This window comes from Streptomyces sp. TP-A0356 (genome assembly GCF_001417775.1).
GTDB lineage: Bacteria > Actinomycetota > Actinomycetes > Streptomycetales > Streptomycetaceae > Streptomyces.
This window is the reverse complement of sequence record NZ_BBZJ01000026.1, coordinates 1-57,227: the sequence shown is the minus strand read 5'-3', so window position 1 is coordinate 57,227 and position 57,227 is coordinate 1. Positions and strand designations below refer to the sequence as shown.

General features: G+C 71.7%; 49 protein-coding genes and 1 tRNA gene (1 of these 50 running past the window's edge). 21 read left to right on the top strand and 29 right to left on the bottom strand.

What is annotated here, in order from left to right; genetic code table 11:
* Both ASC56_RS27860 and miaA read right to left on the bottom strand, forming a co-directional pair.
* Positions 1–421, bottom strand: partial view of a hypothetical protein gene (locus tag ASC56_RS27860; protein ID WP_055494325.1) — the 5' portion only. The gene continues 68 nt to the left of window position 1, outside the view; only the first 421 of its 489 coding nucleotides appear in the window; it begins with the start codon at positions 419–421; its stop codon lies off the left edge, out of view.
* A gap of 108 nt (positions 422–529) precedes the next feature.
* Positions 530–1,468: a tRNA (adenosine(37)-N6)-dimethylallyltransferase MiaA gene (gene miaA, locus ASC56_RS27855; protein ID WP_055494324.1), complete on the bottom strand. Its 939-nt coding sequence runs from the start codon at positions 1,466–1,468 to the stop codon at positions 530–532.
* A gap of 181 nt (positions 1,469–1,649) precedes the next feature.
* Between miaA and ASC56_RS27850 the strand changes: the two genes are divergently transcribed.
* Both ASC56_RS27850 and ASC56_RS27845 read left to right on the top strand, forming a co-directional pair.
* On the top strand, positions 1,650–1,916 hold the full coding sequence (locus ASC56_RS27850; RefSeq protein WP_055494323.1) for a hypothetical protein: 267 nt from the start codon (positions 1,650–1,652) through the stop codon (positions 1,914–1,916).
* Between the two features lie 23 nt (positions 1,917–1,939).
* Positions 1,940–2,191 (top strand): antitoxin, encoded by a 252-nt coding sequence (locus ASC56_RS27845; RefSeq protein ID WP_055494322.1) that lies wholly within the window; start codon positions 1,940–1,942, stop codon positions 2,189–2,191.
* Positions 2,192–2,321: 130 nt separating this feature from the next.
* Here ASC56_RS27845 and ASC56_RS27840 read toward each other — a convergent pair whose 3' ends face one another.
* A complete protein-coding gene (locus tag ASC56_RS27840; protein WP_055494321.1) occupies positions 2,322–3,041 on the bottom strand; it encodes a class III extradiol dioxygenase subunit B-like domain-containing protein in 720 nt (239 codons plus the stop codon).
* A 33-nt stretch (positions 3,042–3,074) separates the two neighbouring features.
* Positions 3,075–4,604, bottom strand: coding sequence for a tRNA (N6-isopentenyl adenosine(37)-C2)-methylthiotransferase MiaB (gene miaB / locus ASC56_RS27835; protein ID WP_107309363.1), 1,530 nt, complete (start codon positions 4,602–4,604; stop codon positions 3,075–3,077).
* A 129-nt stretch (positions 4,605–4,733) separates the two neighbouring features.
* Here miaB and ASC56_RS27830 point away from each other — a divergent pair, with 129 nt between their 5' ends.
* Positions 4,734–5,363 (top strand): protein-L-isoaspartate O-methyltransferase, encoded by a 630-nt coding sequence (locus ASC56_RS27830; protein WP_234377090.1) that lies wholly within the window; start codon positions 4,734–4,736, stop codon positions 5,361–5,363.
* Between the two features lie 29 nt (positions 5,364–5,392).
* Here ASC56_RS27830 and ASC56_RS27825 read toward each other — a convergent pair whose 3' ends face one another.
* Entirely contained in the window at positions 5,393–6,670 is a 1,278-nt protein-coding gene (locus tag ASC56_RS27825; RefSeq protein WP_234377089.1) for an MFS transporter, read from the bottom strand.
* Between the two features lie 144 nt (positions 6,671–6,814).
* Here ASC56_RS27825 and ASC56_RS27820 point away from each other — a divergent pair, with 144 nt between their 5' ends.
* Together ASC56_RS27820 and ASC56_RS27815 are read left to right on the top strand one after the other, a co-directional pair.
* Complete coding sequence (locus ASC56_RS27820; RefSeq protein ID WP_055494318.1) at positions 6,815–7,720, top strand: LysR family transcriptional regulator; 906 nt, start codon at positions 6,815–6,817, stop codon at positions 7,718–7,720.
* A gap of 67 nt (positions 7,721–7,787) precedes the next feature.
* Positions 7,788–8,018: a hypothetical protein gene (locus tag ASC56_RS27815; protein ID WP_055494317.1), complete on the top strand. Its 231-nt coding sequence runs from the start codon at positions 7,788–7,790 to the stop codon at positions 8,016–8,018.
* A gap of 20 nt (positions 8,019–8,038) precedes the next feature.
* Here the strand turns inward: ASC56_RS27815 and tatA are convergent, their stop codons facing one another.
* Positions 8,039–8,293 carry a Sec-independent protein translocase subunit TatA gene (tatA, locus tag ASC56_RS27810; RefSeq protein WP_055494316.1) on the bottom strand — a complete coding sequence of 85 codons (255 nt, stop codon included), beginning with the start codon at positions 8,291–8,293 and terminating at the stop codon, positions 8,039–8,041.
* Positions 8,294–8,422: 129 nt separating this feature from the next.
* On the opposite strand from tatA, the gene ASC56_RS27805 reads away from it, so the two are divergent.
* The gene (locus ASC56_RS27805; protein ID WP_079102757.1) at positions 8,423–9,949 is read left to right on the top strand and encodes an LCP family protein; all 1,527 of its coding nucleotides are present in this window, start codon (positions 8,423–8,425) and stop codon (positions 9,947–9,949) included.
* Here ASC56_RS27805 and mgtA read toward each other — a convergent pair.
* From mgtA to ASC56_RS27790, 3 genes are all read right to left on the bottom strand, one after another.
* Positions 9,940–12,534 (bottom strand): magnesium-translocating P-type ATPase, encoded by a 2,595-nt coding sequence (gene mgtA, locus ASC56_RS27800; RefSeq protein WP_055494314.1) that lies wholly within the window; start codon positions 12,532–12,534, stop codon positions 9,940–9,942. The genes ASC56_RS27805 and mgtA overlap by 10 nt on opposite strands.
* Entirely contained in the window at positions 12,524–12,880 is a 357-nt protein-coding gene (locus ASC56_RS27795) for a metalloregulator ArsR/SmtB family transcription factor (protein ID WP_055494313.1), read from the bottom strand. Before ASC56_RS27795 ends, mgtA begins: the two co-directional genes overlap by 11 nt.
* Before the next feature lie 348 nt (positions 12,881–13,228).
* Positions 13,229–13,633, bottom strand: coding sequence for a MazG nucleotide pyrophosphohydrolase domain-containing protein (locus ASC56_RS27790; RefSeq protein WP_055494312.1), 405 nt, complete (start codon positions 13,631–13,633; stop codon positions 13,229–13,231).
* 94 nt (positions 13,634–13,727) lie between these two features.
* On the opposite strand from ASC56_RS27790, the gene ASC56_RS27785 reads away from it, so the two are divergent.
* Complete coding sequence (locus ASC56_RS27785) at positions 13,728–14,726, top strand: TAXI family TRAP transporter solute-binding subunit (protein WP_055494311.1); 999 nt, start codon at positions 13,728–13,730, stop codon at positions 14,724–14,726.
* 39 nt (positions 14,727–14,765) lie between these two features.
* On the opposite strand, the gene ASC56_RS27780 is transcribed toward ASC56_RS27785, so the two are convergent.
* Positions 14,766–16,181, bottom strand: coding sequence for a HAMP domain-containing sensor histidine kinase (locus ASC56_RS27780; protein WP_107309362.1), 1,416 nt, complete (start codon positions 16,179–16,181; stop codon positions 14,766–14,768).
* Positions 16,182–16,190: 9 nt separating this feature from the next.
* Positions 16,191–16,880: a response regulator transcription factor gene (locus ASC56_RS27775; protein ID WP_055494310.1), complete on the bottom strand. Its 690-nt coding sequence runs from the start codon at positions 16,878–16,880 to the stop codon at positions 16,191–16,193.
* 353 nt (positions 16,881–17,233) lie between these two features.
* Here ASC56_RS27775 and ASC56_RS27770 point away from each other — a divergent pair, with 353 nt between their 5' ends.
* From ASC56_RS27770 to ASC56_RS27740, 8 genes are all read left to right on the top strand, one after another.
* The gene (locus ASC56_RS27770; protein WP_055494309.1) at positions 17,234–18,010 is read left to right on the top strand and encodes an amino acid ABC transporter ATP-binding protein; all 777 of its coding nucleotides are present in this window, start codon (positions 17,234–17,236) and stop codon (positions 18,008–18,010) included.
* 275 nt (positions 18,011–18,285) lie between these two features.
* A complete protein-coding gene (locus ASC56_RS27765; RefSeq protein WP_055494308.1) occupies positions 18,286–19,128 on the top strand; it encodes a glutamate ABC transporter substrate-binding protein in 843 nt (280 codons plus the stop codon).
* Positions 19,129–19,242: 114 nt separating this feature from the next.
* Positions 19,243–19,908, top strand: coding sequence for an amino acid ABC transporter permease (locus ASC56_RS27760; protein ID WP_055494307.1), 666 nt, complete (start codon positions 19,243–19,245; stop codon positions 19,906–19,908).
* Entirely contained in the window at positions 19,905–20,813 is a 909-nt protein-coding gene (locus tag ASC56_RS27755) for an amino acid ABC transporter permease (protein WP_055494306.1), read from the top strand. The genes ASC56_RS27760 and ASC56_RS27755 overlap by 4 nt, the downstream gene beginning before the upstream one ends.
* A 217-nt stretch (positions 20,814–21,030) precedes the next feature.
* Positions 21,031–22,713, top strand: a complete 1,683-nt coding sequence (locus tag ASC56_RS27750; protein WP_055494424.1) for an FAD-dependent monooxygenase — start codon at positions 21,031–21,033, stop codon at positions 22,711–22,713.
* Positions 22,667–22,900, top strand: coding sequence for a putative leader peptide (locus ASC56_RS43195; RefSeq protein ID WP_371330303.1), 234 nt, complete (start codon positions 22,667–22,669; stop codon positions 22,898–22,900). Before ASC56_RS27750 ends, ASC56_RS43195 begins: the two co-directional genes overlap by 47 nt.
* A gap of 72 nt (positions 22,901–22,972) precedes the next feature.
* Positions 22,973–23,530, top strand: coding sequence for a cysteine dioxygenase (locus ASC56_RS27745; protein WP_055494305.1), 558 nt, complete (start codon positions 22,973–22,975; stop codon positions 23,528–23,530).
* The gene (locus ASC56_RS27740; protein ID WP_055494304.1) at positions 23,527–23,928 is read left to right on the top strand and encodes a rhodanese-like domain-containing protein; all 402 of its coding nucleotides are present in this window, start codon (positions 23,527–23,529) and stop codon (positions 23,926–23,928) included. The genes ASC56_RS27745 and ASC56_RS27740 overlap by 4 nt, the downstream gene beginning before the upstream one ends.
* 234 nt (positions 23,929–24,162) lie before the next feature.
* On the opposite strand, the gene recX is transcribed toward ASC56_RS27740, so the two are convergent.
* Both recX and recA read right to left on the bottom strand, forming a co-directional pair.
* Complete coding sequence (recX, locus tag ASC56_RS27735; protein WP_055494303.1) at positions 24,163–24,954, bottom strand: recombination regulator RecX; 792 nt, start codon at positions 24,952–24,954, stop codon at positions 24,163–24,165.
* 3 nt (positions 24,955–24,957) lie between these two features.
* On the bottom strand, positions 24,958–26,085 hold the full coding sequence (gene recA, locus ASC56_RS27730) for a recombinase RecA (RefSeq protein WP_055494302.1): 1,128 nt from the start codon (positions 26,083–26,085) through the stop codon (positions 24,958–24,960).
* A gap of 334 nt (positions 26,086–26,419) precedes the next feature.
* Between recA and ASC56_RS27725 the strand changes: the two genes are divergently transcribed.
* A complete protein-coding gene (locus tag ASC56_RS27725; protein WP_234377087.1) occupies positions 26,420–27,274 on the top strand; it encodes a hypothetical protein in 855 nt (284 codons plus the stop codon).
* 16 nt (positions 27,275–27,290) lie between these two features.
* Here ASC56_RS27725 and ASC56_RS43190 read toward each other — a convergent pair whose 3' ends face one another.
* Positions 27,291–27,545 (bottom strand): hypothetical protein, encoded by a 255-nt coding sequence (locus ASC56_RS43190; RefSeq protein WP_055494301.1) that lies wholly within the window; start codon positions 27,543–27,545, stop codon positions 27,291–27,293.
* A gap of 60 nt (positions 27,546–27,605) precedes the next feature.
* A complete protein-coding gene (locus ASC56_RS27715; protein WP_055494300.1) occupies positions 27,606–27,800 on the bottom strand; it encodes a DUF3046 domain-containing protein in 195 nt (64 codons plus the stop codon).
* 81 nt (positions 27,801–27,881) lie between these two features.
* Here ASC56_RS27715 and ASC56_RS27710 point away from each other — a divergent pair, with 81 nt between their 5' ends.
* Positions 27,882–28,826, top strand: coding sequence for a hypothetical protein (locus ASC56_RS27710; protein ID WP_055494299.1), 945 nt, complete (start codon positions 27,882–27,884; stop codon positions 28,824–28,826).
* Between the two features lie 42 nt (positions 28,827–28,868).
* On the opposite strand, the gene ASC56_RS27705 is transcribed toward ASC56_RS27710, so the two are convergent.
* Genes ASC56_RS27705 through ASC56_RS27695 form a run of 3 tightly spaced genes read right to left on the bottom strand, consistent with a single transcriptional unit; the run spans position 28,869 to position 30,861 of the window.
* The gene (locus tag ASC56_RS27705) at positions 28,869–29,177 is read right to left on the bottom strand and encodes an AzlD domain-containing protein (RefSeq protein ID WP_055494298.1); all 309 of its coding nucleotides are present in this window, start codon (positions 29,175–29,177) and stop codon (positions 28,869–28,871) included.
* A complete protein-coding gene (locus tag ASC56_RS27700) occupies positions 29,174–29,968 on the bottom strand; it encodes an AzlC family ABC transporter permease (RefSeq protein WP_055494297.1) in 795 nt (264 codons plus the stop codon). Before ASC56_RS27700 ends, ASC56_RS27705 begins: the two co-directional genes overlap by 4 nt.
* On the bottom strand, positions 29,887–30,861 hold the full coding sequence (locus ASC56_RS27695; protein WP_055494296.1) for an AraC family transcriptional regulator: 975 nt from the start codon (positions 30,859–30,861) through the stop codon (positions 29,887–29,889). The genes ASC56_RS27700 and ASC56_RS27695 overlap by 82 nt, the downstream gene beginning before the upstream one ends.
* A gap of 135 nt (positions 30,862–30,996) precedes the next feature.
* Here ASC56_RS27695 and ASC56_RS27690 point away from each other — a divergent pair, with 135 nt between their 5' ends.
* The 3 genes from ASC56_RS27690 to ASC56_RS27680 all read left to right on the top strand — a co-directional run bounded on the left by ASC56_RS27690 (position 30,997) and on the right by ASC56_RS27680 (position 37,767).
* A complete protein-coding gene (locus tag ASC56_RS27690) occupies positions 30,997–35,991 on the top strand; it encodes an ATP-dependent helicase (RefSeq protein WP_055494295.1) in 4,995 nt (1,664 codons plus the stop codon).
* A 126-nt stretch (positions 35,992–36,117) separates the two neighbouring features.
* Positions 36,118–36,972: a DNA-formamidopyrimidine glycosylase family protein gene (locus ASC56_RS27685; RefSeq protein WP_055494294.1), complete on the top strand. Its 855-nt coding sequence runs from the start codon at positions 36,118–36,120 to the stop codon at positions 36,970–36,972.
* Positions 36,973–37,005: 33 nt separating this feature from the next.
* Positions 37,006–37,767, top strand: a complete 762-nt coding sequence (locus ASC56_RS27680) for an SDR family NAD(P)-dependent oxidoreductase (protein WP_055494293.1) — start codon at positions 37,006–37,008, stop codon at positions 37,765–37,767.
* Positions 37,768–38,490: 723 nt separating this feature from the next.
* Here ASC56_RS27680 and ASC56_RS27670 read toward each other — a convergent pair.
* From ASC56_RS27670 to ASC56_RS27630, 9 genes are all read right to left on the bottom strand, one after another.
* Positions 38,491–38,961 carry a Dps family protein gene (locus ASC56_RS27670; protein WP_055494292.1) on the bottom strand — a complete coding sequence of 157 codons (471 nt, stop codon included), beginning with the start codon at positions 38,959–38,961 and terminating at the stop codon, positions 38,491–38,493.
* A 229-nt stretch (positions 38,962–39,190) separates the two neighbouring features.
* A complete protein-coding gene (locus ASC56_RS27665) occupies positions 39,191–39,568 on the bottom strand; it encodes a helix-turn-helix domain-containing protein (RefSeq protein WP_037620346.1) in 378 nt (125 codons plus the stop codon).
* 109 nt (positions 39,569–39,677) lie between these two features.
* Entirely contained in the window at positions 39,678–40,223 is a 546-nt protein-coding gene (locus ASC56_RS27660; RefSeq protein WP_055494291.1) for a CinA family protein, read from the bottom strand.
* Entirely contained in the window at positions 40,220–41,038 is an 819-nt protein-coding gene (pgsA, locus tag ASC56_RS27655) for a CDP-diacylglycerol--glycerol-3-phosphate 3-phosphatidyltransferase (RefSeq protein WP_055494290.1), read from the bottom strand. The genes ASC56_RS27660 and pgsA overlap by 4 nt, the downstream gene beginning before the upstream one ends.
* Positions 41,035–42,507, bottom strand: coding sequence for a 30S ribosomal protein S12 methylthiotransferase RimO (gene rimO / locus ASC56_RS27650; RefSeq protein WP_055494289.1), 1,473 nt, complete (start codon positions 42,505–42,507; stop codon positions 41,035–41,037). The genes pgsA and rimO overlap by 4 nt, the downstream gene beginning before the upstream one ends.
* 125 nt (positions 42,508–42,632) lie before the next feature.
* On the bottom strand, positions 42,633–43,505 hold the full coding sequence (locus ASC56_RS27645) for a helix-turn-helix domain-containing protein (protein ID WP_055494288.1): 873 nt from the start codon (positions 43,503–43,505) through the stop codon (positions 42,633–42,635).
* A 291-nt stretch (positions 43,506–43,796) separates the two neighbouring features.
* Positions 43,797–46,484, bottom strand: coding sequence for a DNA translocase FtsK (locus ASC56_RS27640; RefSeq protein WP_079102756.1), 2,688 nt, complete (start codon positions 46,482–46,484; stop codon positions 43,797–43,799).
* Positions 46,485–46,674: 190 nt separating this feature from the next.
* Entirely contained in the window at positions 46,675–47,358 is a 684-nt protein-coding gene (locus ASC56_RS27635; protein ID WP_055494286.1) for a two-component system response regulator, read from the bottom strand.
* Positions 47,359–47,635: 277 nt separating this feature from the next.
* Positions 47,636–53,104 carry a HAMP domain-containing protein gene (locus ASC56_RS27630; RefSeq protein ID WP_107309361.1) on the bottom strand — a complete coding sequence of 1,823 codons (5,469 nt, stop codon included), beginning with the start codon at positions 53,102–53,104 and terminating at the stop codon, positions 47,636–47,638.
* A gap of 376 nt (positions 53,105–53,480) precedes the next feature.
* On the opposite strand from ASC56_RS27630, the gene ASC56_RS27625 reads away from it, so the two are divergent.
* Positions 53,481–56,228, top strand: coding sequence for a SpoIIE family protein phosphatase (locus ASC56_RS27625; RefSeq protein WP_055494421.1), 2,748 nt, complete (start codon positions 53,481–53,483; stop codon positions 56,226–56,228).
* Between the two features lie 74 nt (positions 56,229–56,302).
* Here ASC56_RS27625 and ASC56_RS27620 read toward each other — a convergent pair.
* Both ASC56_RS27620 and ASC56_RS27615 read right to left on the bottom strand, forming a co-directional pair.
* Positions 56,303–56,375: transfer RNA gene (locus ASC56_RS27620), tRNA-Thr, on the bottom strand.
* A gap of 84 nt (positions 56,376–56,459) precedes the next feature.
* Positions 56,460–57,122, bottom strand: coding sequence for a DegT/DnrJ/EryC1/StrS aminotransferase family protein (locus ASC56_RS27615; protein WP_055494284.1), 663 nt, complete (start codon positions 57,120–57,122; stop codon positions 56,460–56,462).
* Between the last annotated feature and the right edge of the window lie 105 nt (positions 57,123–57,227).

Sequence of the window (57,227 nt, the reverse complement as noted above, 5' to 3'; positions counted from 1 at the left end):
GGACGACGCGCCAGTCCGGGCGGCGGCCGGAGCCGCGCTCGGGCAGGCCCGGCCAGGTGTGACCGACGCGGCGCGCGGCCATCATGCCCCAGCCGGCCGCGCAGGAGCAGATCAGCAGGCCGAGCATGGCGACCACGGCACCGCCGTCGCCGAACTCGAAGGCCAGCGGGAAGGCGAACATCAGGGAGCCGACGGCCGCCAGCCCCACGATCGGGGCGAGCTGCCAGATCCGCAGCCGGCGCTGCGGGCGCAGCTCGACCTCGACCTCGGGCCCGACGGTCAGCTCGTCCACTCCCGGCCCGTCGGCGGTCACGCCGCCGGGGGGCTGGTCGTCCGGGCCGTCGGAACTGAGCCGCTGGTCACCGGCTTCCGCGGTCCCCGGCTCCGCGCCGTGTGCTGTGTCGCGAGGGCCGGCCTCCATCGCCACGCGCCCTCCCAACTCGGACTCCACTTGGTCGATCGAAGCTCGATGATGGCATGCCGTCAGAGGCCCGGATGGACACCGGAGCGTCCCGATGCCATCACGTGATCAGGCTGTAACCGGTCGTTCGACCAACGCCAGCGCGAGCTGCGGCAGTTCCGAGAGGTGCGCCGCGGCACCGCTGAGCCAGTGCACACGCGGGTCACGACGGAACCAGGAGTCCTGACGGCGTGCGAATCGCTTGGTGGCGCGCACGGTCTCGGCGCGCGCCTCTTCCAGCGTGCACTCCCTCGCGAGCGCCGCGAGCACCTGCTGGTACCCGAGCGCGCGCGATGCCGTACGCCCCTCGCGCAGGCCGTGTGCCTCCAGCGCGCGCACCTCGTCCACGAGTCCCGCCTCCCACATCCGGTCGACCCGGCGCGCGATGCGCTCGTCGAGCTCGGGGCGCGCCACATCGACGCCGATCTGGACGGTGTCGTAGACCGCGTCGTGTCCCGGGAGGTTGGCGGTGAAGGGCTTGCCGGTGATCTCGATGACCTCCAGGGCCCGGACGATTCGGCGGCCGTTGCCCGGCAGGATCGCCTGCGCCGCCTCCGGGTCGGCGGCCGCCAGGCGCGCGTGCAGCGCTCCCGGGCCGCGCAGCGCGAGCTCCTCCTCCAGCCGGGCGCGTACCTCGGGGTCGGTTCCGGGGAACTCCAGATTGTCGACCGCGCCACGCACGTACAGCCCGGAGCCGCCGACCAGGATGGGCCAGCGACCCTCGGCGAGCAGCGCGTCGATCCGGGCGCGGGCGAGGCGCTGGTACTCGGCGACGGACGCCGTCACCGTCACGTCCCAGATGTCCAGCAAGTGGTGCGGGACACCGCCGCGCTCCTCGGGTGTCAGCTTGGCGGTGCCGATGTCCATCCCCCGGTAGAGCTGCATGGAGTCGGCGTTGACGACCTCGCCGCCGAGGCGCTGGGCCAGGAATACACCCAGATCGGACTTTCCGGCCGCGGTCGGTCCGACGACGGCGATGACCCGCGGTGCGGGGGCTGCACTACTCACCGCAACAGTCTCCCAAACGTCCGGACCTGGCCTCGAACGAGCTACGTGACGCCCTCCGTGCAGTGTCGTTGCCTGATGCGAGGTTCCGGTCACCGGTTCGAGAACGGGTGCACCGGATGATGCAAGCGGGCACACCGCGCTACGCGGTATTTCGCCCGCACGAGTAACGTATGGAGTTGATATGGGCGTTTTTGCACGGCTTTTCCGGAGGTCGAGGACGACGGAGGAGGCGCAGTCCGCCGAGGCGCCGAAGGCCGCGCAGGCGTCGGCCGGTGCGGAGGCGACGGACGAGGCGAAGAGTGCGGTCGTGGCGGAGGCCGGGGCCGGGTCGGGGGCCGCCGCGGAGGAGACCGCGCAGGCCGCTCCCGACGAGGGCGCCGGGATCCCCAGGCAGCAGTCCGCCGAGACGGTCGCCGAGAGCGAGGCCGACGAGGGCGCCCGCACGTAACGCCCGGCAAGGGAAGGTGGACCATGGGTCTCGTGGACAATCTGAAAGCCAAGGCCTCGGACCTCGCGCAACGGCACGGGGGGAAGGTGGAGCGAGGCATCGACAAGGCCGCGAAGCTGGTCGACGACAAGACCAAGGGCAAGTACAGCGACAGGATCCACACGGGCACGGACAAGGCGAAGGACGCCATGGAGCGCCTGGCCCACCGGGACACCAACCCGGCGACCGGCGGGCAGACCCCGCCGGACGTACCGCAGCCGCCCTCGGCCTCCTGACCAGGCTCTGACACCGGAAACACACATCGACGGACGGCCGTGGGGCCCCGACCTCCCGGCCGTCCGAGCATTCGTCCTGCCGCAAGAGCTCCGAACAGGCCGTAAGAGCTCCGAACAGAATGGGCGCCCGCTACGACCAGGTCGCCACCAGGTACCCCACTCCGTACGGCGCGTCGTCGTACAGGAGGGCGCCGGAGAGGTCCGCGTTCTCGGCGGCGCCCGCGAGGATCTGCCAGGGGGCCCGGCCACCGGCCCGCAGCTCGTGGGCCAGGTCCGGGTCCAGCGCCCGCAGGGCCGCCACGTCCGCCGCCCCCAGCGCCCGCGCGACCTCGGCGTCGAAGCCCGCCGCGCGCTCGTCCAGATAGCCCGGCGCCTTCACTGAGCGACAGGCGCTGGCATCGCCCATCACCAGCAGGACCACCCGCCCGTCCTGCCCGGCGAGCCCCGCTCCGGCCTCGACGCACCGTGCGGGGGCCAGCTGTTCCGCCACGCCCAGCCCTTGGACGGGCGCGTCGGCCCAGCCCGTGCGCTCCAGCAGCCACGCGGCGACCGCGAGCGAGGGCGGAAGCTCGCGCTCCGACGCCGACGGCTCCGCCCCGCCTGCGCCCAGCCGTACGCCGACGTCCACGCCGAACCCGCGGAAGGACCCCCGGGTGCCCTCCGGATACGAGCCGAGCCAGCCCTCCTCGGCGGGGCCGAGGACCACGAGCCGGTCGGGGCGCGCGGCGGCGAGCACGCCCAGCGCGTCGGCGCACGCGGCTCGGGCGCCATCCAGTTCGGGAGCGGCGCCCGCGGCCACCTCGGGCACGAGCAGCGGCGGACAGGGGCAGACGGCGGCGGCGACAAGCACGAGCCGCAGCGTAACCCCGCCCTGGTGGTGTGGTCAGTCGCAGCCGCACGCGCCCGCGGTGGCCGCGGACAGGGGCGCGGGGACGCCGATCTTCGGCAGCCCCAGCATCACACCGGCCGGCTTGGCGGCCTCCGCGGCGTTCCGCTTCGCCCACGCGTCGCCCGCGCGCGTGCGGCGCACGTCGAGGACGGGGCCCTCGGCCAGGAGGTGGTGCGGGGCGGCGTAGGTGACCTCGACCGTCACCACGTCACCCGGGCGGACCTCCTCGTCCGGCTTGGTGAAGTGGACGAGTCGGTTGTCGGGTGCGCGGCCGGAGAGCCGGTGGGTGGCGCCGTCCTTGCGTCCTTCGCCCTCGGCGACCATCAGCTCCAGGGTGCGGCCTACCTGCTTCTTGTTCTCCTCCCAGGAGATCTCCTCCTGTAGGGCGACGAGACGCTCGTACCGCGCCTGGACGACCTCCTTGGGGATCTGGTTCTCCATGGTGGCGGCCGGGGTGCCGGGCCGCTTGGAGTACTGGAAGGTGAAGGCCTGGGTGAACCGCGCCTCCCGCACCACGTGCAGCGTCTGCTCGAAGTCCTCCTCGGTCTCGCCCGGGAAGCCGACGATGATGTCGGTGGTGATCGCGGCGTGCGGGATGGCGGCCCGCACCTTCTCGATGATCCCCAGGTAGCGCTCCTGGCGGTACGAGCGGCGCATCGCCTTGAGGACCGTGTCCGAGCCGGACTGCAGCGGCATGTGCAGCTGCGGCATCACGTTGGGCGTGTCGGCCATGGCCGCGATGACGTCGTCGGTGAAGTCGCGCGGGTGCGGGGAGGTGAAGCGGACGCGCTCCAGGCCCTCGATCGTTCCGCAGGCGCGCAGCAGCTTGCTGAAGGCCTCGCGGTCGCCGATGTCGGAGCCGTACGCGTTCACGTTCTGCCCGAGCAGCGTGATCTCGGAGACGCCCTCGGCGACCAGCGCCTCGACCTCGGCGAGGATGTCGCCGGGGCGGCGGTCCTTCTCCTTGCCGCGCAGGGCCGGGACGATGCAGAAGGTGCATGTGTTGTTGCAGCCGACGGAGATCGACACCCACGCCGCGTACGCGCTCTCGCGCCGCGTCGGCAGCGTCGACGGGAAGGCTTCGAGCGACTCGGCGATCTCGACCTGCGCCTCCTCCTGCATCCGGGCGCGCTCAAGCAGGACGGGCAGCTTGCCGATGTTGTGCGTACCGAAGACGACGTCCACCCAGGGCGCCTTCTTCACGATGGTGTCGCGGTCCTTCTGCGCGAGACAGCCACCGACGGCGATCTGCATACCGGGGCGGCCGGCCTTCTTCGGCGCGAGGCGGCCGAGGTTGCCGTAGAGCCGGTTGTCGGCGTTCTCCCGCACGGCACAGGTGTTGAAGACGACCACGTCGGCGTCTCCGTCGGACCCCTCGGGCGCGCGCACGTACCCGGCCTCTTCGAGCAGCCCGGACAATCGCTCGGAATCGTGGACGTTCATCTGGCACCCATAGGTCCGGATCTCGTACGTCTTGGTGCTGTGAACGTCCACTGCCGGGCTCCGGTCGCTGCTGCTGGTCATGGCTCAAGGGTAGGCGGTCCCCAGAGACCGTACGCCGCGGAGATCCGTCGGAAGGGCCCTGGCCCTGCCCTAGCCTGGTGGTGTGGTGACCCGCCCGTGAACTCCGTATCCAGGGGGCCCGAGGATCTCGTGCGAGCGCTCAGAGCCGCCGGGATCAGGGACGAGCGGCTGCTCGATGCCGTGCGAACCACGCCCCGGGCGGCATTCGTCCCGGCCGGTCAGGTGGCCGCCGCCTACCGGGACGTACCCGTTGCCATCGGGCAGGGACAGGTCACCACGCAGCCGTCGCTGTCCGCCATGATGATCGAGAGCCTTGGTCTGGGCGGGACCGAGCACGTCCTTGAGGTCGGTACCGGTCTGGGCTTCCAGACCGCGTTGCTGGCCCGGCTGGCCGCCGACGTGGTCAGCATCGAGATACGGCCGGACATCGCCCGGCGGGCGCACGCCAATCTCGCGCGGCAGGGCGTACGGAACGTGGAGCTGCGGGTCGGCGACGGCAGCGGCGGCGTGCCGGACCGCGCTCCGTACGACGCGGTCCTCATGTCGGCCGCGTTCCCGGAGGTGCCCGTGCCGCTGGTCGCGCAGGTGCGGCCGCGCGGCCGCCTGGTACAGCCGATCGGGCCCGGCGGGCAGGAGCAGGTGGTGTGCTTCGAGCGCACCGCATCGGGGCTGGAGCCATTGCGGGTGCTGAACATGGCCCGCTTCGTCCGGTTGCAGGGACGCTACGGCTTCCCCTCGGACGACGTGGAATTCCCTTGAGGGACGGCATGGATGTCCCGGATCCGCCGTCACCGTCCCGCTCTGCGCCACCACGTGCCGCGCGACCCCACCGCCGTCGCCAGGACCGCGCCCGCCGAGAGGACCGCCGCGAAGCAGATCAGCGTCGTCTCCATGCTCAGGTGGCGGATCACCTCGCTGAAGAGGATCGAGGGCAGCCCCAGGCCCGCGTACGCGACGACGAAGTAGACGGCGAGGACCCCCGCCCGGGAAGCGGTCTCGGCGGCCGTCACGGACTGGGCGATCCCGGCCTTGAACAGGACGCCACCGCCCGCCCCCGCCACCGCCGTGGCCGCGAGATACAGCCACAGCGTCGAGCCGTACACGGACACCGCCACGAGGGCCAGACCGGCCGGGAAGGCCACGGCCCCCACGGCCGGCAGACGGCGCGGCGGGAGCGGTGCCAGGGCCAGTTGCGCCAGCGCGGCGGCGATGAACATCAGGAACGGCGCCAGGCCCGCGACGAACGGCGAGGAGACGCCCAGCCTGGTGTGGAGTATGACCGAGCCCAGCGCGTTGACCAGGCCGAACAGTGCGAAGGAGCAGAAGGCGAGACCGGTCGCGGAGAGGAACGCCGGCCGCATGCCGGGCCGCAGGGCGAACCTCGCCGGCTTGTCGCGGGCCGTGCGGCTCAGGTCCACGGTCTCCGGCGTGGCCATGGTGAGCAGCAGACACACCGCCAGGGCCACGGCGAAGCCGAGCTGTGTGACCGTGAGCGGGTGGGGCAGCCACTGCGCCACCACTCCGGCCACCAGCGGACCGAGCGCCAGACCGCCCAGATTGGCCGCGGTCGCGACCACCTCCGGCAACACGGCCTGGGACCGGCCGGGGTGCGCCCGGGCGTACAGATCGTGCAGGTACGTGGTGGCCGTGGAGGCCATGAGACCGATCCCGACACCGTTCAGGAAGCGGCCGACGATCAGGCCGGGGAGGGACGTCCACCAGGTCAGGGCCACGGCGGCGGCCAGGGCCACGGCGAGCGCCGGAACGACGATGCGCCGGCGGCCGATACGGTCGGAGAGATGCCCGAGGGTGAGGAAGCCTAGGGCGGCCCCGCCGACCAGCACGGCGAACACCACGGTGATCATGGTCACGTCGAATCCGTCCCGGGCGGCGTAGAGCGGCCACAGCGGGGTGGGCGCGGTGCCGAACGCCATCAGCACGGCGAACGCCACCGCCACGAACCAGAACCCGACGCGGTGACCGACCCGCGGCGCGCCCTCGCCCCGCCCGCCCGGCCGGACCGGGGCGGCGAACTGTTCGGTCGGGGTCCGGGGTTCGGTCGGCATGGGATGACCTCTCCGCTGCGCCGGCGCCATCCAGGCGCCGTGGAACTCCTACACCCCAGAGTCACCACGAAACGGCCATCAATGCAGGCGGCTGTGGTCCGAGAAGTTCATCGCCGTCATGGATGATCCGCCCATAATGCCCCCATGGAGCTGCGACAGCTGGAGTACTTCGTCGCCGTGGCCGAGGAGTTGAGCTTCACCCGCGCCGCGGAGCGGCTGCACGTCGTGCAGTCGGCCGTCTCCGCGGCGATCCGTTCGCTGGAGCGGGAACTGGGTCCGGCGCTGTTCGAGCGTTCCTCCCAGCGAGTCGCTCTCACCACCGCGGGCGCCGCGCTGCTGCCCGAGGCGCGGAACACCCTGGACGCGGCGCGCGCGGCGCGCGAGGCGGCGCAGCTCAGCACCGGCCGACTGCAGGGCACCGTGCGCATCGGGACCCTGAGCTCGCTGACCCGGCCCGATCTGCCCGTCCTCCTGGGGCGCTTCCACCAGTTGCACCCGGCGGTGGCGCTGACGCTGGTGGTGTCCCCGCGCGGATCGGCGGGGCTCGTCGAGGGCGTGCTGTCGGGCGGTCTGGATCTGGCCTTCGCCTCACTGCCGGAAGGGCCGCCTGCCGGGCTGCGGGTGCGCGATCTGTACACCACGCCGATGGTGCTCCTCGTCCCGGCCGGTCACCCGCTGGCCCGCTCGGACGCGCACGCGCCGCTGGAACTGACCGAGTTCGTCGACGAGCCGTTCGTCGACAACCCGGCTGGCTACGGCAACCGGGAGCTCGTGGACCGCGCCTTCGCCCGAGCCGGGCTGCGCCGGCAGGTGGTCCTGGAGGCGGCGGACGTCCGCACGCTCGCCTCGTACGTACGCGCCGGGCTGGGCATCGGCTTGCTGCACGACGTCACGGCCGACGTGGACACGACCGGGCTGGCCGTCCTGCCCCTCGCGGATCCCTCCCTGCGGTGGACGCTGTCCATGGCGGTCTCCGCGACCCGCCGTGCGAGCGCCCCGCTACGGGCCCTGCTCGACGTGCTGGAGGACGCGGCGCCGCCCCAGCCCTGAGGGCGCCGGGGTCGGAGTGGCACAGTTCACAACGATTCAGCGATTGCGCAACCCTTAAAGTTCACCCATGCATCTCGATGTCGCGACGACGTGGGAGACGGCGGTGCTCACGGGAGGACCGGCCGACGGCCTGCGCATGCAGGTCGCGGGCCGGCCCTCGGTGCTGCAGGTGACGTACCCCTGCCAGGTCGAGGACCCGGCCGACGGGGTACGGGTGGCGGCGCTGTACATCTACCGGCGTCAACTCGGCGTGCCCGATGAGCCGTTGGCGTACGGTTACGACAGCGCGAGCCCCTGACGGACGCCGATGGACGGGCTTCAGTGCGTGGCGGTCGGCGGCTCGGCGGTGGCCGCCTCAGCGGAGGTGCGGATGGCCGACGGCATCACGGGAGCGGGCTCGGCGGCCGACGAGGGTGCGTTCTCCTCCTTCATGGCCTTGGCCTCGCTCTTGAGGATGCGCATCGACTTGCCCAGCGCGCGGGCGGTGTCGGGAAGCTTCTTCGAGCCGAACAGCACGATGACGACGATCGCCACGATCAGCAGATGCCAGGGTTCCAGTCCGTTGCGGAGCATGGCCGCGCCCGCCCTTTCCTCGCCTGGGCCGAGGACGCCTTCCGCCGCTCGCCCGTCCAGTGATGGTTGCTACATTGCGCAACTGTACAACCATCCAGCGGGACCGGACCGGATGAGGCGCCGATGACCATGACGAGCAGCCGACGCAACCCACCTTCGCGCCGTCGGGGCGGCGGAGGAGGCGGGGAGGGCGGCTCCCGCAGTGGGGCCGGCGACCGCAGGCGCGGCCGGCGGATACGGCTGACCCTCGCCGTCTGTGTGTCGCTGCTGGTGCTGGTGGTGGGTGGGGCCGGCTGGATCTATCTGCAGCTGAACGGCAACATCAACACCTTCGACGCCGGCGGCCTGTCCGACGACCGGCCCACGGGCTCCTCCAAGGGTGAGAACGTCCTCGTCATCGGATCCGATGCCCGCACCGGCGGCAACAACGCCCTCGGCGGCGGCGACACCAACGACATCGGCCGCTCCGACACCGCCTTCCTCCTCCACGTCTACGCCGACCACCAACACGCCGTCGGCGTCTCCATCCCCCGCGACTCCCTGGTCACCATCCCGCCCTGCAAACTCCCCGACGGCACCTGGACCAAGGCCCAGAACAACACCGTGTTCAACGCCGCCTACTCCATCGGCCAGACCCCCCAAGGCAACCCCGCCTGCACCCAGAACACCGTCGAGAACCTCACCGGACTCCGTGTCGACCACACCGTCGTCGTCGACTTCAAAGGCTTCGCCGGCCTCACCGAGGTCGTCGGCGGCGTCCAGGTCTGCCTCCCCCAGGACGTCTACGAACGCGACCTCAGCCCCCACCGCGCCACCCGCGGCCAACTCCTCTTCCCCAAAGGCCTCCAGACCGTCTCCGGCAAGAAGGCCCTCGACTACGTCCGCATCCGCCACGGCATCGGCGACGGCTCCGACATCGGCCGCATCAAACGCCAGCAAGCCTTCGTCTCCAGCCTCCTCAAAGAGATCAAGAGCAACGGCCTGACCCCCACCAATCTCCTCCCTCTCGCCGACGCCGCCACCAAATCCCTCACCGTGGACCCCGGACTCGGCTCCGCCGACAAGCTCATCTCCTTCGCCATGTCCCTCAAGGACATCGACCTGCACAACACCAAATTCATCACCATCCCCTGGCGCTACCAGGGCGAACGCGTCGCCATCGTCCACCCGGACGCCGACGCCCTGTGGGCCGCCCTCAAGGCCGACCGCACTCTCGACGGACACGACGCCAGCGGCAGGAAGACCACACCCCACACCCCCGCATCCCCCACCCCCGAACCCACCGTCTCCGGCAACGGACGGGCCATCGCCGTCTACAACGGCACCACCACCCGCGGCCTCGCCGCCCGCGCCGCCACCACCCTCACCACCCACGGCTTCACCGTCACCACCACCGCCACCGCACACGCCCACAACCACACCACCACGCTCATCGAGTACGGACCCGGCCAGCAGTCCACCGCACAGGCCGTCGCCGCCCTCTTCCCCGGCGCACAGCTCCAGCCGGTCACCGCACCCGGTGTCAGCGTCGTCCTCGGCCAGACCTACGCCGACACCCCCGCCGCCTCCGCGGCCCCCACCGCCGTTCCCAGCAAGGTCGCCCACGACGCCCGCTCCGCCGACGACAACCCCTGCTCCAACCTCACCTACGGCTGACCAGCACCAGGGCGAGGGCGAGGGCCCGCCCCGCCCTCGCCCGACCGGCGGTCGTAGCGCGCCCTCATCGCCCACAGGGCGAACGCGTACAGCGCGAGGACGGCGGTGAGCAGGAGGAAGTACTCCGTCGGCAGCGGGGACAGGCCGAGGAGGGCGCCCGGCGGGGTGAGGGGCAGCAGGAGGCCGACCGCGGCGAGGACCGCCGCCGCCCGTCCGACCGGGCCGGGGTCCCGGCGCTCGGCAAGGCCACGGCCCGACCGCAGGAGCAGCATCACCAAGGCCTGGGTGAGCAGGTTCTCGGTGAACCAGGCGGAGTGGAAGATCACTTCGTCGTCGAGTGCGTCGGGGCCGTACAGCGTGAGCGCGAGCACGCCGAAGGTGGCGAGGTCGGCGACGGCGTTGACGGCTCCGAAGCCGGTGATGAAGCGCAGGAAGTCACGTGGGCGCAGCACGGTGGGACGCATCAGCGTGCGGGGCGCGGGGCGGTCGTAGGCGAAGGCGAGCTGTGCCGAGTCGAAGCACAGGTTCTGGACGAGGACCTGGGCCGGGAGCATCGGCAGGAAGGGCAGCAGGAGGCCCGCCGCGAGCATCGCGACGACGTTGCCGAGGTTCGAGGACAGCGTGACGCACAGATAGGTGGCGATGTTGCCGCTGCTGTGGCGGCCGGCGACGACGGAGTGCTCGATCGCGCTGAGGTCCTTGTGCGCGAGGACCACGTCCGCGCTCTCGCGGGCCACGTCGACGGCGTCACGGGGGGCGATGCCCACGTCGGCGGCGTGCAGCGCGGGCACGTCGTTGACACCGTCGCCGAGGAAGCCGACGGTGTGCCCGGCCTGGCGGAGGGCGGTCACGATCCGCGCCTTGTCCTCGGGGGTGCACCGGGCGACGACGGTCGCGGCATGGTCGTCCTCGGCCCCGGCGGTCCGTACGTCACCGGCGTCGAGGCCGAGGTCGCGGCAGACGCGGGCCGCCGTGCCCGGGTGGTCGCCCGTGAGGATCCGGACGCTGACACCACGGGCGGCGAGGTCCCGCAGGGCACGCGCGGCGCTCGGGGTGAGGGCGTCGCGGAAGGTGACGAAGCCGCGGAAGGTCAGGCCCCGTTCGTCGGCGGGGGTGTAGGCGCGGGTGCGGGCGGGGCGGTCGGCGGTGGCGACGGCGAGCAGTCGCAGGCCCTGGTCCGCCTCGTGCGCGGCCCGCGCGAGCAGCCGGTCCCGCTCGTCGGGCTCCAGCGCGCAGCGCTCCAGTACGTCCTCGGCGGCGCCCTTGACGATGAGGGTGTGGGTGCCGAGCCGGCCGCGCACGACGGCGGTGGCGAGCCGGCGGACCGGGTCGAACGGCAGGGCGGCGACGCCTTCGTACGGTTCCCAGGCCCCGTCGGCCGCGTCCAGCAGTGCCTCGTCGAGGGCGTCCGGAGCGGGCACGTCCGCGAGTTGGAGGGTCCACCAGGCGTTGACCGCCGCCCAGCGCAGGACGTCGGGCGCGTCCTTCCCGTCACCGTCCAGGGCCTGTTCGACGGTCGGCCGGTCCTGGGTGAGGGTGCCGGTCTTGTCGAGGCAGAGCACGTCGACGGCGCCGAGATCGTGCAGGGCGGGCAGGCGTTTGACGATCACACCGTGGGCGCGGGCGAGGAGGGAGGCGCCGCGGGCCAGGCAGGTGGTGACGATGACCGGAAGCATCTCGGGGGTGAGGCCGACGGCGACCGCGACGGCGAAGGGGAGCGTCTCCAGGCCCCGGTCGCGCAGCGCCGCGTTGGCCATGAGGACCAGCGGCGGGGTGAGCAGCATGAACCGGATCAGCACCCAGGAGATGCCGTGCACGGACCGGTCGAAGGCGCTCGCCTCACGCCGGACGGGGGCACCATGGGCCCGGGCGAACCGGGTCCGGGCGCCCGTCTCCAGGACGAGCGCGGTGCCTCCGCCGGAGGCGACGCTGCTGCCCTGGAAGCAGAGGTGGGGCTGTTCGAAGGGGCCGCCGTGGGGCGGTCCGGGCACGTCGAGTGCGTCCTTGGCGACCGGTGCCGACTCGCCGGTCAGGGCCGCCTGGTGCACGGTCAGGCCGCTCGCGCGCAGCAGTCGTACGTCGGCCGGGACCAGGTCACCGGGCGCGAGCCGGATCACATCACCCGGCACCAGCTCGACGGCGGGTATCTCCCGCTCCCACGGCGGCCGGTCCGCCTCCGGGCGGCGCAGGACGGTCGCGGTGCTGGCGACCAGCTCGCGCAGCGCGGCCATCGAGCGGTCGGCCCGGTACTCGCCGGTGGCGCGCAGGACGCAGCTGACCACGACCAGGGAGAGGATCACACAGGCGGTGCCCCAGGCGGTGACGGTCGCCGAGACCAGGCCGAGGCAGAGCAGCACCGTGGTGAACGGGTCGCGCGCGCCGCGCACGAAGAGACGGGGCCAGGATGCGGTACGGGTCTCGGGGAGCACGTTCTCCCCGAGGTCCGCGAGCCGCGCCTCCGCCTCCGCGTCGGTGAGCCCGCGACGGCTGCTCTCCAGTCGGCGCAGTTCCTGGAGGGACGTGGGCCCCGTGACGGCAGTGCCGTACGGCGGGGTCGCCGAGGGTGGGGCGGTCTCAGAGGCCACGGATTCGGGCTGCCGGGGCGCTGGGCTGAGCGGCGCGGTCGGTGAGCTGGCCCACCATGAGGCGCACCACGGTCACCACGTCCACGTCGTCGACGAAGTACACCTGGCGACGGCCCTCGCGGCGAGAGCGGACCAGGCCGGCGAGCTTGAGCTTGGTCAGGTGCTGGCTCACGGCGGGCAGCGCGCCGCCGACCCGCTCGGCGAGTCCGGTGACATCGCTCTCGCCCTGCGCGAGAGCCCACACGATGTGCAGCCGGGCGGGCGATGCCAGCAGTCCGAACGCGGCGGCCGCCTCCGACAACACCTCGGCGGACGGGTCCTCGAAACCACCGCCACCTGCCGTCACGGTCGCCTTCCCTTCATGCCGGGTCCTGTCACACGAGTCGTCCCAGTCTAGGGCCCCTTGGAGGACGGTCCGCCGGGCCGAACGCGTGCGGGCCGTGAGACGGCGCGCCGGCGCCTGCCCGCGTTCCACTCCCCACCAGTCTCCCGACTCGACGGCGCCTCGTCGCGGAGCCGTGGCTTGCGCCCCGCGGTCTTCGGCGGCGCGGCAGCGACGAGGGCCGCCGAGAGCGGGCCCGTAGGGCCGTGGCGCCGCGCGCACCCGCCGCAACTCGCCCGAAGCACGGCCGTCCCGGACCGGCGCGTCACCGGCTCCGCGCCCGACGGATTCACCCCGTCCGTGGGACGGGTCCTACACCTGCGACGGAGTCCAGCCCTGGCCGCGCAGGATCTCGGAGACGTCCGGGGCCCGGTAGTGCTCGCCCTTGAGCACCTTGCCGTCGGCCCGGCGGGCGACCGTGCCGTCCGGGCCGATCTTGGTCATGTTGGCGCGGTGGATCTCGGCGATCACGGCGTCGAGGTCGATGCCGTGCACGAGGGCCGTGCCGTACGCCACGTACACCACGTCGGCCAGCTCGTGCGCCAGCCGGTCGAGCGGGCCGGTGACGGACACCTCGGCGACTTCCGCGGCCTCCTCGGCGAGCAGCTGACCGCGGTGCGCGGCCAGCTCCGGGGCCACCTCGGTCGGCACCGTACGGGCGTCGAGCCCGAAGGCGCGGTGGAACTCACGGACGAGAGAGGCGGGAGAAGGGTGCATCCGGCGACCCTATCGATCACCGCGCGGTCACCCCTGGGCCTCCCGTTCACCCGGCCCTGGTCAGGGATGCGTAGGTGCTGGCAGGATCGCGCGCATGCTCCAGGCACTCCCCCGTATCGGCAGACGCCGCGCGCTGCTGGGTTCGGCGGCCGCGCTCGCGGTCCTCGGGCTGCTGCTGTGGTGGCTGCTGCCGCTCGGCGACACGTCCCCGAGCGGCACGGTCACCTTCAGTACGGGAACCCCGACCGGCGTCTACCAGAAGTACGGCACCCTGCTGCAGCGCGCGATCGCCAAGGACATGCCGAAGCTGGACGTACGGCTGCTGAACAGCGACGGGTCGCAGGAGAACGTACGGCGGGTGGCGACGGGGGACGCCGACTTCACCATCGCGGCGGCCGACGCGGTGGAGACGTACGCGCTGGAGAAGAAGCCGGGTGCGGACCGGCTGCGTGGCTGCGCACGTCTGTACGACGACTACGTGCACCTGGTGGTGCCGCGCTCGTCCCCCGTGCAGTCGGTGGCGGATCTGAAGGGCCGCACGGTCGCCGTCGGGCCGGGTGGGTCCGGAGTACGACTGATCGCGGAACACGTGCTCACCGCGGCCGGGCTGGACCCGAAGCGGGACATCACTCCGCTGTCCGACGGCATCGGGACCATGCCCGAGCTGCTGCAGCGGCACAGGATCGACGCGTTCTTCTGGTCGGGCGGGTTGCCGACCAGCGCGATCACGGAGCTGTCGAGGCACTTCGCGATCCGCCTGGTGCCGATCGGCGGCGACCTGGTGGCGAAGCTGCACGCACAGGGTGGCGCGTCGCGCTACTACCGGGCCGCGGTGATGCCCGCCGACGCCTACCCGGACGCCGAGCAGGGCTCCTCCGTGCAGACCGTGGCCGTCGCGAACCTCCTGATGACACGGGAGGACATGAACGCGGACCTGACCGAGAAGCTCACCCGTGCGGTGATCGACAGCCGTGACCGGATCGGGCTGCAGGTGCACGCGGCCCAGCTGGTGGACCTGCGCACGGCGATCTACACGGATCCGCTGGAGCTGCACGACGGGGCGCGGCGCTACTACCGGTCGGTCAAGCCTTAGAGCTCTTAGAACTTCGGAGCTCTTGGCCCGGCCCCGGTCTCAGACCCCGGGCGGGCCGGGCGCGGGCGCCGTCCGCGGCACCGTGACCGTCACCTTCAGACCGTGCGGCTCATGGTGCTCGTAGGAGATCGAGCCGCCCCCTGCCGCCAGCAGCGCCCGCGAGATCGACAGTCCGAGCCCTGATCCCTTGATGTTCTGGTGCGCCGCGCTTCGCCAGAAGCGATCGCCGACACGGGCGAGTTCGTCGTCGCTCAGGCCCGGGCCGCCGTCGGTGACCACGACCGTGGCGCTCTCGCCGCTCGCCACGACCTCCACCTCGACGCGCTCCGACTCGGGCGTGAACTTCACCGCGTTGTCGATGACCGCGTCCAGCGCGCTGGAGAGGGTGACGGGATCCGCCCAGGCCGTGGTGGCCGGGCAGTTCCCGGTCAGCCGTACGCCCTTGGCCTGCGCGGCCGGACCCCAGGCCGCGACCCGCTCGGCGGTCAGCGCGCCGATGTCGGTGATGCGCAGGTCCGCCTCGGCGTGCTCGGCGAGCGCCAGATCGAGCAGGTCGTCGAGGACCTGGGCGAGGCGCTTGCCCTCGGTGCGTACGGAGCCGATCTCCTCGTTGTCCTCGGGCAGTTCGAGGGCGAGCAGTTCGATGCGCAGCAGCAGCGCGGAGAGCGGATTGCGCAACTGGTGTGAGGCGTCGGCGACGAACGCGCGCTGCTGTTCCAGTACTTCCTCGACGTTGTCCGCCATCTCGTTGAACGACCGGGCCAGGCGTCTGAGTTCCGGCGGTCCGCCCGCGGCCGCGACACGGGACTTGAGACGGCCGGTGGCGATGTCGTGGGTCGTCGCGTCCAGGATCCGTACGGGCCTGAGCACCCAGCCGGTCAGGCGCAGTGCGGCGCCGACGGCCAGCAGCATCGCGGCGACCTCGCCCGCCCCGATGAGCAGCCACCCGTGCAGGGTCTTCGATCTCATCTGCCCGGTGGGCGAGTCGGTGACGACGACGGCGATGACGTCGCCGTCACGGATGACGGGGGAGGCGACCACGAGCCGGGTGCGCTGCCAGGGCCAGACCTGCTCGGGGTCGTGGCTGCGGCGCCCCAGGAGGGCCTCGTTGAAGGCGTCGCGGCCCTCGCCCCGCTGCGGCAGGTACCAGTCCTCCGGCGCGTGGGCCATGGGTGCGTCGTCGCGGTAGAAGACGCCGGCCCGGATGCCGTAGACGTCGTAGTACATGGCGAGTTCCTTGCGCAGGGTCTCGCCGCGCTCGTCCGTGACTCCCGCCCGGGAAGCGGCGGGCCGTTCGGTGACGACGAGGGCCGCGAAGCGCGCGGTGTCGTCGATGCGGTCGACGACCACCCGTTGCTGCTGGGCGGCCGCGAGGCTCACCGCGAGAGGAACGCCGAGCGCGAGCAGCACGGCCGCCATCAGGACGATGAGCAGCGGAAGCAGACGTGCGCCCACCCGTCCCCGCTAGGCGGCCGGGGCGACGAGCCGGTACCCGACGCCGCGCACGGTCTCGATCAAGGCGGGCATGCGCAGCTTGGAGCGCAGGGATGCGACATGCACCTCCAGGGTGCGTCCGGTCCCCTCCCAACTGGTGCGCCACACCTCGCTGATGATCTGCTCACGACGGAACACCACGCCCGGGCGCTGGGCCAGCAGGGCGAGCAGATCGAACTCCTTGCGGGTCAGCTGGATCACCGAGCCGTCCACGCTGACCTGGCGGGTGGGCAGTTCGATGCGCACGGGGCCGAGGCGCAGCGCGGTCTCGGTGGCGCCGGTGTCGTCCACGTGCGGGACGCGCCGGGCGACGGCGTGGATGCGCGCGAGCAGTTCCCCGGTGTCGTACGGCTTGACCACGTAGTCGTCGGCGCCGAGGTTGAGGCCGTGGATCCGGGAGCGCACATCGGAGCGGGCGGTCACCATGATCACCGGGGTGCTGCTGGTGCGCTTGCGGATCTTGCCGCAGACCTCGTAGCCGTCCTGGTCGGGCAGGCCCAGGTCGAGCAGGACGACGCCGAAGCCGGGACCCTCGGGGACCAGCGCCTGGAGGGCCTCCTCGCCGCTGCGGGCGTGCGTGACGACGAAGCCGTGCCGGGCGAGCACCGCGGACAGGGCGGCCGCGACGTGGTTGTCGTCCTCGACGAGAAGCAGTCTCATGCCGGCCCCCTCCGGTTCCTCCGCCGTACGAATCCCGTTCGCTCTCCGCATGTACATCCACAGGTACGAGGGTCTTCTGTCTCCTTGTACCGGAAAGCGTCGTCCACACGAACGAGTGCACGCGAGCGCGTGCACCATGGCAGTCACGCCGATGAACAAGGACGGCGTCAAGAGGCTTCCGGTTGCGGGCGGCTTCCGTTATCCAGCCGGTACGAGCCCGGCGCGCGCCTGCTACGGCATGCGCACGGCCGCTATCGGATTGTGATGCTCAGATCTCCCTCAGATGTAATGACGCTGGTCGTACGCCGTTACTACTGTCCTCCGAAACCGAGCGAGGACGGAGCCAGTCAGCAATGACCGAAGTATCGGTGGCCAAGGACTCGGTGGCCGCGACCGACGAACTGGTCGTCCTGAGGAGCGTCAACAAGCACTTCGGCGCGTTGCACGTGCTCCAGGACATCGACCTGACCATGGCCCGTGGCGAGGTCGTCGTGGTCATCGGCCCCTCGGGGTCGGGGAAGTCCACCCTGTGCCGCACCATCAACCGCCTGGAGACCATCGACTCGGGCGAGATCCTGATCGACGGCAGTCCGTTGCCCCAGGAGGGCAAGGCACTGGCGCGGCTGCGCGCCGACGTCGGCATGGTCTTCCAGTCCTTCAACCTCTTCGCGCACAAGACGGTGCTCGAGAACGTGATGCTGGGCCAGGTCAAGGTCCGCAGAACGGACAAGCGGCAGGCCGAGGAGAAGGCGCGCGGCCTGCTCGACCGGGTGGGCGTCGCCACCCAGGCGGACAAGTACCCCGCGCAGCTCTCCGGCGGACAGCAGCAGCGCGTCGCGATCGCCCGCGCCCTGGCGATGGACCCGAAGGTCATGCTCTTCGACGAGCCGACCTCGGCCCTGGACCCCGAGATGATCAACGAGGTCCTGGAGGTCATGCAGCAGCTCGCCCGGGAGGGCATGACCATGGTCGTCGTCACCCATGAGATGGGCTTCGCACGTTCGGCCGCCAACCGCGTGGTCTTCATGGCCGACGGCCGCATCGTCGAAGAGGCCGCGCCGGACCAGTTCTTCAGCAACCCGCGCAGCGACCGCGCCAAGGACTTCCTGTCGAAGATCCTGCACCACTGACGGCCCGGCCCGCGCCCCCGACGGCTCGGTCCACTCCCCGACGACCCTCGCCACTCGCCACTCGCCACTCGCCCACGACCCTCGCCACTCCCCCGACGACCTGCGCCCCGCTCCCCGACGACCTGCGCCCCGCTCCCCGACGACCTGCGCCCCGCCAGCCGACGGCCCGAAGCCATGTCACGGACGGCGCCCCTGACGACCCGCGCCCTCCGCCACCGACGGTCCGCGTCCCGGGCCGCGGCCCCCAACTCTTCACCACGCAAAGGATGTTCACCATGAAGCTCCGCAAGGTCACCGCGGCCACGGCCGTCGTCCTCGCCCTCGCCACCGCCGCCACGGCCTGCGGGTCCGGCAACAAGAGCGGCGGCTCCTCCGGCAGCGGCGGCGGCAAGACGATCAAGATCGGTATCAAGTACGACCAGCCCGGCCTCGGCCTGAAGCAGCCGGACGGTTCCTTCTCCGGCTTCGACGTGGACGTGGCGACCTACGTCGCCAAGCAACTGGGCTACAAGGCGGACCAGATCGAGTTCGTCGAGACCAAGAGCGCCGACCGTGAGAGCGCGCTCGCCCGCGGCGACGTCAAGTTCATCGCGGCCACGTACTCGATCAACGACAAGCGCAAGGCGAAGGTCGACTTCGCCGGCCCCTACCTGCTGGCCCACCAGGACCTGCTGGTGAAGGCGAACTCCGACATCTCCAAGGCCACGGACCTCAACGGCAAGAAGCTCTGTTCCGTGACCGGTTCCACCTCGGCACAGAACATCCACGACAAGATCGCTCCCAAGGCCCAGCTGCGCGAGTACAGCGGCTACTCGGAGTGCATCGCCGGCCTGCAGAGCGGCGCCGTGGACGCGGTGACCACCGACGACTCGATCCTCGCGGGCTTCGCCGCCCAGGACAAGTACAAGGGCCAGTTCAAGCTCGCGGGGCTCAAGCTGAGCAACGAGAACTACGGCATCGGCGTCAAGAAGGGCGACACCGCGACCGCGGACAAGATCAACGCCGCCCTGGAGAAGATGGTGTCCGACGGCTCCTGGAAGGCGGCGGTCGACAAGAACTTCGGCCCGGCCAACTACAAGAACGAGCCCGCCCCGAAGATCGGCCAGATCGTCAAGTAACCCAGGGATCCCCAGGTAACGCAGGGTTCCGCAGGCGCGCCGCCGCTCGCCGCGATCACAGCGGCGGCCGCCACGCCCTCCTCGTACGCCACACACCCGGAAGCGCGGGAGATCGTGTTCGACTTTCTTCAAGGTTACGACGTCCTAGGGGCGTTCTGGATGACGGTGAAGCTCACCGTCTTCTCCGCCCTGGGCTCCCTGGTCTGGGGCACCCTGCTGGCCGCGATGCGGGTCGGCCCGGTCCCGCTCATGCGCGGGTTCGGCAGCGCCTACGTGAACATCGTCCGGAACATCCCCCTCACGGTCATCATCGTCTTCACCTCGCTCGGCCTCGCCGACATCTTCGGCGTGACGATGGGGGCCTCCGACTTCACCATCCAGGGCTTCCGGCTGGCGATACTCGGCCTCATCGCCTACCACGCGGCCTTCGTCTGCGAGGCGTTGCGCTCCGGCATCAACACCGTTCCGCTCGGGCAGGCCGAAGCGGCGCGTGCCATCGGGCTGAACTTCGGCCAGACCCTCCGCCTCATCGTGCTGCCGCAGGCCTTCCGTGCGGTCATCGGCCCCCTGGCCAACGTACTGATCGCCCTGACCAAGAACACGACCGTGGCGGCCGCGATCGGCGTGGCCGAGGCTGCCGCCCTGATGAAGAAGATGATCGAGAACGAGGCCCAGCTGATCGCCATCGGCGCCGTCTTCGCCTTCGGCTTCGTGGTACTGACCCTGCCGGTCGGCCTCGTCCTCGGCTGGCTGGGCAAGCGACTGGCGGTGAAGCGATGAGCTCCGTTCTCTACGACGCCCCCGGCCCCCGCGCCAAGCGGCGCAATGTGATCCTCTCCATCGTCTTCGTCGTCCTGCTCGCCCTGTTCCTGTGGTGGGTCTGGCGGACGATGGACGACAAGGGCCAGCTGAAGTGGGTCCTGTGGCAGCCCTTCACCACCGCCGAGGCCTGGACGACGTATCTGCTGCCCGGTCTCGGCAACACCCTGAAGGCCGCGGCGCTCGCCATGGTCATCGCCCTGCCGCTGGGCGCGGTCTTCGGCATCGCGCGCCTGTCCGACCACCGGTGGGTCCGGGTTCCGGCCGGTGTGGTGGTCGAGTTCTTCCGGGCGATCCCGGTGCTGCTGCTGATGCTGTTCGCCAACGAGTTCTACGTCAGCTCCACGAACATCTCCAGCGACCAGCGGCCCCTCTACGCGGTCGTCACCGGCCTGGTGTTCTACAACGCCTCGGTCCTCGCCGAGGTGGTACGGGCCGGCATCCTGGCCCTCCCCAGGGGCCAGACCGAGGCCGCGTACGCGATAGGCCTGCGCAAGAGTCAGACGATGACCGGCATCCTGCTGCCGCAGGCCGTCACGGCGATGCTGCCGGCCATCGTCGGCCAGCTCGTCGTCATCGTGAAGGACACCGCACTGGGCGGCGTGATGCTGGCGTTCCCCGAGCTGCTGAACGCGCGCAGCACGCTCGCGGCCAACTACGCCAACGTCATCGCCAGCTTCATCGTGGTGGCGGTCGTCTTCATCGCGCTGAACTTCGCCCTGACGAGCTTCGCGAGCTGGCTGGAGCGCAGGCTGCGACGCAGCAAGCGGAGCACGGGAGCGGTCCTCGCCGCGGAGGAGGTCGAGGAGCTCAAGCCGGCCCAGATCGGCGGCACCTTCGGGACCGGCGCCGGCGGGACGGTCTGAGAACGGCCGATCCGACCCGGCCGAACGGCGTGACCTGCACGGAGGCAGCGGCCTGAGCGCCGCTGCCTCCGTCGCTTGCGAAGGGCACCGGCCGTGCGTCCCGCTTGACCGGCTGGCGCGCAGTCTGTTGCATACTTTCTGTGATCGTGCACCCTGCTCCAACCTCCAGTTCACATACGCCTCTCGGGACAACGCTGTGGGCAGGGGGCGCCGCACCGTGGACCCGGTGATCATCGTCGGAGCGGGGCCCGTGGGCCTGTCGCTCGCGCTGGCGCTGGCGCGCCAGGAGGTGCCGTCCGTGGTCCTCGACGAGGGCCCGGGCAAGGACGAACAGCGGGCCGCACGCACGGTCGTGCTGCGCGAGGACACCGCCGCCCTGACGGAACGGCTGACGGGAACCCCGCTCGCCGAGGCCGGGCTGTGCTGGGCCGGATGGCGGTCGATGCGCCGCAAGCAGGTGACGCGGACCGTGGCGTTCGGGGCGGCGGGCGCACAGCCGCAGCGCATGGGCGGGTACGGCACCGCCGAGAGCGGGAGCGGCCCGGCCGACGTATCCGGCGTCGCCGGGGGGCCTGCCCCGCTGCACATCGCCCAGCACGTGCTCACCGGCGCCCTGCGCGAGGCCATCGCCGCCGAACCACTGGCCGAACTCGCGGCGGAGAGCCGGCTGGACTCCATCGAGCAGGAGCCCTCGGGCATCACGGCGCACGCGCGCGGGCCCCGGGACACCTGGTGGCGCGGCAGTTACCTGGTCGGGAGCGACGGCCCGCGCTCGACGGTGCGCAAACTCCTCGGCATCCGCTTCCCGGGCCGTACGGGGGTGGAGCGCCACGCCGTGGCGGCCCTGCGCACCGAACTGCCCTGGGAAGGCGAAGCGTTGCTGCACCGCATGCCGCCGTGGCGGACGTCGGGCCCCTCGGGCGGCGAGGTCGCGGCGCGCCCCCTGCCCGACGGGGTGTGGCGCCTGGACTGGCTGCTGCCGCCGGGCAAGGACCTGGTCACGCCCGAGCTGATCGTCACCCTTGTCCGGGAGACCCTCGCGGGCTGGAACGGGGGCACCACGCCCGCGTACGACCTCCTGGACACGGGCGTCCACACCGTCCACCACCGGCTCGCGCGCCGCTGGCGCGTCGGCCGGGTCTTCCTCGCCGGGGACGCCGCGCATCTGCTCGGCGCGCTCGGCACCCAGGGCCTCGACGAGGGCCTCCGGGACGTCGACAACCTCGCCTGGAAGCTTGCCTCGGCCTGGCACCACGGTCCGCACGAGGCTCTGCTCGACAGCTATCAGGCGGAACGCCGCGCCGTCGTCGCGGCCCGGCTGCGCGCAGCGGACCAGGCGCTGCCGTTGTTGCGGAGCGGCAAAGGCCTGCGGTCGTACGTGCCCGGGGCCGCCCGCGGCCATGACGCACTGCTCGCGGACGGCCATCTGGGGCGCGGCGCACTGGGCGCGCCGGGGACGTACGCCGGCTCCCCGCTCATGCCCGCGCCCGGGGAGTCGGCGGTACCGGTCGAGACCGAGCCCGGGGCCCCGGTCGTGGATGTTCGGGTGACGGCCGAGGACGGCTCCTTCGTACGGCTACGGGACCGGCTGGGGCGTGGATCGCTGCTGGTGGTGCTGGTCGCGCCGGGCACGGGCGTGTGGGAGCGCAAGCACTGGGTGTCCGCCGGGATCATGCCCCGGCTGGCGGCGGCGGTGACGGCCCTGCCGCACCCGGCGGAACTGCTGGTCGCCGAGAGCTACCCGGGTGCGCCCGCCCACACCGTCCTCCTGGTCCGGCCGGACGGCCGTCTGGTCACGGCGCTGAGCGGGGTGCGCCCGGCCGACCTGTACGCGGCGGCGGAGGCGACGCTGGGTGGTCCGGCGAAGGCGCAGGCCCCGGCGGGAGCGGGCCGAGGGTAGGGGCGTGGCGGGGGCCGCTCATCCGAACACACAGTCACCGTGGGGTCCACATGGTGACGGTCAGTTGACCGGTCGGGGCCGCCATGGTGTACTCCGGATCGTGACCGACACCTGTGTGCGCCTGTGGCGGAGGGTCCATATGGACCTCGTCCGCTATGCGGGCTGCGTGTGTCGCCCGTCCTGTTGAACTCGCTTCCCTTCATCCGTGCGGCCTGCCCGTGGCGCCGCTCGGCCCACGCGAACCTCAGGACGGTACCCGTTGTCCGTATCTCCTTCTTCATCTCCTTCTTCGTCTCCTTCTTCCTCCGTCTCCGCCCCGGCTCGGACCCCCACCCAGGCCGAGCTGCTCGACTTCGTACGCCGTACGGCCGCCGACACCGAGCTCATCGCCTCACTCCCGCTGGACCCCGAAGGCCGTACCTGGGTACGCCTTGAGGGTCCCGGCGGCAGCGAGGCCTGGCTGATCGGCTGGCCGCCCGGCACCGGCACCGGCTGGCACGACCATGCCGAGTCGGTCGGCGCCTTCGTCACCGCGGCGGGTGAACTCAAGGAGAACTCGCTCGCGGCCCGGCTGCCCTCCGACGGCTGGAAGACCCTCGAACTCAGCGACGGGGTGGACCGGCAGCGGCGGCTGCCGGCCGGCAGGGGCCGCTCGTTCGGGCAGCACCATGTGCACGAGGTGCTCAACGAGTCCACCGACCAGCACGCGCTCTCGATCCATGCCTACTACCCGCCCCTGCCGCAGATCCGCCGCTACAGCCGCACGGGTCCGGTGCTGCGCCTGGAGCAGGTCGAGCGCCCGGAGGACTGGCAGTGACCGCCGTGCCCGAACGCCCCCTGGGCATCGACGAACTGCTGGAGCGGGTCCGCCAGGGCTTCGACCGGGTGGAGGCGGCGGAGGCGTACGAGGCCGCACAGGCCGGTGATGCGCTCCTCGTGGACATCCGGTACGCGGCCCTGCGCGATCGTGACGGACTGATCCCGGGCGCCCTCGTCGTCGAACGCAATGAACTGGAGTGGCGCCTCGATCCGCAGGGCAGCCACCGCGCGCCTCAGGCCACGAGCCACGACCTGCGCGTGGTGGTCGTGTGCAACGAGGGCTACGCCTCCAGCCTGGCCGCCGCCTCCCTGCGCCAACTGGGCCTGCACCGCGCCACGGACCTGGTGGGCGGCTTCCAGGCCTGGAGGGCAGCGGGCCTGCCGGTGACGGCGTAACCCGGCCTCTGGCCACCGTTCATCGTCCCGGCAGCCGTGGGCGGTGCTTCCCGCCGTCCTCCGGGACGCATCCGGGCCCTGAACGCGATCGGCGCCCCCGCGCGTCTACCGTGTTCAGGGCCCGTGTCCGATGGGTCCCGCCCCCGTCCGCACCCGGCCGACGCGCTCAGGCAGCGCGGGCCGTGGCGGTGTCGTCAGCTGTGTGCTGTCGCTGTCGAGGAGCCCCGGACCCGTTCAGAACCCCTCGTCCCCCCATCCCTCCATGTCCTCCCCCTCGGCCTCCAGTGCCTCACGGACCACCCGCAGGGCCACCCCCTCGGAGTAGCCCTTGCGGGCGAGCATGCCCGCAAGGCGGCGCAGGCGTTTGTCGCGGTCGAGGCCCCGGGTCGCGCGCAGCTTGCGGGCGACGAGTTCCCGTGCGGTGGCCTCCTCCTGCTCGGTGTCGAGCTGCCCGACCGCCTCGTCGATCAGCGCGGAGTCCACGCCCTTCGTCCGCAGCTCCCGCGCGAGCGCCCGCCGGGCCAGGCCCCGGCCGTGGTGCCGGGACTCCACCCACGCGTCCGCGAAGGCGCTGTCGTCGATCAGGCCGACCTCCTCGAACCGCGACAGCACCTCGTCCGCCACGTCCTCGGGGATCTCCCGCTTGCGCAGAGCGTCCGCGAGCTGTTTCCGCGTGCGCGGGGTCCCGGTGAGCAGGCGCAGACAGATCGCCCGCGCCCGCTCGGCCGGGTCCTCAGGGGACTCCCCCTTCTCGGCCCTCGACGAGAAGGAGGAGCCCCCGTCCTGTGGGCCGTCGGCCGGCTCCCCGAAGCCGCGCCGCCGCCCTCGCCCTCGCCCCCCTCGCCCTCGTCCCCCACGCGCGCGGCCGTCACCGCGCGGGGCCCCCTCGCCGTACGCCCCCTCTTCGCCGCACACGTCGTCGTACGCCCCGTCACCGCCCCCGACGGACCCCCCGTCGCCCTGGCTCCCCCGTCCCTGCGGGGCCCCGGGCCGGACGTACTCGGCCCGGTCGGTTCGTCGTGTCATGGGCTAGCTCTTGGCCACCGGGGCCTTGGACTTGGCGGCCTTGGTCGCCGCCGCGGGCACCGTCTTGGCGGTGTCCTCGGCCGCGGACGCGCCACTCGCCGCTTCCGTGCCCGGCTCGGCGGCAGGCTCCTCCGGCCGCACACCGACGCCCAGCTTCTCCTTGATCTTCTTCTCGATCTCGTTGGCCAGGTCGGGGTTGTCCTTGAGGAAGTTGCGCGCGTTCTCCTTGCCCTGGCCGAGCTGGTCGCCCTCGTACGTGTACCAGGCGCCGGCCTTGCGGACGAAGCCGTGCTCGACACCCATGTCGATCAGGCCGCCCTCACGGCTGATGCCCTGGCCGTAGAGGATGTCGAACTCGGCCTGCTTGAAGGGGGGCGCGACCTTGTTCTTGACGACCTTGCAGCGGGTGCGGTTGCCGACCGCCTCCGTGCCGTCCTTCAGGGTCTCGATGCGGCGGATGTCGATGCGCACCGAGGCGTAGAACTTCAGTGCCCGGCCACCGGTCGTGGTCTCCGGGGAGCCGAACATCACGCCGATCTTCTCGCGCAGCTGGTTGATGAAGATCGCGGTGGTCTTGGACTGGTTGAGCGCGCTGGTGATCTTCCGGAGGGCCTGGCTCATCAGGCGGGCCTGCAGACCCACGTGGCTGTCGCCCATCTCGCCCTCGATCTCCGCGCGGGGGACGAGCGCGGCGACGGAGTCGATGACGATGAGGTCGAGCGCGCCGGAGCGGACGAGCATGTCCACGATCTCCAGCGCCTGTTCGCCGTTGTCCGGCTGGGAGAGGATCAGGTTGTCGATGTCGACGCCCAGCTTCCGCGCGTACTCGGGGTCGAGGGCGTGCTCGGCGTCCACGAAGGCGACCTGGCCGCCGGCCTTCTGCGCGTTCGCCACGGCGTGCAGGGTCAGGGTCGTCTTACCGGAGGACTCCGGTCCGTAGATCTCCACCACGCGGCCGCGCGGCAGACCGCCGACGCCGAGGGCCACGTCGAGCGCGGTCGACCCGGTCGGGATGACCTCGATGGGCTCCTTCGACCGCTCGCCCATGCGCATGACCGCGCCCTTGCCGAATTGCCGTTCAATCTGTGCGAGCGCGGCGTCCAGGGCCTTCTCGCGGTCGGTTCCTGCCATGGGTTCCACCCGGTTTGCTTGAGTCGATCGCTTCACGTCAAAGACGCTAACGCCTGCCACTGACAATGCGCCCCGACGCCCGTCCGGCCTGTGGATAACTCGGGCACTTCTCTATCGAAACCGCGTCGAAACCCCCGCCGAAACCCCGCCGGAGCCTCCATAAGAATGGATGTTCGATTTTCGTGTCAAGCGCACCACAGGGCACTCCCGAGGCCGGATGCGCGCACCTTCAACACCGGTTCCCCGCCACGCCCGAGCGCTACTTCACGGGGCGTACGCCAGAAGTCTCCGGCGGTACGACGACGACCCGGCCCGTGGCGTCGACGCTGACCCCATGGAACACCACGGAGTCCCGGACCCCGCCCTCGCCGTCGTCGCCCCATCCCCTCCGGCCGGCCCGCCGACCGCCACGGGCCCCGGCCCCGGCGGCCGGACGATCGCCCTGTGGCACGCCGCCCGCCCCGGCGAACGCCTCTGCTGGGCGATCGGGGCCGTGCTCGTGCTGTCCGGACTCGCGCACCTGCTGGTGTTCGCCGTCGACGGCGGCCCCTGGGACGGCCCCGTCTCCTGGCGCAAGCCCGTCACGTTCGGGCTCTCCTTCGGGCTGACGCTGATCACGGTCACCTGGGTGACGTCGTACCTGCGCGTGGGTGCGCGGTGGCGTACCGTCCTGCTCGCCGTGTTCGCGGCCGACTGCGTCGTGGAGGTCGCCGGGATCACCCTCCAGGCGTGGCGCCGCGTGCCCTCGCACCTCAACACCGAGACTCCCTTCGACAGCCTGGTCGCGATGACGCTCGCGGTGGGCGGCGGCATCCTGGTCGTCGTGCTCTCGGTGTTCGCCGCCGCCGCGTTCCGGCACCGGCCCGGCGGCCCGCCCGGGATGGCACTCGCGCTGCGCTCCGGGTTCGCGATCCTCATCGTCGCGCTGCTGTCGGGTGCCGCGATGATCGCGCGCGGGGTCGTGCTGTCACGCACCGGGCATCAACAGGCGGCGTACCACGCGACGGCGCCGCTCAAGCCGCTGCACGGGGTGAGTCTGCACGCCGTGCTGGTGCTGCCCGCGCTGGCCTGGCTGCTGTCCCGCACGTCCTGGAGCGATGTGACGAAGCGCCGGATCATGTGCGCGGCCGTGGGCGGTTACACGGCCGCCGTGCTCGCCGCTGGATTCCGGGCGGCCCTCGCCTGGTGACGGCCGCGAAGCCGCCTCATCCGGGGAACAGCCGCCGCAGGCGCGCGATCAGAACGCCCGAGCCGGGTCCGAGGTGCCCGTGGGCCCGAGGGTCGTCCGTGACGTCGTACCGCTTCACGAGGGCGAGGGCCAGCACCATGGCGCGCGGCAACCAGCGCGGCATGCGGGCGTTCGGCACGGCGCCGCCTCCCGCCGGGGGACGGTCCGGCGGTGTCGTGTCGAGCGGCGATTCCTGCCGGGGGATCTGCGAGGTCTCGTCCGTCGGGGCCACGGAGCAAGTCTCACCCACGCCACCGACATCCGGGCACCGCCTGTGGATCTTCGTGGCCCTTCAGCGGTTCTCGTGCGGAACGTTCATGGCCGTGCACACCGCGCGCCACACGTCCTTGGCCTCCCAGCCGGCCGCCAGCGCCTGGCGCACCGTGCGCCCGCCGAGCTCCGACATGACGTGATCGCGTGCGAAGGTTTCGGCGTACGCCTCACCGAAGTGATCCGCCATCCGCTGCCAGAAGACCGTCAACCGCATGACTCCAGTATCCCGCCCCTGAGAGTGGGCCCCCGCCCAGGACCGCTTGCCAACAACGCTTTGCGCCCTACGGTCTGAGCCATGGCCCAATCCGGAGCATCTCCACTCTCCTCCACGCCCCCGGCGCACTCCCCGCTCTCGCGCGCCGAGCACTTCGTCTGGCTCACCGCGCGCGTGCTGGAGCGGCGCCGCTTCGCCTACCACTTCCGCGGCGGCGACGCCGACCCGGTGGAGACCGCGCTGGCCGCCTACCGCAACGAGGACGACGGGTACGGCCACGCCCTCGAACCCGATCTGCGCGGGCCGGTCAGCCAGCCCCTGCACACCGCGCACGCGCTGCGCGTCCTGGACTCGATCGGACGGTGCGGGGGCCGGCGCGTGGAGCGGGTGTGCCGCTATCTGACCGCGGTGTCGACGCCGGACGGCGCCCTTCCGGCGATCCATCCCAGCCAGCGCGGCTATCCGGCGGCCCCCTTCGTGCCCGTCGTCGACCAGCCGCCGAGCGATCTGCTCGCCACCGGTCCGGTGGTGGGCCTGCTGCACCGCAACGAGGTGTGGCACGCATGGCTGTTCCGGGCCACCGACTTCTGCTGGCAGGCGGTCGAAGCCCTGGAGCGGTCGCATCCCTGCGAGGTCGAGGCGGCGGTGGCCTTCCTGGACTCGGCGCCGGACCGCCCGCGCGCGGAGGCGACCGCCGACCGCCTCGGCCGCCTGGTGCGCGAACAGCGGCTCACGGTCCTGGATCCGGACCGCCTGGAGGCGTGTCCGGTCCCGCCGGGGTACGCGCGGGACGAGCACCACTTCCCGTACGACTTCGCGCGTAGCCCCGATTCCCTCGCGCGCGCGTGGTTCACCGACGAGGAGATGGCGCGCGCCCTGGACTTCCTCGCGGCCGAGCAGCAGGAGGACGGCGGCTGGCCCGTCCGCCGGCGCCAGTGGGCGCCGGGCCCCGTCCTGGAGCACCGCTCCGTGGCGACCATCGAGGCGTTGCGCACCCTACGGGCGTACGGGCGGGCCGTGGGCTGACCGCGCGCGGCCCCGTGGTCCGCGCGCGATCCGGCCGGCGGCTCAGCCCGTCATCGCCCGTACCCCGGCCGTCACCACGACGGCCGCTGCGACGACGAGCAGGAAGGGGGCGCGCAGGAGCAGGGCCAGGGCGGCCGCGGCGAGTCCCGCCGCCCTGGCGTCCAGCACCGGGACGCGGCCGTCGGCGAAGGTCTGCTGGGCCGTCAGGGCGGCCAGGAGGGCAACGGGGAGCAGGGCCGCGAGCCGCTGGACGATCGGCCGCTCCAGGACTCCCGCGGGGACCAGCAGGCCGATGAGCTTGACGGCGTAGCAGCCGACGGCGGTCACGCCGATCGCGATCCAGATGTTCATCGGTCTTCCTCCCGCACGTCGTGCCGGCTCCGAAGATCGCTCTGTACGTCGCCGGCGCCCGCCCCCTTGGACTCGCGCCCGCCGCGGCGGCGTCCCTCCAGCCACAGGACGGCCGGAGCCGCCAGCGCCGCCACCAGGACCGGTGCCCCGGCGGGCAGGACCGGCAGCAGCCCGAGCCCGAACACCACGGCGGCGCCCGCCACCGCGCGCTCAGTGGTCGTCTTCAGCATCGGCGCGAGCAGCGCCAGGAAGACCGCGGGCCCGGCGGCGTCCAGACCCCAGGCGTTCGTGTCGCCGATGGCCTGCGCGCCGACGGCCCCCAGGAGCGTGGTCAGGTTCCACAGCACATAGAGGGACAGTCCGGTGACGGTGAAACCGATGCGGACGCCGCGCCGCGTCGGCTGGGCGAGCGCGACGGCTGTGGTCTCGTCGATGACCCACTGGGCGGCCAGCGGCCGCACCGCGCGCGGAAGGGCCAGCAACTGCGAAAGACGCAGCCCGTAGAACGCGTTCCGCACGCCCAGGAAGAAGGCGCCCGCCGCCGCCGTGAACGGGTTGCCCCCGGCCGCTAGGGCGCCCACGAGGGCGAACTGCGAGGCTCCGGTGAACACCAGGAGGCTGAGCGCGCAGGTCTGCAGCAGGGTGAGCCCACTGCCGGCCGAGGTCACCCCGAAGGCGAAGCCGGACAGGCCTACGGCGACGCCGACTCCTAGGGCGTCCCGGACGACGGCGGCGTCCGGCTTGCCGCCGTCTTCCCTGTGTATGTCCGCGAGAGCGGTCTGTTCTGCCACGCCCCGGACGGTACGAGCTGCCGTTGCGGCGGGTCTTGTACGTTCTTGCGCCCCGGCGTGCGCGGGCCGTCACCCCTGCGCTCGCGCTGGTACGCGCCCGGAGGCACGCCCACGATGCGGGTGAAGTGCCGGTTGAGGTGCGGCTGGTCGGTGAAACCCACCGTGACCGCCGCCCGCGCGGGCGCGATGCCGGAGTCCAGGAGGTGCCGGGCCCGGCGGACGCGGGCGTCCGTCAACCAGGCGTGCGGGGGCATGCCGTAGGTGTCGCGGAAGGCACGCAGCAGCGCGAAGGGGCTGGTCCCGAGCTCGGCCGCGAGCCGTTCCAGGCTCGGAGGCTCGGCCATCCGTTCCTCCAGCAGGGCACGCGCGCGTGCGGCGGCGCGGGCGCCCGCGGTACGCACGGAGCGCTGCGGCATCGGCCCGCCGTTGAGCCGCAGCAGCCGGGTCACGGCGATCCGCAGCACGGTGTCGGCGGCCAGCGCGTTCCCCTCGTCCGCGGCCCGGAGCACCTCGTGGACCAGGCCTGCGGCGTACGGGTCGTCCAGCACCGGAGTGGCGAAGCCGGGGGTGCCGCGGAGGGCCGTGGTCTCGGCGGCGATCTCGGCCACCAGCTCCGGCGAGGGGTAGACGGCCCCGTACCGCCAGCCCTCGGGTCCGCCGGCCCGGCCCGTGTGCGGGGTGTCGGGGTTGACCAGCGCCAGGGCGCCCGGGCCCGCGTACTGGTCGGCGCCGCCGTGGTGGAAGATCTCGACCCCGTCGGCGATCGCCGCGATCACGAAGTGCTCGTGGGTGTGCCGCACGAAGGTCTTGCGGATGTAGCGGGCCCGCAGCAGGTCGACACCGGGCAGTTCGTCGTACTGCCAGTGCCGTGCGCGCTCCCCGGAACCTGCCATGGCCCCCATTCTGCGTCACGGCCGGGGCGGCCTCCGCGCCACGGCCCGGACGCCCGGAGCCCGCCCGCCGCCCCCTTCCCTGGGCATTTGCCCAGGTCAGATGGGTTTGTCAGTGGGCGGGTGCAGGATTGACGCATGGCAAGTCCCGCACACCGAGCCCTCGACGGCTTCTCCCCCGCGACCCGCGGCTGGTTCACGGGGGCGTTTTCCGCGCCCACCGACGCCCAGGCCGGGGCGTGGCGCGCCATCGGCGAGGGTTCGGACGTGCTCGTGGTCGCGCCGACCGGATCCGGCAAGACGCTGGCCGCCTTCCTCGCCGCGCTGGACCAGCTGGCGTCCACCCCGCCGCCCGCCGACCCCAAGAAGCGCTGCCGGGTGCTGTACGTGTCCCCGCTGAAGGCCCTCGCGGTCGACGTGGAGCGGAATCTGCGCAGCCCGCTCACGGGTATCCGCCAGGAATCGGTGCGGCTCGGCCTGCCCGAGCCGGAGGTGACGGTGGGCATCCGTTCCGGCGACACTCCGGCCGCCGAGCGCCGCGCCCTGTCCACACGCCCGCCGGACATCCTCATCACCACCCCCGAATCGCTGTTCCTGATGCTCACGTCGTCCACGCGCGACGCGCTGACGGGCGTGGAGACGGTCATCCTGGACGAGGTTCATGCGGTGGCGGGCACCAAGCGCGGCGCGCATCTGGCGCTCTCCCTGGAGCGACTCGACGAGCTGCTGCCGAAGCCCGCGCGCCGCATCGGCCTGTCCGCCACCGTGCGCCCGGTGGACGAGGTCGCCCGCTTCCTCTCCCCGCGCCGCAAGGTGGAGATCGTCCAGCCGAAGTCGGGCAAGGAGTTCGATCTCTCCGTCGTCGTCCCCGTCGAGGACCTCGGCGAGCTGGGCGGCTCTCCCGTCGCCGACGGGTCCGAGGGCGCGGAGCGCCCCTCCATCTGGCCGCATGTCGAGGAGCGGATCGCCGACCTGGTCCAGGCCCACCGCTCGACGATCGTGTTCGCCAACTCACGCCGCCTCGCGGAGCGGCTGTGCAACCGGCTCAACGAGATCGCGTACGAGAGGGCCACCGGCGAAACGCTGGACGAGCACCACGCGCCCGCCCAGCTGATGGGCGGCTCGGGCGCGGCCCAGGGGGCGCCCCCGGTGCTCGCCCGCGCCCACCACGGTTCGGTCTCCAAGGAGCAGCGCGCCCTCGTCGAGGAGGACCTGAAGGCGGGCCGGCTGCCCGCCGTGGTCGCCACCTCCAGCCTTGAGCTGGGCATCGACATGGGCGCGGTGGACCTCGTCGTCCAGGTCGAGTCACCGCCGTCCGTGGCCTCCGGACTGCAGCGCGTGGGCCGCGCCGGACACCAGGTCGGCGCGGTCTCCACGGGCGTGGTCTTCCCCAAGTACCGCGGCGACCTCGTCCAGGCCGCCGTGGTCACCGAGCGGATGCGCGTCGGCTCCATCGAGTCGCTGAGGGTTCCGGCGAACCCGCTGGACGTGCTCGCTCAGCAGCTCGTCGCCATGACTGCGCTCGACACCTGGCAGTTCGACGACCTCCTCGCCACCGTCCGCCGGGCGGCCCCCTTCGCCTCCCTGCCCGAGTCGGCGTTCACGGCGGTGCTGGACATGCTCGCGGGCCGCTATCCCTCCGACGCCTTCGCGGAGCTGCGCCCGCGCGTGGTGTGGGACCGGGTCACGGGCACGATCACGGGCCGCCCGGGCGCCCAGCGCCTCGCGGTCACCTCCGGGGGCACGATTCCGGACCGCGGCCTCTTCGGGGTCTTCCTCGCCGGTGCCGACCCGAAGAAGGGCGGGGGCCGGGTCGGCGAGCTGGACGAGGAGATGGTCTACGAGTCCCGGATCGGGGACGTGTTCACGCTGGGCACCAGCTCCTGGCGGATCGAGGACATCACGCGCGACCGTGTCCTGGTGTCCCCGGCACCGGGCGTCCCGGGCCGGCTGCCCTTCTGGAAGGGCGACCAGCTGGGCCGCCCGCTGGAGCTGGGCCGCGCGGTGGGGGCGTTCCTGCGCGAGGTGGGCTCGCTGTCCAAGGAGGACGCGCGGCTGCGGCTGCTGGCCGCGGGTCTCGACGCCTGGGCCGCGGACAACGTGCTGTCGTACCTCGACGAACAGCGCGAGGCGTGCGGTCACGTCCCGGACGACCGCACCATCGTCGTCGAGCGCTTCCGCGACGAGCTGGGCGACTGGCGGGTCGTGGTGCACTCCCCCTTCGGCGCCCAGGTCCACGCCCCGTGGGCGCTCGCGCTGGGCGCCCGGCTGGCCGAGCGGTACGGCATGGACGCCCAGGTCATGCACGCCGACGACGGGATCGTGCTGCGGCTGCCCGACGCCGATCTGATGGGCCTGGACCTGCTGGACCAGGAGCCGATGAAGGCGGGCACGCAGTACGACGCCGAGCAGGCGCCCGTCGGCGCGGCTGACGTCGCCTTCGACAAGGGCGAGGTCGACCAGATCGTCACCGACCAGGTCGGCGGCTCGGCGTTGTTCGCGTCCCGGTTCCGCGAGTGCGCGGCCCGGGCACTGCTGCTGCCGCGCCGCAGTCCGGGCAGGCGCACCCCGCTGTGGCAGCAGCGTCAGCGCGCGGCCCAGCTGCTCCAGGTGGCCAGCGAGTTCGGCTCGTTCCCGATCGTCCTGGAGGCCGTCCGCGAGTGCCTGCAGGACGTCTTCGACGTCCCGGGGCTCGTCGAGCTGATGGGGGACATCGAGTCCCGGGCGGTGCGGCTCGTCGAGGTCACCACCCCGGAGCCGTCCCCCTTCGCCCGCTCGCTCCTGTTCGGTTATGTCGCGCAGTTCCTGTACGAGGGGGACTCACCGCTCGCCGAGCGGCGCGCCGCCGCGCTGTCGCTGGACTCCCGGCTGCTGTCCGAGCTGCTGGGCCAGGCGGAGCTGCGGGAGCTGCTCGACGCCGAGGTCCTGACGGAGCTGGAGCGCGAGCTGCAGTGGCTCACCGAGGACCGGCGCGTCAAGGACGTCGAGTCGGTCGCGGACGTGCTGCGGCTGCTGGGCCCGCTCACCGACGCCGAGCTGGTGGAGCGGGGCGCCGAGCCGCACTGGGCCCAGGAGCTGGCCGCCGCCCGCCGGGCGATCAAGGTCCGTATCGCGGGCGCCGACCACTGGGCGGCGATCGAGGACGCGGGCCGGCTGCGCGACGCGCTGGGCACGGCGCTGCCGGTGGGCGTCCCGGAGGCCTTCACCGAGCCCGTCAAGGACCCGCTCGGCGACCTGCTCGCGCGGTACGCGCGCACCCACGGCCCGTTCACCTCGGCCACCGCGGCCGCGCGGTTCGGACTCGGGGTGGCGGTCACCGAGGGCGCGCTGCAACGGCTGGCAGCGGCCGGCCGGATCGTCCAGGGCGAGTTCCACCCGGCGGGGATCGGCCAGGAGTGGTGCGACGCCGCGGTGCTGCGCAGGCTGCGGCGCCGTTCGCTGGCGGCGCTGCGGCATGAGCTGGAGCCGGTGCCCCCGGCCGCGCTGGCGCAGTTCCTGCCGCAGTGGCAGCACGTCGGCAGTGGGCACGGGCTGCGCGGTGTGGATGGTCTGGTGCGCGCGATCGAGCAGCTGCAGGGCGCCTCCGTGCCGGCGTCCGCCCTGGAGAAGCTCGTCCTGCCGTCCCGGGTCGCGAACTACACGCCCGCGATGCTGGACGAACTCACGGCCGCCGGCGAGGTGGTGTGGGCGGGCGCGGGCGCGCTGCCCGGCAAGGACGGCTGGATCTCCCTCTATCTGGCGGATTCGGCGCCCGTGCTGCTGCCCGCCCCGCACCCCTTGGAGCTGACCGCGCTGCACCAGTCGGTCCTGGACGCCCTCTCGGGGGGTTACGGTCTGTTCTTCCGCCAGATCGCCGACCAGGTGCGCGCCACCACGCACCCGGACGTCACGGAACCCCAACTGGCCGACGCGATCTGGGACCTGGCCTGGTCGGGGCGGCTGACGAACGACACCCTCGCGCCGCTGCGGTCGCTCCTCGGCTCGGGCCGTACCGCGGGCTCCACCGCGCACCGCGCCAAGCGGACGGTCCCGCGGGGGCGGTACGGCTCGCTGACGGCCGCCGCCCGCCCCCAGTCCCGTACGGGCCCGCCGACCGTCGCGGGCCGGTGGTCGCTGCTTCCGGCCCGGGAGGCCGACCCCACCGTCCGTGCCCATGCCCGGGCCCGGACGCTGCTGGACCGGCACGGTGTGGTGACCCGCGGCGCGGTGGGCGCGGAAGGCGTCGAGGGCGGCTTCTCCGCCGTGTATCGCGTCCTGTCCGCCTTCGAGGAGAGCGGTCAGGCACGTCGGGGCTATGTGGTCGAGGGGCTGGGCGCGGCACAGTTCGCGATGGACGGCGCGGTTGACCGGCTGCGCGCGGCGGCGAACGCACGCGAGCGGCAGGAACCGCTGCCGGGCGCGGCGGCGGGGCCCGGCTCGGGGAACGGCTTCACGAACGGGTTCCCCGGTGACCACGCCCACCCGTTCGACCCCATCGGGGCTCAGGACACCGGGCCCGGCCCGTTCGACGGCCCGGACGCCGCCTCGGGCACCGGATTCGACGACGGCCCGGCCGGTCCGTCCGGCATCGGCTTCGACGACGCCTTCGCCATGGGTCCCCCCGTCCCGGACCCGCTGTCCGCACCCGGTTTCGGAGGCCCTCGCTCGGGTTCCGGCTTCTCGGCCGTGGAAGCCGGCTCCGATTCCGCGTACGGACGGCACGGACGGGGCCTGCCGCCGAACCGCACCCGCGCCACCGGCTCGGCGCGTACGGTCGTCCTCGCGGCCGCCGACCCGGCGAACGCGTACGGCGCGGCCCTGCCCTGGCCCGAGCCGCCGACGGATGCCGGGCACAAGCCGGGGCGCAAGGCGGGTTCGCTCGTGGTCCTGGTCGACGGTGAACTGGCGCTCTACATGGAGCGCGGCGGCAAGACCCTGCTGGCCTGGCCCTCCGACCCGGAGGTCGAGCCGACGCAGGACGCCCGGCTGCGCACGGCCGCCGAGGCCCTCGGGGCGGCGGCACGGGCGGGTTCCCTCGGCACGGTCACGGTGGAGCGCGTCAACGGCGCCTCGGCCCTCTCGTCCCCCTTCGGCATCCTGCTGGAGGAAGCGGGCTTCATCGCGACCCCGCGGGGGCTGCGCATCCGCGCATGACCTGTCGACCCCCGGCGGCGGCCGGCAACCTCTCTGGTGGCCCGACAGGCGGTGCGGGGCGTAGTCGCGCGCCCCACCGTACGACTCGCACCGCCCGCACCACCCCGACCGTGTCACCCTTGACCCATGCCCGAAGGAGACACCGTCTACCAAGCCGCGAAGCGTCTGCACGGGGCGCTGGCGGGCAAGGTGCTGACCCGTTCCGACCTCCGGGTTCCCAAGTACGCCACGGCCGACCTCACCGGCCGTACCGTCCTGGACGTCACCCCGCGCGGCAAGCACCTCCTGACCCGGATCGAGGGCGGGCTCACGCTGCACTCACATCTCAAGATGGACGGCGCCTGGCAGATCTACGCGGCGGAGCAGCGCTGGAGCGGCGGTCCCGCCCACCAGATCCGGGCGATCCTCGGCACCGTCGACCGCACGGCCGTCGGCTACCGCCTGCCCGTCCTGGAACTGCTGCGCACCGCCGACGAGCAGCGCGCCGTGGGCCACCTGGGCCCCGACCTCCTGGGCCCCGACTGGGACCCCGGCAAGGCGCTGGAGAACCTGCTGCGCGACCCCGCCCGTCCCCTCGGCGAGGCCCTCCTCGACCAGCGGAACCTGGCCGGTATCGGCAACGTCTTCAAGAGCGAGCTGTGCTTCCTGCTCCAGGTGACCCCCTGGCTCCCGGTCGGCGACCTCCCCGCCGAGCACGCCGCCCACCTCCCCGTCCTCGCCAAGAGGCTGCTGGAGGCGAACCGCGAGCGCCCGGCGCGCAACACCACGGGACGGCGCGAACAGAACCTCTTCGTCTATGGGCGCGCGCCCCGACCCTGTGTGCGCTGCGGCACCCGGATCCGGGTGGGCGACCAGGGCGACGGCTCCCGTGAGCGCCCCACCTACTGGTGCCCGGCCTGCCAGTGGGGCCCGGCTCCGGCGCCCGGACCACCCCCGGGGCGGGCGAACCAGCGCGGCATCCGTCGCCTTACGACCAATTGACGACCCGTCAGGAACGCTCGTACCGTCGCTGTCATGCCCGTCACGGCGTACGACCTCAGCGGACGCACCGCATTCGTCACCGGCGCCGCCAGTGGCATCGGCCGTGCCTCGGCCGTGCTGCTTGCGGAGGCCGGTGCGACCGTGCACTGCGCGGACCGCGACGCACCGCGCCTGCACGAGACGGCGACTCTGATCAAGGGCCGGGGCGGCACGGCACACACGCACCACCTCGATGTGACCGACCGGGCGCAGCTCAGACGGGCGGTCGAATCCTGCGAGCGCCTCGACGCGATGGCGGCCGTCGCCGGGATCATGCACAGTAGCCCCGTCCTGGAGACGCGCGACGAGGACCTCGACCGGGTACTGGCCGTCAACTTCAAGGGAGTGCTCCACGCCTGCCAGGAAGCTGCCCTCCGCATGATCGCAGACGGCACCCGCGGCAGCATCGTCACCATGGCCTCCGGTGCCGTCGACACCGGCGGACCCGGCCTGCTCTGCTACGGCGTGGCGAAGGCGGCCGTGGTGCAGCTCACGAAGACCCTGGCGACGGAGGTGGGGCGGCACGGCATCCGGGTCAACGCGGTGGCACCGGGATGGACCCGTACGCCGATGACGCTCCGCCACGGGCAGGCTCAGGCCCGGACGGAGGTGTTCATGGCCCGGTTGTCACCGCTGGGCCGGGTCGGTGAGCCGGAGGACGTCGCCCACGCGGTCCTGCACCTGGCCTCGGACGCCTCGTCCTTCACCACGGGCCAGATCCTCCGCCCCAACGGCGGCGTGGCGATGCCTTGGTGACACCCGTGCCTGGTGACGCGGACCCCCGCTGACAGCCGTGCTCGCTTCCTTCGTGCTCGCTTCTCCCATGTCCGCCGTACCCCGTGCTCGCTTCTCCCATGCCAGCCGTACCCCGTGCTCGCTTCCGCCCTGCCCGCTTCGCCCGTGCCGCTGATGCGCGGCCGGGCCGGCCGCCGCCTCCGGAGGCCCCCTGAATGCCTCCGGAGGCGGTCCCGCCGGCCCGGCGCGCTCCCCCGCGTTCCCACCCCTCACCCTGGTTGCGCGCCCCTCCCGCGCTCCCTGGCGGTCCGCCACCGCTGCCATGACCTCACCCACCGGTCCGACCCGGCCGCCCCCACGGCCCTGGCCTTCGGCACACAGTGCACCGGCAGGAGGCTAAGTCCCCATCCCCCGGTCGCGACCGCCCCCTCCAGCACCCCAGCATCGGGTGCCAGCACGAGTCGGATTACCCCCCACCACCACAGCGCCCCCAGCGTCAGCGTCGCCCCCCAGCGCGCTGTGCGCCCCGCCATGGCCGTCACCTCCAACCCGAGGAACCAGACCCTAGACCGGCAGATCACCGCCAGGGAGGGCGCACCAGCGGCACACAGGCGCACAGGACCCAGCGCATGCCCCCGGCATCTGTCGCACACGGCGCATCCAGCGCACACCCTCCCCCGCGCGGACAGCCGCACCGGCCCCCGCGTCCGCCCGGGCGTTCAGGCGCCGTGCGGTGCTCCGCGCTCACCCGTTCTCCGCCTGGAACATCCAGTGGTGCTTCTCGAGGTCCGCGGTGATGCCGATGAAGATGTCCTGGCTGACGGGGTCCGGCTGGGCGGTCGCCTCCACACGCTCCCGCATGCGCGCGATCACCGCGCCCAGTGCCGATACGAGCGTGCCCACCGCGTCGGTGTCCTTGACCCACCCCTGGGGCACGGAGCCGATACCGCTGCCCTGGGCGACCGTGGCCGCGCGCCCGTCCGGCGGGACGCCCAGCGCCGAGGCCCGTTCCGCCACGGTGTCGGAGTGCCGCCGCGCACTGTCGACGACTTCGTCGAGCTGCAGATGGATGGAGCGGAAGCGCGGCCCGATCACGTTCCAGTGCACCTGCTTGGCCACGAGGGAGAGGTCCAGCAAGTCGACCAGGGCACCCTGCAGCGCCTCGGAGACGGTCTTGAGGTCCGCGTCGGACAGCGGGCTCTTCACCACGTACATCGGTATCCTCCGCAAGCGTAGGTACGATCCCGAGCCCCCGCCTTTCCACCATGACCGCACCGCACGGGCCCGGCAAACGGGGTCGCGCCTCGTGGCGGCCCGGCGCCCGGCCGCCCAGGGACCGCCCAGGACGCACGAAGGCCCCCGCCGCGCCCCTCCGGGAGTCCCGGAGAAGCCCCGGCCGGGGCCCTCACACACGTCACCGCCTCACCCGCCCGTGGGCGTGAGATCAGGCGGCGACCACGTCCACTGCCTCGGCGGGCGCCTTGATCGTGACCCGTTCCGGTGGGACACCGGTGACGGACACGGAGTTCAGCATCGGGCGACGCACCGGTGCGGGCACCGGCTCGGTTGCCGCAGCCGACTGTGCCAGCTCGGCGAGCGCGAGCTCGTCGCTCACTTCCCGCATGAGCTCGGACATCCGTACGTCCAGCGCGTCGCAGATCGCGGAGAGCAGTTCGGAGGACGCCTCCTTCTGCCCCCGCTCCACCTCGGAGAGATAGCCGAGCGAAACTCGGGCGGACGAGGAGACTTCGCGCAGAGTACGGCCCTGGCGCTGGCGCTGCCGACGCAGCACGTCACCCAGCAGGCGACGGAGCAGAATCATCGGTGGCTCCCTCCTCGGACCGCGAAACCGCATCCTTCACGCCCCACCGTACCGCCTTGCGCCGCGGCCGTGCGGGGAGCGCTGTTGTGTTCACTCAGGGCTGCAAACATCAAGTCCCCCCGTTCTGTTCCGTATCCTGTGCCCGCTCATTCCCGGTCTGTTCGCCCGCGAGCTCCTGAACGAGCAGCGCGAGTACGCTCCGTACACTCTCCATACGGATTTCCGCACGGTCGCCGTTCAACCGCAGCGAGGCCACTTTCCCGCCACCCAGTTCGTCGGAAACCCCTTCGAATGGCCCGTCCACGGCCACGAAGACCGTGCCGATCGGCTTCCCGTCCTGCGGCTCGGGGCCGGCCACACCGGTCGTCGCCAGCCCCCAGTCCGCGCCGAGCGCCTTGCGCACTCCGGCCGCCATCTGGGCCGCGACCTGCGGATCCACCGCCCCGCGTGCCTCCAACAGAGTGCCGTCGACGCCCAGCAGGTCCCGCTTCACATCGGTGGCGTACGCGGTCACCGAGCCTCGGAAGGCCTGGGAGGCGCCGGGCGCCGCCGTGATCTCCGCGGCCACCAGACCACCGGTCAGCGACTCGGCGACGGCGAGCGTCTCCCCCCTCGCTGTGAGTAGTCGCAGCACTTCGGTGGCCAGGGGGTTCACCGCTCCGCCTCCTCCGCCGCGGCCCGGCGCTCGGCGATGCCTCGCCTGCGCAGCACAATGGCCTGTCTCACATAGTCGAGCCCGGTGACGACGGTCAGCACGATCGCCGCCGCCATCACCCAGAACCTCAGGGTGGCCAGCCACCCCGTGAGCGCCAGGACGTACATTCCGACGGCGACGCCCTGTGTGAGCGTCTTCAGCTTGCCGCCGCGGCTCGCCGGGATCACTCCGTAGCGGATGACCAGGAAGCGCAGCAGGGTGATACCGAGCTCACGGCCGAGGATCACTCCCGTGACCCACCACGGCAGATCGCCGAGCGAGGACAGACAGATCAGCGCCGCCCCCATGATCGCCTTGTCGGCGATGGGGTCGGCGATCTTCCCGAAGTCGGTGACGAGGTTGTACGTGCGCGCCAGATGGCCGTCGAACAGGTCGGTGATCATGGCGATGGCGAAGGCCGCCCAGGCGACCGAGCGCCACGCGGGGTCATAGCCACCGCCCGCCAGCATCAGCGCCACGAAGCCCGGTACGAGGACCAGGCGGAGCATCGTGAGGAGGTTGGCGACGTTCCAGACGCTGGCCTGGTTGACCGCGGCCGCCGTCAGCTTGCCGCCCCGCCCCGGCCGGGCGCCCTCCTGTGCACCGGAGGCACCGGACGCCTCCGGTCCCTTGACCGACTCGGCGGCCTCGACCCCGGACGTCCCCTTGGCCGCCCTGGCGCCGGACCTGCCCGCGCCACCGGCGGCGCCCGGCGTGGACGCCGCTCCCCGCGCGCCCGAGGAGCCGCCCGCCGCGGATGCCGGGATTCCCGTCATCTGCCCGCCTCCTCAGGACACCCGAGCGAACCCTCGAGCGGCTCGGCCACGAGGTCGACACCCTCCGTACCGACCACCTTCGCCTCGACGATACGGCCCACGCGGACACCTGTGCCCCTGGTGAACAGCACCTGGCCGTCCGTCTCGGGCGCCTGGTGCGCGGCGCGGCCGTACGCGCCCTCCTCCTCGTCCACCGACTCCACGAGCACGTGCACGGTCTCACCGACGCGCTCCTCGGCGCGCTGCGACACCAGTTCCTCGGCCAGCCGCGAGACACGGGCCAGGCGCTCGGCGACGACGTCCTCGTCGAGCTTGTTGTCGTACGTCGCCGCCTCCGTGCCCTCCTCGTCGGAGTACCCGAAGACACCGATCGCATCAAGCCGCGCACCGTTCAGGAAGCGCTCGAGCTCGGCCAGGTCGGCCTCGGTCTCGCCGGGGAAGCCCACGATGAAGTTGGAGCGCACGCCGGCCTGCGGCGCCTTGCCGCGGATGGTGTCGAGCAGCTCCAGGAAGCGGTCTGTGTCGCCGAAGCGCCGCATCGCGCGCAGCACGCCGGGCGCGGAGTGCTGGAAGGACAGGTCGAAGTAGGGCGCGACCTTCGGCACGGAGGTCAGCACGTCGATGAGCCCAGGGCGCATCTCGGCGGGCTGGAGGTAGCTGACCCGGACGCGCTCGATGCCGTCCACCTCGGCGAGATCGGGCAGCAGGGACTCCAGCAGACGGATGTCACCCAGGTCCTTGCCGTAGGAGGTGTTGTTCTCGGAGACCAGCATGATCTCCTTGACGCCCTGCTCGGCCAGCCAGCGCGTCTCGTTCAGCACGTCGCTGGGGCGGCGCGAGATGAAGGAGCCGCGGAAGGACGGGATGGCGCAGAAGGAGCAGCGCCGGTCGCAGCCGGAGGCGAGCTTCACCGAGGCGACGGGCGAGCCGTCGAGCCGCCGGCGCAGGGGCGCACGAGGGCCGGAAGCCGGAGCAACGCCTTCCGGAAGGTCGGCCGGAGCGTGCCCCGGCAGGGCGACGTCCGCGGCGGACTCCTGCCGCTCGGCCGGGCTGATCGGCAGCAGCTTGCGCCGGTCGCGCGGCGTGTGAGAGGCGTGGATGCCGCCGGACAGGATGGTCTGGAGGCGGTCGGAGATGTCCGAGTAGTCGTCGAAGCCGAGCACGCCGTCGGCCTCCGGGAGGGCCTCGGCGAGTTCCTTGCCGTACCGCTCGGCCATGCAGCCCACCGCCACGACGGCCTGCGTTCTGCTGTGGCCCTTGAGGTCGTTGGCCTCCAGCAGGGCGTCCACGGAGTCCTTCTTCGCGGCCTCGACGAAGCCGCACGTGTTCACGACGGCGACGTCCGCGTCCGCGGCGTCCTCCACGAGCTGCCAGCCGTCCGCCTCCAAACGGCCTGCGAGCTCCTCCGAGTCCACCTCGTTACGGGCGCAGCCAAGGGTGACGAGTGCGACGGTACGGCGTTCAGGCATGGGCTCAAGACTACTTCGTCCCGCTGACAGCCCATGTCGACGGGGTTGGCCGATCTTGGCCAACCCCGTGTGTCCTCACCTCTTGAGCGCCGCTGGACCGCCTCGCGGGCGGTCGCGGGCGTCCGTCACCCCGTGACGGGGTCGCCCTTCGTATAGGTCAGGCGCTCGACCTGGCCGGACTGGAAGGCGTCCTGGATCTTCTTGCCGTTCACGTACAGCTGGATGGCGCCCGCGTCGCCGAGGACGAGGTCGATCTTCTCCTTGTCCTGGAAGGTCTGTGAGTCGCCCTTCTTGAGCAGCCCGTCGAACAGGGTCCGTCCGTTGTGGTCCTTGGCGGAGATCCAGCTGCGGCCGTTGACGGCGCTCACCTGGACGGTCACCTTGTCCCTGGGTGCGGCCGCGATGGCGCTGTCGGACGGCTCGGGCTTCTGGTCGGCGGCCGGCTTGCTGCTCTTGGGCGTGGCTTTGGCGGACTTGCTGGTGGAGGGGGTGGAGCCCTTGGCGACCTGCGTCTTCGCGGTGTCCGAGCCGGCGGTCCCCTTGATCGCGGTGAACCCGACGAAGCCGATCACCACGACGATCGCGGCAACCATGGCCGCGGTCCAGTTCGGCCCGCGCCGCTCGGGGCGGATACGTTCCGCCTCGAAGAGCGGGGTCACGGGGGTCGGGGCGGGTCGTGCGCCGTGTTCGGCGGCGTACTGCTCGAGCAGCGGGTCCGGGTCGATGTGCACCGCCCGGGCGAGCGTGCGAATGTGACCGCGGGCGTAGACGTCGCCGCCGCACGGGGTGAAGTTGTCCTGTTCGATCGCGTGCACGATGGCGATGCGGACCCGGGTGGCGTTGCTGACGTCGTCGACAGTCAGCCCGGCCGCGATGCGCGCCTGTTGCAGGGCTCGGCCGATCGAGGGGCGATCCGACGCAGCGGCGTCGTCACGGTCGTCTTCGAACGGACGCTCGTCCTCAGGGGAGTTGCCGTCAGGGGAGTTGCCGATGGACACGGGGGCGCCTTTCGAGCGTGTAGCCACCTGTGCTGGAAGTTCAGTCTAGGGGGGTTACGAAAGGGTGGGGCAACCCGGCGGTATGACTTTGTACGCCATCAGAATGGCCGGTCATCCTGATGTGGGGACATCTGCCTGTCCTTTCCCTCAAGTTGACGAACGCCGACGGGAAACGGTTGCTCACGGATCACTCACGAGTGGGTCACGGTCGTGTCGCCGAGCGCGCCGCCGGGTGCCGACGACGCCGCTCGGGACACCCACTCGAACGGCGAACCGGGACCGCCCGCGTCCCTACGGTTGAGACTCCCCACGGATCAGGGCAAGCACGCCGTCCAGGTCGTCGGGTTTCACAAGAACGTCACGTGCCTTGGACCCCTCGCTGGGGCCGACGATGTTCCGCGACTCCATGAGGTCCATCAGCCGTCCGGCCTTGGCGAAGCCGACGCGCAGCTTCCGTTGGAGCATCGAGGTGGATCCGAACTGCGTGGAGACGACCAGTTCGGCCGCCTGGCACAGCAGGTCGAGGTCGTCGCCGATGTCCTCGTCGATCTCCTTCTTCTGCTTGGTGCCGACCGTGACGTCGTCGCGGAAGACGGGCGCCATCTGGCCCTTGCAGTGCCGGACGACCGCCGCGACCTCCTCCTCGGTCACGAACGCGCCCTGCATGCGCACCGGTTTGTTCGCGCCCATCGGCAGGAAGAGCCCGTCGCCCTTGCCGATCAGCTTCTCGGCGCCGGGCTGGTCCAGGATGACGCGCGAGTCGGCGAGGGAGGAGGTGGCGAAGGCGAGCCGGGAGGGCACGTTCGCCTTGATCAGACCGGTGACCACGTCCACGGACGGCCGCTGGGTGGCGAGCACCAGATGGATGCCGGCCGCGCGCGCGAGCTGGGTGATGCGCACGATCGCGTCCTCGACGTCGCGCGGCGCGACCATCATCAGGTCGGCGAGCTCGTCGACGATCACCAGCAGGTACGGGTAGGGCTGCAGTTCACGCTCGCTGCCCTCGGGGGCCTTGACCTTGCCGTTCCTGATGGCCTCGTTGAAGTCGTCGATGTGCCGGAACCCGTACGCCGCCAGGTCGTCGTAGCGCAGGTCCATCTCCCGTACGACCCACTGGAGCGCCTCGGCGGCCCGCTTCGGGTTGGTGATGATCGGCGTGATCAGGTGCGGGATGCCCTCGTACGCGGTCAGCTCGACGCGCTTGGGGTCGACGAGGACCATGCGCACCTCCTCGGGGGTGGCGCGCATCATGATCGAGGTGATCAGGCAGTTGATGCAGGACGACTTGCCGGAGCCGGTCGCACCGGCGACGAGCACATGGGGCATCTTGGCGATGTTCGCCATGACATAGCCGCCCTCGACGTCCTTGCCGAGCGCGACCAGCATCGGGTGGTCGTCCTCGGCGGCCTCCGCCAGGCGGAGCACGTCCCCCAGGTTGACCATCTCGCGGTCGGTGTTCGGGATCTCGATGCCCACGGCGGACTTGCCGGGGATCGGGCTGATGATCCGTACGTCGGGGCTGGCTACGGCGTACGCGATGTTCTTGGTGAGGGCGGTGATCCGCTCGACCTTCACGGCGGGGCCCAGCTCGACCTCGTACCGGGTCACCGTCGGGCCGCGTGTGAAGCCGGTGACGGCGGCGTCGACCTTGAACTCGGTGAAGACGTTCGTGAGCGAGGCGACGACGGCGTCGTTGGCGGCGCTGCGCGCCTTGCCGGGTCCGCCGCGCTCCAGGAGGTCCAGGGCCGGCAGGGCGTAGGTGATGTCTCCCGAGAGCTGGAGCTGCTCGGCGCGCGGCGGCAGGTCGCGGGGCTCCGCCGGAGCCGCCTTGGTCAGGTCGGGCACCGCCGACCCGGCCGGGAGCTTCTCCGGCTGGGGGCGCGCGGCCGGAACGGGTGTCGGGGTCGCCTCCACGCGGTCGCCCACGCTCACCCCCTGGGTGAGGTCCGCGACGACCGGGGAGGGCGGCATGCCATGCAGAACGGCGCCGTCGAGGGCGGCAGCGGCGGCCGCCGCGACGTCCACGGCGTCCATCTGACGGCCCATGGCGGGCTGCTGCGCGGCCGGGCGGCGCGACCGGCCCCGGCGCTGGGAGATCGCTTCCTGCTCGGCTCCGGCCGGGTCGTATTCCCCGGGAGCGGAGGCGCGCCGCCGGGAGCGGGGCAGCGCCTCGCGCCACTGCTCGTCGTAGCGCTCGTCGTCCTCGGTGTGGCCCTCGTCCGCGGGGTCGTGCAGGATCCCGAGCTTGAGGCCCAGCAGGCGCAGCCGCTGCGGGATGGCGGTGACGGGCGTGGCGGTGACCACCAGCAGGCCGAAGAAGGTCAGCAGCGCGAGCAGCGGTACGGCCAGGACGTCACCCATGGTGAACGTCAGCGGGGTGGCCGATGCCCAGCCGATGAGCCCGCCGGCGTCCCTTATCGCCTGCATGCCGTCGCTGCGCGCGGGGGCACCGCAGGCGATGTGCACCTGGCCGAGCACACCGGTGACCAGCGCGGACAGGCCGATGACGATACGGCCGTTGGCCTCCGGCCGCTCCGGGTGCAGGATCAGGCGCACCGCGATCGCGCCGAGCAGGAGCGGCACGAGCAGGTCCAGGCGGCCGAAGGCACCGGTCACCAGCATCTGGACGAGACCACCGACGGGGCCACGAAGATTCGCCCAGGTGCCGGCGGCGACGATCAGCGAGAGCGCGAGCAGCAGGAGGGCGAGACCGTCCTTGCGGTGCGCCGGGTCGAGCCCCTTGGCGCCCCGCCCTATGCCGCGGAGCATGGCTCCGACGGCGTGCGCGAGGCCGAGCCAGAGGGCGCTTACGAGTCTGAACACACCCGCCGTCGGATTGGGCGCCGGCGCCGGGGCAGCCTTCTTCGCCGGTGCCTTCCGGGCGGGCGCCTTCTTCGCGGGGGCCTTCTTCGCCGGAGCCTTCCTGGGAGCGGCCGCCTTCTTCGCGGGCGACTTCTTGGCTGCGGGACGTGGGGCCATGAGTGTGAGGTTACCGGTGGAGACGACAGGGGACACGCGTGCCCACTGCTTCACCCGTTCGTGTCGCCCCAAGAGAGGCACGAAACTGACGCGAGGTCAAGCACGGCGCACCGCCCGGCGAGGGGCAGACGTGGGGACGACCGGCGGAACGGACCCTGAGCGCGCGCTGCCCGCCCCGCTGAACGAACCCTCAGCTCTGGGACGGTACGGGCGGTGTGCCGCTGCCCGTGCCCGGCTCCAGGGCGTCCAGCGCCCTGCGCAACCCGGTGAGTTTGCGTTCGAGATGGGCGGCCGTCGCCACCGCGGCCGCGTCCGCCGAGTCGTCGTCGAGCTGCTTGGACAGCGCCTCCGCCTGCTCCTCCACGGCTGCCAGCCGCGCGGAGAGCTCGGCGAGCAGTCCGGCCGGCTCCTTGCTCTCGCCGGTCGCCGACTTGCCCCCGCCCTCCAGCTGGAGCCGCAGCAGGGCCGCCTGCTCCCGGAGTTGGCAGTTCTTCATGTAGAGCTCGACGAACACCGAGACCTTCGCCCGGAGCACCCACGGGTCGAACGGCTTGGAGATGTAGTCGACCGCACCCGCCGCGTACCCCCGGAAGGTGTGGTGCGGGCCATGGTTGATGGCGGTCAGGAAGATGATCGGGATGTCGCGGGTCCGCTCCCGTCGCTTGATGTGCGCGGCGGTCTCGAAACCGTCCATGCCCGGCATCTGGACATCCAGCAGAATGACCGCGAAGTCGTCCGTCAACAGCGCCTTGAGCGCTTCCTCCCCGGACGATGCCCTGACCAGCGTCTGATCGAGCGCAGAGAGGATGGCCTCCAGCGCCAGCAGATTCTCCGGCCGGTCATCGACCAGGAGGATCTTGGCCTTCTGCACCATGGGCCGCCCTCCTCGCCCCGGCTTGGGGCCTCCCCTGTCCTCAGGACTCGGGGTGACGCCGCCCGGCGCCGCCCCAGGGGACGACTCCCTTGCGCCGCCCGTCCTTGTGCCGGTCATCGTAGCCGCACCCCGCCTGTCGCCACACCCTGTCACCGCGATGTCACTGTGCACGTAGCAGAAACGCAGCAGGAGACCAGAAGGTTCCCCGCACCCCGCACTTCTACACGGCTTCGGCCACACTCAGTCAGCAACTCCGTGTGAACGTTCGCCTCTCCCGTCACTCCTCGCGCATCCACTGCTGCATCACGGCCAGCAGATGATCGGGATCGACCGGCTTGGTCACATAGTCGGAGGCTCCCGACTCGATGGCCTTCTCCCGGTCGCCCTTCATCGCCTTCGCCGTCAGAGCGATGATCGGCAGCCCCGCGAACTGCGGCATCCGCCGGATCGCCGTGGTCGTGGCGTACCCGTCCATCTCGGGCATCATGATGTCCATCAGGACGACCGCGACGTCGTCGTGCTGTTCCAGGACCTCGATCCCCTCACGCCCGTTCTCGGCGTACAGCACCGACAGACCGTGCTGCTCCAGGACGCTGGTGAGTGCGAAGACGTTGCGGATGTCGTCGTCGACGATCAGGACCTTCTCGCTGTCGAAGCGCACGCCCTGCCGTGGCCGGGGCGCCTCCTGCCGGCCCTCGGCCCACTGCTCGTGCCCCGCGCCGCCGCCGCGCTGCACGCCCGCCGAGACCGCCCTGCGCCGGCGCCGGAACAGCGCGGCGGGCCCGTTCTGGGTGTCCTGGTACGACTTCACCTCGGCCGGTGTCTCGATGTCCGGCGCGGACAGCCCCGCCTCCGACGCCAGCAGCTCCTCGGCCTCCAGCGCGGGCGCGAGCTGCGCATAGCCCTGCGGCGGCAGTTCGCTCGGGTGCAGTGGCAGGTACAGCGTGAACGTGGAGCCACGCCCGGGCTCGCTCTGCGCGTGGATCTCGCCGCCGAGCAGCCGCGCGATCTCGCGGGAGATCGACAGCCCCAGACCGGTGCCGCCGTACTTCCGGCTCGTGGTGCCGTCGGCCTGCTTGAACGCCTCGAAGATCACCCGCATCTTGCTGGCCGCGATGCCGATGCCTGTGTCGGCGACGGAGAACGCGATGAGTTCCGCGTCGGGATCCCGCAGCGCACCGGCTTCCAGCAACTGCTCCCGGATGGCCATCGGAACGTCGCTGCCGGCGGGCCGGATGACCAGCTCGACGGCCCCGGTATCGGTGAACTTCACCGCGTTGGACAGCAGGTTGCGCAGCACCTGCAGGAGGCGCTGCTCGTCGGTGTGCAGCGTGGCGGGCAGCTCGGGCGAGACCCGTACGGAGAAGTCGAGGCCCTTCTCCGCGGTCAGCGGCCGGAAGGTGGCCTCCACGTAGTCGACGAGCTGGACGAGCGCGATGCGCGTCGGGGAGACGTCCATCTTGCCCGCCTCCACCTTCGACAGGTCGAGGATGTCGTTGATCAGCTGGAGCAGGTCGGAGCCGGCCCCGTGAATGGTCTCGGCGAACTCGACCTGCTTCGGCGAAAGGTTCCCCTCGGCGTTGTCGGCCAGCAACTTGGCCAGGATCAGCAGTGAGTTGAGCGGCGTGCGCAGCTCATGGGACATGTTGGCCAGGAACTCGCTCTTGTAGCGCATCGACACCGCGAGTTGCTCGGCACGCTCCTCCAGGACCTGCCGCGCCTCCTCGATCTCGGTGTTCTTGACCTCGATGTCGCGGTTCTGCTGGGCCAGCAGCTCGGCCTTCTCCTCCAGCTCGGCATTGGACGCCTGAAGGGCCTTCTGCCGCTGCTCCAACTCCTCGGACCGCAGCCTCAGTTGCTCGGTCAGCTCCTGCGACTGCTTCAGCAGCACCTCGGTCTTGGTGTTGACGGAGATGGTGTTGACGCTCGTCGCGATCATCTCGGCGATCTGGTTGAGGAAGTCCCGCTGGATCTGGGTGAAGGGCGTGAAGGACGCGAGCTCGATGACGCCGAGCACCTTCCCCTCGAAGAGCACCGGAAGGACGATCACCTGCGCGGGCGGCGCCTCCCCGAGCCCGGACGAGATCTTCAGATAGCCGCTCGGGGCGTTCTCCACCAGGATCGTGCGCTTCTCCTTGGCGGCCGTCCCGATGAGCGCCTCACCCGGCCGGAACGACGTCGGCATGGAGCCCATCGAGTAGCCGTACGACCCCAGCATGCGCAGCTCGTAGACCTCGTCCGAGTCGGCGCCCCGGTCCTTGCCGTCGACCAGCGGCATGGCCAGGAAGAAGGCGCCATGCTGCGCGGAGACCACCGGGGTCAGCTCGCTCATGATCAGCTTGGCCACGTCGTCCAGATCACGGCGTCCCTGCATCAGGGCGGAGATACGGGCCAGGTTGCCCTTGAGCCAGTCCTGCTCCTTGTTGGCGATCGTGGTGTCGCGCAGGTTGGCGATCATCTTGTTGATGTAGTCCTGAAGTTCCTGGATCTCGCCGGAGGCGTCCACGTCGATCTTCAGGTTGAGGTCGCCCCGGGTCACCGCGGTCGCCACGCGCGCGATGGCGCGCACCTGCCGGGTCAGGTTCCCGGCCATCTCGTTCACCGACTCCGTCAGGTCGCGCCAGGTGCCGTCCACGTCGCGGACGCGGGCCTGGCCGCCGAGCTGGCCCTCCGTGCCCACCTCGCGGGCGACCCTGGTGACCTCCTCGGCGAAGGACGAGAGCTGGTCGACCATCGTGTTGATCGTGGTCTTGAGTTCGAGGATCTCACCGCGCGCGTCGATGTCGATCTTCTTGGTCAGGTCGCCCTTGGCGATGGCCGTGGTCACCATGGCGATGTTGCGCACCTGCCCGGTGAGGTTGGACGCCATCTGGTTCACGGACTCGGTGAGGTCCTTCCACGTACCCGCCACACCCGGTACGTGCGCCTGACCTCCGAGGATGCCGTCCGTGCCCACCTCACGGGCCACCTTGGTGACCTGGTCGGCGAACGAACTCAGCGTCTTCACCATGGTGTTGAAGGTGTCGGCGAGCTGCGCGACCTCGCCGCGCGCCTCGATCGTCACCGTCCGCGTCAGGTCGCCGTTGGCGACGGCCGCCGCGACCTGTGAGATGTTGCGCACCTGCGTGGTCAGGTTGTTGGCCATCAGGTTGACGTTGTCGTTGAGGTCCTTCCAGATGCCCGTGACACCGGGCACGTGCGCCTGGCCGCCGAGGATGCCCTCGGTGCCCACCTCGCGGGCCACTCGCGTCACCTGCTCCGCGAAGGACGACAGCTGGTCGACCATCGTGTTGACGGTGGTGACCAGTTCGAGGATCTCGCCCTTGGCGTCGACGGTGATCTTCTTCGACAGGTCGCCCTTGGCGACCGCGGTCGTGACCTCGGCGATGTTGCGCACCTGGATGGTCAGGTTGTTCGCCATGAAGTTCACGGACTGCGTGAGGTCCTTCCAGGTGCCGGAGACACCCTGGACCTCGGCCTGGCCGCCGAGGATGCCCTCGGTGCCCACCTCACGGGCCACCCGCGTCACCTGCTCGGCGAAGTTGGACAGCTGGTCCACCATCGTGTTGATGGTGTTCTTCAGCTCCAGGATCTCGCCGCGCGCGTCCACGTCGATCTTCTGCGACAGATCACCGCGGGCCACCGCGGTCGCGACCTGCGCGATGTTGCGCACCTGGGTGGTGAGGTTGCCTGCCATGCCGTTCACGGAGTCGGTCAGGTCGCGCCACACGCCGGCCACACCCGGCACCTGCGCCTGACCGCCGAGGCGGCCCTCCGTGCCCACCTCACGGGCCACCCGCGTCACCTGCTCGGCGAAGGCGGAGAGCTGGTCCACCAGGTTGTTGATGGTGTTCTTCAGCTCCAGGATCTCGCCGCGCGCGTCCACGTCGATCTTCTGCGACAGATCACCGCGGGCCACCGCCGTGGTGACCTGGGCGATCTGCCGTACCTGCGACGTCAGGTTCCCGGCCATGAAGTTGACGGAGTCGGTGAGCTCCTTCCAGGTGCCGCTGACGCCCGGCACCACGGCCTGGCCACCCAGGCGGCCCTCCGTGCCCACGTCCCGGGCCATACGGGTCACCTGGTCGGCGAAGGCCGACAGCTGGTCCACCATCGTGTTCACGGTGTTCTTCAGCTGGAGCATCTCACCGGAGACATCCACGGTGACCTTCTGCGACAGGTCGCCGTTGGCCACCGCCGTCGTCACCTGGGCGATGTTGCGGACCTGGCCGGTGAGGTTGCGGAACGCGGTGTTCACCGAGTCCGTGAGGTCCTTCCAGGTGCCCGCCGCACCGGTCACCTGCGCCTGGCCGCCCAGCTCACCCTCGACGCCGATCTCCCGCGCCACCCGCGTGACCTCGGAGCCGAAGGCGGACAGCTGGTCCACCATCCCGTTGACGGTGTTCTTCAGCTCCAGCATCTCGCCGGCGACATCGACGGTGACCTTCTGCGACAGGTCACCGTTGGCCACCGCCGTCGTCACGGCGGCGATGTCCCGCACCTGAGTGGTCAGGTTCCGGAAGACCGTGTTCACCGAATCGGTGAGGTCCTTCCACGTTCCCGCCGCACCCGGCACGTTCGCCTGCCCGCCGAGCCGGCCCTCGGCGCCGACCTCGTTGGCGACCCGGGTGACCTCGTCCGCGAAGGTGCGCAGCGTCTCGGTCATCTGGTTGATCGTCTCGGCGAGCTGGGCGACCTCGCCGCGAGCCGACACCGTCACCTTCTGCGACAGGTCACCGTTGGCGACCGCGGTCGTCACCTGCGCGATCCCGCGCACCTGGGCGGTCAGATTGCCGGCCATCAGGTTCACCGAGTCGGTGAGGTCCTTCCACACGCCGGCCACCCCGGGCACCTGGGCCTGCCCGCCCAGTTCGCCCTCGGTGCCCACCTCACGGGCGACCCGGGTCACCTCCGAGGAGAACGAGGAGAGCTGGTCCACCATCGTGTTGACGGTTTCCTTGAGCTCCAGCATCTCGCCGGCCACATGAACCGTGACCTTCCGGGACAAGTCACCCTTGGCGACCGCGGTGGTCACCAGGGCGATGTCCCGCACCTGCGCGGTCAGCCGGTACGCCATGGTGTTGACGGAGTCCGTGAGATCCTTCCACGAACCGGACATACCGCGCACCCGGGCCTGCCCGCCCAGCTTGCCCTCGGTGCCCACCTCACTGGCCACGCGCGTGACCTCGTCGGTGAACGTCGACAGCTGGTCGACCAGATTGTTGACCGTACGCCCGACCTTGAGGAACTCCCCGCGCAGCGGATGCCCCGCCCCGTCCGTCGCCTGCGTCCGCAGATCCATGCGCTGCGACAGATCGCCCTCGGCCACCGCGGACAGCACCCGGCCGACCTCGGAGACGGGACGTACGAGATCGTCGACGAGCGCGTTGGAGGCGTCGATCGCGGCCCCCCAGGAGCCCTCGCAGGCCCCCGTCTCCAGCCGCTCTGTGAGCTTTCCCTCACGTCCCACCATGCGCCGCACCCGCGCCAGCTCACCGGTCAGATGCAGATTCCGGTCGGCCACCTCGTTGAAGACGGCGGCGATCTCGGACATCACTCCGTCGCCGGAGACCGTCAGCCGCTTCCGGAAGTTGCCGTCCCTCATCGACACCAGGGCGGCGAGCAGCCGGTTCAGGGCCGCCGTGTCCACCGCGGTGGTTCCCTTCCGCGCGCCGCGCTGGCTGCCCAGGGACTGTCCGCCTTTCGCGCGCGTCTTTGTGCCCCGCGTCGCTGCGCCAGACTCCACTGTGTCCCTCCCGCAGGGGTCGACCATCACTGCTGTGCTCAGGGTTACTGTTCGACGTACCGGTCACTGATGCGTAGTGCTGCCCGATATACCAGGCACACGGGCGTGCTCCTGCCCGGAGTGGCGGAAGACACTCGGCCTGTGCGGACCTTCACCACAAGCTTGCCCAGTGTTTCACCATGCCTGAACCAGGCCATAACAGTTCGGCAGCTTCGCACATGCTCCGCACACCCTCCGGACGGAAACACAGCCGACCGGCATCCGCATGGACGGCGAAGGTAAGTAACCTTGCATGCGGCTGTCCAGCCGCAGCGGTCCAACCGGCCTGGGCGGTGGCACGAGCACGAGCGGGCAGGCATCGGAGGGGCACCGCACCATGACCACCGGACTGCATCCCGGGGGACCACCCCAGGATCCCCGGCAGACGGGGAACCAGCCACTGCCTCGGCAGGAGCGGGTCGGCCCGGAAGCCCCGCACGTCGAGAACCGGACGAGGAGTTCTGTGATCACCGCGCGCGCGGCCGCCAGCTTCGAGCCCGTTGGACGATCGGTCGCCACCGCCCGGTCCTTCGTCCGTGACACGCTCCAGGGCTGGGGGTTCGCCGACATCGTCGACGACGCCGTGGTCCTCACCAGCGAGCTGGTCACCAACGCCGTCGTGCACGCGGGCACCTTCGCGGACGTCCTGTGCCTGCGCAGCGACGACGGCGTACGCATCGAGGTCGCCGACCGGTATCCGGAACGCGAGATCCCGCTGCAGACGACCGCCATCAACATGGGCAGCCCGGACCGCGAGGGCGGCCGTGGCCTCCAGCTCTGTGCCGCCCTGGCCGGCCGCTGGGGCGTCGAGTACACGCCCACGCACAAGCAGGTCTGGTTCCAGCTGGACCAGCCCGAGCGCCCGGTGGGCACCCGCGCGGCGGGCCCCTCCCTTCCCCCCGACCTCCTCCCGCTCGCCGACAGCCGGGTGCGCGTCGCGGTCGTCCAGATCGACCGCACCGGCTCCATCGCCGCCTGGAACGAGGACGCGGAGGAACTCTTCGGATACGCGGCCGACCAGGTCACCGGCAAACCGCTCACCGACATCGCGGCCTGGCCGCACACCCCGGGCACCGGCACGGGCGTCGCCGAGGCACTCCAGCTCTCGCGCTGGGAGGGCAGCTACGGCATCCGCGGCGCCGACGGCCGTGTGACCCCCGTCTACGCCTCCCATCTGCGCGTACGGGACACGGCCGGCGAACCGTCCACGGTCTGTCTGCTGGTGCGCGACCATGAACGCGCCGTCCTGCAGACCCCGTTGCGCGGCTCCGCCGCCGACACCACGATCGCGTCCGACGGACAGGCCCCGGACCCCTTCGAGGTCTTCATCGGCTCCCCGCCCCCGGACGACCTCGACGGCCTCCTGCAGCGCACCGTGGAGCGCGCCCGCGACATGCTCGACGCAGACGCGGCCTTCCTCCTCCTGGCCACCGACGACGAGACGGAGCTGGAGGTACGCGCCTCGACGGGCCTGCCCTCCGCCCGCCAGCGCTTCGCCCGCGTCCCGGTCGAGGCGGGCCCCGGCCGCTACGGCTCCGCCCGTATGCCGGCCGTCCACGACGATCTGGGGGCCGTACCGGGTGCGGTCCCGCTGCTCGCCGGCACGGGCATGCGCTCGGTCGTGACGGTCCCGCTGAAGGTGGAGGGCCGCCTCACCGGCTCCCTCGGAGTCGCGGCCGAGGCGCCCTCGCGCTACTCCAACGAGGAGGCGCTGCGCCTCCAGTTCGCGGCCGACCGCATCGCCCTCGCCGTGGAATCGGCCCGGCTGGGCGAGCTGGAGCGCCTGCGGCGCGGCTCGTTGAGCTTCCTCGTGGAGGCCTCCGACCTCCTCGCGGGCACCCTGGACCGTGACCAGACGCTGGCGCTCATGGCCCAGATGACGATCCCCACCCTGGCCACCTGGTGCGCGGTGTACACCATCGCCGACCAGGCCTCGGAGCCGTACCTCTCCTACGTCCTGCACGAGGACGAGGAGCGCATCGACGGCCTCAAGGCGCTTCTGTCGAAGATCTCCCCACCGGAGCCGATCCCGACGCCGGGCGCCCGGGTCTGGACCGCTCCCGCGGAGGCGGCCCACCGGGCGGCGCTGCGCACCTCGATGCGCAGCCTGGACCGGGGCGAGCCCCAGACGGTCAGCTCCGGTATCGGAACGACCCTGGCGACGGCGTCGGCGGTGGGCGGCGAAACCGTCGTCCTCCCGCTCGTGGCCCGCAACCGCGTCATCGGCATGCTGACGCTGGGCAAGCCGACGGACGAACACTTCCGGCAGGAAATCCTGGAACTGGCCGAGGACTTGAGCCGCCGGGCGGCCCTGGCGCTGGACAACGCCCGGCTGTACTCGGAGCGTACGGCCATCAGCCAGTCCCTCCAGCGCAGCCTGCTCCCGCCGGAGCTCCCGAACGTCGACGGCGTCGAGGTCGAGGTCATCTACCGCGCGGCCGGCGAGGGCAACGAGGTCGGCGGCGACTTCTACGACCTGTTCCCGATCCGGGACGGCGCGTACGGCTTCGCCATCGGCGATGTCTGCGGTACGGGTCCGGAGGCGGCGGCGGTGACGGGCCTGGCCCGCCATGCCCTCCGCCTGCTGGCCCGTGAGGGCTTCGGCGGTCCGGCGGTACTGGAGCGCCTGAACTCCGCGATCCTCGACGAGGGCGCCCGCAGCCGCTTCCTGACACTGCTCTACGGCGAGTTGTGGCCCCAGGAGGACGGCAGCGCGGTGTTGAAGGTGGTCTGCGCGGGCCACCCGCTGCCGCTCCGTCTGCGCCAGGACGGCACGGTGGAACCGGCCGCCGAACCGCAGCCGCTCCTCGGCGTCATGGACGATCTGGAGCTGTACGAGCAGACGGTGACCCTGGACGCGGGCGACGTCCTGCTGTGCGTCACGGACGGCGTCACCGAACGCCGTGAGGGCACGCGCATGTTGGGCGACGACGGTCTCGCGGACGTCCTGACGACCTGCACGGGTCTCACGGCGGGCGCGGTGGCGGCCCGCATCATGCGGGCCGTCGAGCGCTTCGCGTCCGACGCGCCTTCGGACGACATGGCGATTCTCGCGATGCGGGTGCCGGGCCTTCCCAAGGACTGAGGGAAGGGCGGGCCCCCGGCCCAAGTCGGGACATGCGGAAGGCCCCGCCCTGATGGGCGAGGCCTTCCGCGTCGAGCCCCCAAACGGAATCGAACCGTTGACCTTCTCCTTACCATGGAGACGCTCTGCCGACTGAGCTATAGGGGCCGGTTGCGGTGTCGAGGTCTCCCTCGCGGCAACGGAGTAGATCATACCTCGAACAGTCCTGTGCTCCCAACCACGAGCCCGGACTCAGAAGGCGGGCTGCAGCAATCCGCCCAGCGCGTTGCACGCGGAGACGATCCGGTTCATCTCACGCCTCGTCAGCGACGCGTCCACCGGCAGCGCGAGCGTTTCGTCGGCGGCCCGCTCGGTCTCGGGCAGATACACATCGCGACGAAATCCCGGAATGCGGTGCACAGGCGTCTTCACCGGCACCCGGCACTCAATTCGCCTGGCCTTCACGGCCCGTGCGAAGGCGTCCCGGTCGGGCCGCCCGTTGCCCGGCACCCGCACGACGTACTGCTGGTAGGTGTGACCGCCGCTGCTCTCGGGCGTCCGCACGCCGCGCAGCCGCCGGTCGAGGTACGCGGCCCGCTCCCGACGCTGCGCCACCTCGGCGTACGGCGTCTCGGACTCCCCCTGCTCCAGCACCAGGAGCCCGTGCCGCTGGCCGACGTCGTGCAGCGCCGCGACGTCCGCCGGCCGCCCGAAGCGGTGGACGACGACGACCGCGGCCGTCTGCGGGGTCACCACTGCTTCGACGGCGGAGGGGTCGAGGCAGTACGTCGCCGGGTCTATGTCGGCGAAGACCGGCGTCGCGCCCGTCAGGGTCACGGCCTCGGCAACCTCGATGTTCCCGAAGGCGGGCACGATGACCTCGTCACCGGTGCCGACGCCCGCGGCCCTGAGCATTCCAGCAGTACCCATGGCCGGGATGCTGCTCCGGCAATGTGAACGCAAAGTGTCGCGCAACACAAAAGAGCTGGTCCCCGAACCGAAGTTCGGGGACCAGCTCTG

Excerpts from the sequence above, each read along its gene's own strand:
- miaB (WP_107309363.1), bottom strand. The coding sequence starts at position 4,604 with ATGACCAGCAGCAGCGACCGGAGCCCGGCAGTGGACGTTCACAGCACC.
- ASC56_RS27845 (WP_055494322.1), top strand. The coding sequence starts at position 1,940 with ATGGGTCTCGTGGACAATCTGAAAGCCAAGGCCTCGGACCTCGCGCAA.
- ASC56_RS27670 (WP_055494292.1), bottom strand. The coding sequence starts at position 38,961 with ATGTACGTGGTGAAGAGCCCGCTGTCCGACGCGGACCTCAAGACCGTC.
- ASC56_RS27665 (WP_037620346.1), bottom strand. The coding sequence starts at position 39,568 with ATGATTCTGCTCCGTCGCCTGCTGGGTGACGTGCTGCGTCGGCAGCGC.
- ASC56_RS27790 (WP_055494312.1), bottom strand. The coding sequence starts at position 13,633 with ATGCACCCTTCTCCCGCCTCTCTCGTCCGTGAGTTCCACCGCGCCTTC.
- ASC56_RS27695 (WP_055494296.1), bottom strand. The coding sequence starts at position 30,861 with ATGGCAGGTTCCGGGGAGCGCGCACGGCACTGGCAGTACGACGAACTG.
- ASC56_RS27690 (WP_055494295.1), top strand. The coding sequence starts at position 30,997 with ATGGCAAGTCCCGCACACCGAGCCCTCGACGGCTTCTCCCCCGCGACC.
- ASC56_RS27765 (WP_055494308.1), top strand. The coding sequence starts at position 18,286 with ATGAAGCTCCGCAAGGTCACCGCGGCCACGGCCGTCGTCCTCGCCCTC.
- ASC56_RS27850 (WP_055494323.1), top strand. The coding sequence starts at position 1,650 with ATGGGCGTTTTTGCACGGCTTTTCCGGAGGTCGAGGACGACGGAGGAG.
- ASC56_RS27715 (WP_055494300.1), bottom strand. The coding sequence starts at position 27,800 with ATGCGGTTGACGGTCTTCTGGCAGCGGATGGCGGATCACTTCGGTGAG.
- ASC56_RS27825 (WP_234377089.1), bottom strand. The coding sequence starts at position 6,670 with ATGCCGACCGAACCCCGGACCCCGACCGAACAGTTCGCCGCCCCGGTC.
- ASC56_RS27685 (WP_055494294.1), top strand. The coding sequence starts at position 36,118 with ATGCCCGAAGGAGACACCGTCTACCAAGCCGCGAAGCGTCTGCACGGG.
- ASC56_RS27640 (WP_079102756.1), bottom strand. The coding sequence starts at position 46,484 with ATGGCCCCACGTCCCGCAGCCAAGAAGTCGCCCGCGAAGAAGGCGGCC.
- ASC56_RS27680 (WP_055494293.1), top strand. The coding sequence starts at position 37,006 with ATGCCCGTCACGGCGTACGACCTCAGCGGACGCACCGCATTCGTCACC.
- rimO (WP_055494289.1), bottom strand. The coding sequence starts at position 42,507 with ATGCCTGAACGCCGTACCGTCGCACTCGTCACCCTTGGCTGCGCCCGT.
- recA (WP_055494302.1), bottom strand. The coding sequence starts at position 26,085 with ATGGCAGGAACCGACCGCGAGAAGGCCCTGGACGCCGCGCTCGCACAG.
- ASC56_RS27710 (WP_055494299.1), top strand. The coding sequence starts at position 27,882 with ATGGCCCAATCCGGAGCATCTCCACTCTCCTCCACGCCCCCGGCGCAC.
- tatA (WP_055494316.1), bottom strand. The coding sequence starts at position 8,293 with ATGCTCCGCAACGGACTGGAACCCTGGCATCTGCTGATCGTGGCGATC.
- ASC56_RS27705 (WP_055494298.1), bottom strand. The coding sequence starts at position 29,177 with ATGAACATCTGGATCGCGATCGGCGTGACCGCCGTCGGCTGCTACGCC.
- ASC56_RS27815 (WP_055494317.1), top strand. The coding sequence starts at position 7,788 with ATGCATCTCGATGTCGCGACGACGTGGGAGACGGCGGTGCTCACGGGA.
- ASC56_RS27725 (WP_234377087.1), top strand. The coding sequence starts at position 26,420 with ATGGAACACCACGGAGTCCCGGACCCCGCCCTCGCCGTCGTCGCCCCA.
- ASC56_RS27635 (WP_055494286.1), bottom strand. The coding sequence starts at position 47,358 with ATGGTGCAGAAGGCCAAGATCCTCCTGGTCGATGACCGGCCGGAGAAT.
- ASC56_RS27770 (WP_055494309.1), top strand. The coding sequence starts at position 17,234 with ATGACCGAAGTATCGGTGGCCAAGGACTCGGTGGCCGCGACCGACGAA.
- ASC56_RS27805 (WP_079102757.1), top strand. The coding sequence starts at position 8,423 with ATGACGAGCAGCCGACGCAACCCACCTTCGCGCCGTCGGGGCGGCGGA.
- ASC56_RS27755 (WP_055494306.1), top strand. The coding sequence starts at position 19,905 with ATGAGCTCCGTTCTCTACGACGCCCCCGGCCCCCGCGCCAAGCGGCGC.
- ASC56_RS27625 (WP_055494421.1), top strand. The coding sequence starts at position 53,481 with ATGACCACCGGACTGCATCCCGGGGGACCACCCCAGGATCCCCGGCAG.
- ASC56_RS27615 (WP_055494284.1), bottom strand. The coding sequence starts at position 57,122 with ATGCTCAGGGCCGCGGGCGTCGGCACCGGTGACGAGGTCATCGTGCCC.
- ASC56_RS27775 (WP_055494310.1), bottom strand. The coding sequence starts at position 16,880 with ATGAGACTGCTTCTCGTCGAGGACGACAACCACGTCGCGGCCGCCCTG.
- recX (WP_055494303.1), bottom strand. The coding sequence starts at position 24,954 with ATGACACGACGAACCGACCGGGCCGAGTACGTCCGGCCCGGGGCCCCG.
- ASC56_RS27820 (WP_055494318.1), top strand. The coding sequence starts at position 6,815 with ATGGAGCTGCGACAGCTGGAGTACTTCGTCGCCGTGGCCGAGGAGTTG.
- ASC56_RS27785 (WP_055494311.1), top strand. The coding sequence starts at position 13,728 with ATGCTCCAGGCACTCCCCCGTATCGGCAGACGCCGCGCGCTGCTGGGT.
- pgsA (WP_055494290.1), bottom strand. The coding sequence starts at position 41,038 with ATGACGGGAATCCCGGCATCCGCGGCGGGCGGCTCCTCGGGCGCGCGG.